Here is a 57671-nt window from a genome sequence, read left to right as displayed (position 1 = left end):
ATCCCGATTGGGTGCTGAACTTTCCCGGTCGCCCGCGGACCGAGGGGCGCAACCAGCTGGTCCTGAACCTCGCGCGGACCGATGTGCGCGATCACCTGCTCGCGGTGCTCGACAGACTGGTCGGCGAGAACGACATCGCCTTCCTCAAATGGGATTACAACCGCAACTGGACCGAGGCGGGCTGGCCCGAACAGCCCGTCGCCGACCAGCAGCGCGTCTATGTCGACTATGTCCGCAACCTGTATTTCATCCTGTCCGAACTGCGGCGGCGGCATCCGAAGCTGGAGATCGAGGCCTGTTCGGGCGGTGGTGGCCGGGTCGACCTGGGGATGATCGGGCTGACCGACGAGGTCTGGCCTTCGGACAATACCGATCCCGCCGACCGGTTGACCATCCAGGACGGCTTTACCCGCGCCTATCCGGTGGCGGTGATGATGGCCTGGGTCACCGACAGCCCCAACTGGGCGAATACCCGCGTCACCAGCCTCGACTACCGCTTCCTGTCCTCGATGCAGGGCGGACTGGGGATCGGCGCGAATCTCGACAAATGGGGGGAGGGCGACTTCGCCACCGCGCGCAAATGGGTGGCGGCGTACAAGACGATCCGCGAGACGGTGCAGCGCGGCGCGCTCTATCGGCTGGAGTCCCCGACCGGCGACAATGCGACCGCCGCGACCCTGTATGTCGGGCAGGACCAGCGGCAGGCGGTGCTGTTCCAGATGCTCCACTCGTCGATGTGGCGCGACAATCCCGCCGCGATCCATGCGCAGGGGCTGGACCCGGCGCGGGTCTATCGGGTGCGGATGCTCGACGGTGCCGCCCGCCCGGCGGGCGTGCCCGCCCGCGCGTCGGGCGCCTATTGGATGAACCGGGGACTGCGCGCGCCGCTCAAGGGCGACTTCGTCGGCACCGCCTTCGTGTTCGAGGCGGAATGACGAAAAAAGGCGAGGACCCCGATGGTCCTCGCCTCCAATTTCGATCCTGTCAGGCGCGGATCACAGCGCCAGCGGCTGCGCCTTCAGCTTGCGCGCGCGCAGCATGCCCAGGCCCAGAACGGCGAGCGCGAACAGCGCGATCGTGCCGGGTTCGGGAACCGAGGTCGGCTTCAGGAAGGCGATATTGTCGACCTCAAACGAATCGGTCGGCGAGGTGAAGCGCAGGCCGCCGATCTGGCGTCCGGTGCTGGGATCGACCGTATAGGTGACGTAGCGATTATTGTCGCTGGTCGTCCCTGTCTTGAGGAGACCGTTGGCGATGTCGGCGCCGGTGATCGTCGCGATCGTCTTGCCCAGCGTATCGAGGATGTCGAGCGAGTTGAACGAGTCGATCGTGCCCCACAGGAGGCTGACCGCGCCCCAGCCGGTCGAGCCGGTGCCCTTCAGCTCGGCCACCGTGCCGTTGGTCGCGCCGACGGCCAGATAGTTGCCGCTGCCGCCGGACGGCTGGATCGCGCCCTTATAGGCGCCCGTGCTGGTCGAGTCGTTCAGGACCGTGCCGCCGTTCAGCGAGAAGCCCGACGGAATGCCGTTGGTGAAATCGATCACCGTCGTGTCGCGCGCATAGACGGGCGGCACGAGATACGAGGTCGAGCTGACCCCGGCGGATGCAGGAGCCGCCGCGGAAAGGGTGGCGATGGCCGCCATCGCGCCGAGAAGAACCTTTTTCATATCACCGTCGTTACAATTTGCTGGCCGAGCCATGCCTAGCCGCGGACAGCTTTTCAAAAGGTTTCGCGAGGGTCCGCTGTGTCAGGCGTTTCGATGTGGAACAGGCGGGTCACCGTGCCAGCGCGCGTTCGGTATCCTCGCGCGCCTGTTCGACCAGCACGATCGTCGCGGCGCGGGCCGCCGCCGCGTCGGATTCGGCGATGGCGGCGAAGAGCTGGCGGTGCTCGGGCATGGAGTCGCGCGGCAGCTTGGCGCTGCGATGCTTGTAGAGCGTCGTCCAGCGGACCGCCGCGCCGATGCTGCCCGACAGGCTGATGAGCAGTTCGTTGCCGGTCGCCTCGAGGATGATGTTGTGGAACTGCTGGTCGGCGGCGCGCCCCTGTTCGGTGTGCAGGCCATGCTCGCCCATCGCCTCCAGCGCGGCGCCCATGCGCGACAATTGCCGGGTATCGCGCTTCAGGGCGGCCAGCTCGGCGGCGGCGGGCTCGACGATCAGGCGAAGCTGGAACAGGCTCTGGACGAAGCCCGCGGGCGGTTCGCCCTCGAACATCCAGGCGAGCAGTTCGGGGTCGAGCAGGTTCCACTCCAGCCGCTCGCGCACCCGCGTCCCCGCCTTGGGCTTGCTGACCACCAGCCCCTTGGCCGACAGCATGCGCAGCGCCTCGCGCACGACCGAGCGCGACATGCTGCGCTGCTCGGCGATCTCGACCTCGCCCGGCAGGGTCGATCCGGCGGCGATCCGGCCGGTCACGATGGCGACGCCGATGTCGCGGGCCAGCGCGCTGTGGGCGGGCCCGCGTCGCTTCAATATCGTCACTTGGCTGCTTCCTTCCGGGCCGATGTCCGCGCGCCGATCCCGGCACATGTCTGACTATTCTATGGGGCGGGGCGATGAAAGGAAAGCGGCGCGGCGCGCGGGGCCCTTGCACGTCAATGATATAATGTACCATAGATAACCGGACAGTTGCCCTGACGCTTCCGTCGCGGCACGATGGCGCATCAACCGATCCAGAGGGGGATCCGTTTCTTCCATGACCTTCCGCACCTGCCTGCTTGCCGCGAGCGCGCTCGCGATCCTGTCCCCGGCCTCGGCCCAGCAGACCCCCGCCGCCTCCACGCCCGTCCAGGTCGTGACCGACTCCACGGTCAGCGACATTCCCGCCCATTTCACCCCGCCGACCGATGTCGCCGAGCGCGATTACATCAAGCGCGAGGTGATGATCCCGATGCGCGACGGCGTGAAGCTGTACACCGTCATCGTGATACCCAAGGGCGCGGTGAACGCGCCGATCGTGCTGACCCGCACCCCCTATAACGCCGCCGGTCGCGCCAAGCGGTCGGACAGCACCAGGATGATCGAGGCGCTGCCGCTGGCCGACGAGGAGTTCGTCAAGGCGGGCTATATCCGCGTCTATCAGGACATTCGCGGCAAATATGGCTCGGAGGGCGAATATGTCGTGACCCGTCCGGTCATCGGCCCGCTGAACGCGACCAAGGTCGATCACACGACCGACGCCTATGACACGATCGACTGGCTGGTGAACAAGGCGAACCTGCCCCAGTCCAATGGCCGGGTCGGGATGATCGGGTCCTCGTACGAGGGCTTCACCGTCGTCATGGCGCTGCTCCATCCGCACCCCGCGCTGAAGGTCGCCGCGCCGGAAAGCCCGATGATCGACGGCTGGATGGGCGACGACTGGTTCCATTACGGGGCCTTCCGCTTCGCCAATATCGGCTGGATCGGATCGCAGACCGGCTACAAGGGCGAGGGCAAGGCGCCGTCGAGCGGCGGTTACGACGATTACGAGAATTTCCGCCATGGCTCGGCGAACGACTGGGCCAGGAAGTCGGGCTATGACCAGTTGCCCTTCTGGCAGCGGATCGTCCAGCATCCCGCCTATGACTTCTACTGGCAGGGCCAGGCGCTCGACAAGCTGCTGGCCGCGAACCCCTCCAACGTGCCGACCATCTGGGAACAGGGGCTGTGGGACCAGGAGGACATGTACGGCGCGATCACCTCGTGGGAGGCGCTGAAGGCCAAGGGCAAGCTGGGCAACAACTTCCTGGTGATGGGCCCGTGGCGGCACAGCCAGATCAACCGCACCGGCACCAGCCTGGGCCCGTTCCAGTGGAATGGCGACACCGCCAAGCAGTTCCGCGAAAATATGGTCCTGCCGCTGTTCAACCAGTATCTGAAGGACGGCGCGCCCGCCAACCTGCCCAGCGCCGCCATCTACAATACCGGCGAAAACCATTGGGACAGGCTGACCCGCTGGCCGCTGGCCTGTCAGAGCGGGTGCGACGCACCGCTGACCCCGCTCTATCTGGCGGACGACAAGGGGCTGAGCTTTGACAAGCCGGGCAGCGGGGAGGATTCCTATGTCTCCGACCCCGCCAATCCGGTTCCGCATCTGTCGCGGCCGGTCAATTTCAACGATGGCCGCTGGGGCGACTGGCTGGTCAGCGACCAGCGTCATGCCGATGGCCGGACCGACGTCGTCACCTATACCGGGCCGGTCCTGACCAAGCCGGTGCGGGTGTCGGGCGCGCCGATCGCCGACCTGTTCGCGCGCACGACCGGCACCGACGGCGACTTCGTGGTGAAGGTCATCGACGTCTTCCCGCCCGAGGATGCGATCGACCCCAAGATGGGCGGCTATGAGCTGCCGATCAGCCTCGACATCTTCCGGGGGCGCTATCGCAACAGCTTCTCCAACCCGACCGCGATCCCGGCGGGCAAGGTGCAGGAATATAAGTTCCGCCTGCCGACCGTGAACCATGTGTTCCAGCCGGGGCACCGGATCATGATCCAGGTCCAGTCCAGCCTGTTCCCGCTCTACGACCGCAATCCCCAGACCTTCGTGCCCAATATCTTCACGGCCAAGGCGGGCGATTACCGGAAGGCGACGATCACGCTGGAACGCGGCGGTGCCAATCCCAGCCGGGTCTGGCTGCCGGTCGTGCCGCTCGACCAGTCGGCGGCGATGGCGCGCTGATCCGACCAGGCGCGGGCGGGAGCGGGCGGTGCCGCGTTTCCGCCCGTTCCCGGACGAGGTTTAACCCATCACGGCCACCTAGCCCCTTGGAGGCGGCGGCCGGTAAGGCTATCTGAAAGACGTGGCTCTCTCCCCGTCATCCCGTGCGTCCCTGACCTTGCCCGACGACGCGATCGGATCGGTAACCGCCAATCCGGACGTGGCGCGCCGCTATCTGGCGCTGGTGGCCGCCGCCACCGACCGCCTGATGGCCGCCGACGATCCCGCGGCGATGATCGATGCGCTGTTCGCCCTGATCCGCGACGAGCTGGATCTCGACGTCTATTTCAATTTCCGCCGCGACGATCGCTCCGTCCGGCTGGAGGCGTCGGGCGGCCTGTCGCGCGCGCAACGCACCGAGGCGGCGTCGCTCGACATGACCCAGTCCGCCTGCGGACAGGCGATGCGCGAGCGCCGGGCGCTGCACCTGACCGACATCCAGGAAAGCGGCGAGGTGCGGACGTCCTTCGTCCGTTCGCTGGGGATCGATGTCTATCTGTGCATGCCGTTGCTCCACGGCGATCAGCTGCTCGGCACGCTGGGCTTCGGTCGGCGCGCGGCCCGGCCGTTCGGCGAGGACGAACGGCGGCTCCTGACGCTGTTGTGCCATTATGTCGCGCTGGCGCAGCACCGCTTGCGGATCGAGGAGGCGCTGCGGCACGGGATCGAGACCCAGGCACGCTTGCTGGACGAGCTGAACCACCGGGTCCGCAACGCCTTGCAGGTCGCGATCGGGCTGGTGTCGCACGAGGTCCGCTCGGCCAGCGACACCGCGACCCGCGCCGCCCTGTCGCGCGCCGCCGAGCGGTTGCAGGTGCTGGCGAGCGCGCATCGCCCGCTCTACGCCACCGCCGAGCCGGGGCTGGTCGATCTGGCGGCCCTGTTCGGCGACGTGATCGCGCAGTTGCGCGGCGACGCGGCGGTGGGCGCGGTCGCGGCGGAAGGCCCCGTCCCGGTGCCGATCGAGCGGGCGGTGGCGGCGGCGCTGCTGCTCGACACGTTGCTGGAAGGCGGCGCGGCGGTCCCGCATATCGCGATGCATCCATTTCGGGCGGGCGGGAACGAAATGCTGCGCATTGCGTTTCAGGGGCCCGGATGGGGACGCCATGTCGATCTTGTCGAACGTCATCGACTGGTCGCACGGCTTTGCCATCAGTTGCGCGCGACGCTGACGAACGAGGATGATGGGTGCCTGATCTTGGTCATGCCGCATGACGGTGGCGAATACGGGACTGGTATCCGATAACTCCGCATTCGATGCCGATGGTCTCGACCTGCTGATCATCGAGGACGAGGCGCTGGTCGCGATGCTCGTCGAGGATGCGCTGACCCTGCACGGTCACAATGTGATCGGCATCGCGGATACCGTGTCGGCGGCGCTGGAACTGGCCGATGCGCAGCGCCCCGACCTAGTCCTGTGCGACGTCAAGCTGGCGGACGGCGACAGCGGGCTGACCGCCGCGCAGCTGCTGGCCGAGCGTGGCATTCCCAGCATCTTCCTGAGCGGCAACTGCCCGGAACGCGGCGGCCATCCGCTGGTGATCGGCTGCATCGCCAAGCCGTTTCGGCCGGGCAGCCTGGCCGCGGCGGTTCGCGCGGCGCATCGTGCGGCGCAAGGGGAACGGCCGAGCGATCCGCCGCCCGCGCTGCGCTTCTATTCCGAACCGCGCTGAGGAAGGCCATCGGAGGGAAAGGGTGGTCGAGGCGACGCGGCGTTCAGTCCTGCGATGGCGACGCGGCGGACGACCCGGCGGGCAGGGCGTCGATCTCCGCCCCGACCGCCTGGTCCAGCTTGTCGAGAATGACGCTCAGCTGCCCCACTTCCTCTTCGGTCAGGCTGTGGAGCGCCAGGCCGGTCAGCTCGCGACGCAGCGGTTCGGTCTGGCGGATGACCTGACGCCCGCTCTCGGTGATGGCAAGCCGCTTGGCCCGCCGGTCGTCCGGGTCCGGGATGCGGACGAGCAGCCCGTCCCGCTCCATCGTATCCACCGCCTGGGTCACGGTGCGCGGCGCCAGGCTGAAGCATTCGGCGATGTCGGCGGCGCGCACCGGCGCGTTGTTCGCGATGAACAGCAGCATCTTGGTCCGCGCGAGCGATGCGCCCTGCGCCGCCATGCGGCGGTCCAGCAACCGGTGAAGCCGCATATAGATGCGGCCGTAGCGAAGCATGAGAGAGTCACGGTCAACCATATTATGAGGTAGCTCAATAAATGGTCTTGCCTTATGCTGCAAGTGCGTCCAAATACACTGCCAAGTTCCATTGATTCCATCGACAGGGGGCCCGGCATGGCCGATGCTAACCAAGTGAATGAGGGGCAGGGCGCGAACGCCGCCGACACGACCCCCGATGACGACAACAAGGCACCGGCCTCCCCCGCCAAAAAGCGGCGCATCCGTGTCATCCTGCTCGTCGTCGCGGCGGTCGCGGTGATCGGCGGCGTGTTCTGGTATGCGAATTACAAGAGCGTCGGCCAGTATATGCAGTCGACCAACGACGCCTATATCCAGGCGGATGCCGTCACGGTCGCGCCCAAGGTCTCGGGCTATGTCGACAAGGTGTTCGTCGGCGAGAACCAGAACGTCCAGGCAGGCCAGCCGCTGCTCCAGATCGACACGCGCGACTATCGCGCCCAGACCGCGCAGATCGAGGCGCAGATCGGCGTCGCCCAGGCCAATGCGCAGGGCGTGCAGGCGCAGATCCGCGAGCAGCAGGCCGCGATCGACCGCTCCGAGGCCGATCTCCGCGCCGCGCAGAGCGATGCCGCCTTCGCCCAGGCCGAGGTCGTCCGCTACACCCCGCTCGCCGCATCGGGCGCGGAAAGCCGCGAGCGCCTGTCGCAGCTCCAGAACCAGGCGCGTCAGGCCAATGCCAAGGTCGCGGCGGCCAATGCCGCGCTGTCCGCGTCGCGTCGCCGCATCGGCACGCTGAACGCGCAGGTCCAGCAGGCCCGTTCGCAGGGCGAGGCCGCCCGGGCGCAGCTCGACGCCGCCGAGGTCAATCTCGGCTCGACGATGATCCGTGCCTCGATCGCGGGCCGTGTCGGCAACAAGACGGTGCGCGTCGGCCAGTTCGTCCAGGCGGGCACGCGCACCATGTCGATCGTGCCGGTCAGCCAGCTCTATATCAGCGCGAACTTCAAGGAGACGCAGCTGGGCCTTATGCGTCCCGGCCAGCCGGTGAAGATCGAGGTCGACGCGCTGCCGGGCGTCGAGATCAAGGGCCATGTCGAAAGCGTGGCACCGGGCACCGGCGCGCAATTCTCGCTGCTGCCGCCGCAGAATGCGACCGGCAACTTCACCAAGATCGTGCAGCGCGTCCCGGTCCGCATCGCGGTCGACGCCGACGATCAGACCCGCGCGCTGATGGTGCCGGGCATGTCGGTCGACGTCACGGTCGACACCCGCTCGGCCAAGGGCGCGCTGAAGCGCATCGCCGAGCAGCAGGACCAGCATAACGAGGCGCGGGAGGGGGCGCAGCGCCGGTGAGCGCCGCCGCCGCCCCGACGGGGGCCAAGGCCGGATCGGCCGCCCAGCCGGGCGGCACACCGGCCAAGGCCGACCTGACCGCCTGGCTCGCCGTCGCGGCGGGCAGCATCGGCGCGCTGATGGCGACGCTCGATATCTCGATCGTCAACTCGGCGCTGCCCACCATCCAGGGCGAGATCGGCGCCAGCGGCACCGAGGGGACGTGGATCGCGACCTCCTATCTGGTCGCCGAGATCATCATCATCCCGCTGTCCGCCTGGCTGGAGCGGTTGCTGGGGCTTCGCACCTTCCTGCTGATCGCCTCGATCCTGTTCACCGGCTTCTCGGTGGTGTGCGGGCTGTCGACCAACCTGACGATGATGATCATCGGGCGCGCGGGGCAGGGGATCACCGGCGGCGCGCTGATCCCGACCGCGCTGACCATCATCGCCACCCGTCTGCCGCGCGAGCAACAGCCGATCGGCACCGCCTTTTTCGGCGTCACCGCCATTCTGGGGCCCGTGATGGGGCCGCTGATCGGCGGCTGGCTGACGGAGAATATCAGCTGGCACTATGCCTTCTTCCTGAACCTGCCGGTCGGTGCGGTGCTCGTCACGCTGCTCCTCGTCGGCCTGCCGCACCAGAAGCCGCATCTGTCCGAGCTGGCCAAGGCCGACTGGTTGGGCATTGCGGGGCTGGCGCTGGGGCTGGGCGGGCTGACGGTCGTTCTGGAAGAGGGGCAGCGCGAGCAATGGTTCGAGTCGCGCGAGATCATCGAGCTGACCATCCTGTCGATCTTCGGCTTCGCGCTGTTGTTCGCGGGTCAGTTCGTCGCCTCGCGGCCGGTCATCCGCCTGAAGCTGCTCCTCGACCGCCAGTTCGGCAGCGTGGTCATCATGGGCATCGTGCTGGGCATGGTGCTGTACGGCACCTCCTATGTGATCCCGCAGTTCCTGGCCTCGATCGCCGGATATAACGCGTTCCAGGCGGGCAAGGTCGTGCTGCTCAGCGGCATCCCCAGCCTGTTGATGATGCCCTTCACCCCGATCCTCATCAAGAAGGTCGATATCCGCATTGCGGTGGGGCTGGGGCTGGGCATCATGGCGCTGAGCGCGGGGATCGACACCGTGCTGACCGCGGATTCGACCGGGGGCTCGTTCACCGACTCGCAGCTGTTGCGCGGGGTCGGCACGATCCTGGGCATGTTGTTTCTGAACCAGGCGGCGATCTCGTCGGTGCCGCCGTCGCAGGCCGGGGACGCCGCCGGGCTGTTCAGCGCAGCGCGCAACCTGGGCGGATCGTTCGCGCTCGCCGGGATCGCGACCGTGCAGGACCAGCGCAGCTTCCTGCACCAGCAACGGCTGGAGGAGTCGCTGTCGGCCAATTCGCAAGCCGTGCAGGACTGGCTGTCCGGCCTGACCCGCCAGTTCGGCAGCAGCGAGGCGGCCTATCGCATGATCGGCAGCACCATCCAGCAACAGGCGCTGGTGATGACCTATAACGACCTGTTCTTCATCCTGTGCGTCGGTATCCTGATGGTGATGCCGCTTGTCCTGTTCCTTCGTCCGCTGCCCAAGGGCGGCCCCGTGGCGATGCATTGAGGCCCGTGATGCGCAAGCAGCTTTCCCTGATCCCGCTTCTTCTGCTGGGGGCCTGCACCGTCGGGCCGAACTATGCCGGGCCGCCCAAGGCCATCGGCTCCGCCGCGACGCCGCCCGCCGGGTTCGTCCGCGCCGACTCCACGCTGGCGACGACCGCGCCTGCGGTGGCCGACTGGTGGACGACGCTGAACGATCCGATGCTGACCTGGCTGGAAGAGCAGGCGCTGGCGTCCAATCCCAATGTCGCCGTCGCACAGGCGCGGTTGAAGCAGGCGCGTTCGGCGCTGCGGCTGGAGCGCGCCAATCAGGCGCCCAACGCCAATGCCAGCGCGACCTATCTCCACGCCGATCTGCCCGCGCTGAACCTGGGTGGCGGGGGAGAGCAGGGCGGGGCGAACGGCAATGCGTCGGGCGGCTCGGGCGGCGGGACCAGCGTCGACTTCTTCAATCTGGGTTTCGACGCCAGCTGGGAGATCGATCTGTTCGGCGGCCGTCGTCGCACCGTGGAGGCCGCGCGCGCCAGTGCGGCGGCGGCCGAGGCCAATGTCGCCGATGCGCAGGTCTCGCTCAGCGCCGATGTCGCCCAGGCCTATATCGGGCTTCGCGATGCGCAGCAGCGGCTGATCCTGGCGCGCGACGCCTCGCGGATGCAGCGCGACACGCTGAACCTGACGCTTCAGCGGTTCAACAACGGCGCCGCCTCGCAGCTGGAGGTCGAGCGGCTGCGCAACCAGGTCGAGAGCACCGATGCGCAGATCCTGCCGCTCTCGGCCTCGGTCGAGACCTATCTCAACGCGCTGGCGATCCTGATCGGCGAGGCGCCCGGCACGCTCGACCAGCGGCTGGGCCAGCCGGGCAAGGTGCCGCTGCCGCCCGCGCAGGTGGCGGTCGGCGATCCGACCGCGCTGCTCCAGCGGCGCCCCGACATCCGCGCCGCCGAGCGCAACCTGGCGGCGCAGACCGCGCGGATCGGCGTGGCGGAGGCGGCGAAATTCCCGCGGCTCAATCTGATGGGGATCATCGGCATCGGCGGCACCTCGCTCGACGCGCTGACCGATCTCGACAATCTGGTGACGCTGGGCGCGCCGATGCTGCAATGGAATGTGCTGAACTTCGGTCGCGCCAATGCCCGTGTCGGCCAGGCCGAGGGCGCGCGCGACGAGGCGGAGGCGCAGTATCGCGGCGTGGTGCTGTCGGCGCTGCGCGATGCCGAGGACGCGCTGTCGCGCTTCCGCGCGCGCCGCAACACGGTGGCGACGCTGGCGCGAGCCAAGGCGTCGGCGGATCGCTCGGCGATGCTGATGCAGCAGCGCTACCGCGCGGGCACCGCGACCCTGATCGACACGCTGGATGCCGAGCGCCAGCGCGTGTCCGCCGATCAGTCGTTGTCGCAGGCGGTGGCCGGGCTGACCAACGATTACGTGGCGCTGCAAAAGGCGCTGGGCCTGGGCTGGCGGGCGCCGACAGGGGCTTGATCCTTTTCCTCCCCTGCAAGGGGAGGGGGACCAGCGAAGCTGGTGGAGGGGTGTCCCCGCCGATGGTGACACCCCTCCGTCAGTCCTTCGGACTGCCACCTCCCCTTCCAGGGGAGGAACGAGGGGCGATTACGCCCCCGCCTTCGCGATCCGTTCGCGTGCCTCGCGTTCGATCGTCTCCAGTTCGTCGACCGTCTGGACCAGCGCGGTCATTTGCTGGCGGAGCTCGCCGATCCGCGCATGGCATCGCTCGGCCAGCGCGCGCATCTGTTCGACATGCTGGGGATCGGCATCGTACAGCCGTAGGAACTCCTCGATCTCGCGCAGCGAGAAGCCCAGCCGCTTGCCGCGCAGGATCAGCTGCATCCGCGCCGTCTCCCGCTTGGAATAGACGCGCGCGGTGCCCACCCGTCGCGGCTCGATCAGCCCGCGATCCTCGTAGAAGCGCAACGTGCGCGTCGTCACCCCCAGGCTGTTGGCGACATCCTGGATGCCGCGCAACTCCTCCGTATCCGTCACTTCGCCTGTTCCCCCACCGGCCGCGCCGCCGCCGCCTTCGCCAATTCTTCCTCGACCAGTTCCTTTTTCGACAATTTGCCGATCAGGGTCTTGGGCAGGCTTTCGCGGATTTCGACTTCGCGGGGAAGCTCGATCTTGCTGACCTTGTCCTGAAGGAACACACGCAGTTCCTCGGGCGTCGCGTGATGATCGGCGGCCAGCTTGACGAAGGCCTTAGGCGACTGGCCGCGATAGGGGTCGGGGATGCCGATCACCACCGCCTCGGCGACGGCGGGATGCTCGTACAGCGCCTCCTCGATCATGCGGGGATAGACGTTATAGCCACCGCACAGGATCACGTCCTTGATCCGGTCGACGATGAACAGATAGCCGTCCTCGTCCAGATAGCCGACATCGCCGGTGCGCAGCGCGCCGTGGATGAAGACCTGTTCGCTCTCGGTGGGCCTGTTCCAATAGCCGGACATGACCTGCGGGCCCCGCGCGCAGATTTCGCCGACCTCGCCCGGCGGCATCAGCCGGTCGGGATTGTCGCGGTCACGGATCTCGATGATCGTGCCGGGGAAGGGCAGCCCCGCCGATCCACCCTTGTTCTCGCCCAGAATCGGGTTGCAGGTGATGATCGGCGACGCTTCCGACAGGCCATAGCCCTCGACCAGCCTGCCCCCGGTCGTGGTCTCGAACGCCACGCGCACCTCGGCGGGCAGCGGCGCGCCGCCCGAGATGCACGCCTTGATCGCCGACAGGTCGACCTTGCGGGCCTCGGCCACGCCCGCGATCGCGTTGTAGATGGTGGGGACGGCCGGGAAATAGGTCGGCTTGCTGCGCGCGATGGTCTTGAGCACCTGGTCCAGCTCGAACCGGGGAAGCAGGATCATCTCCGCGCCGACCCGGATCGCGAAGCTGAGCACCGTGGTCAGCGCAAAGACGTGGAAGAGCGGCAGGACGCCCAATATGCGCTCCTCGCCGATCATTTCCTCGCCGCCGGTATGGATGACCATCGCATCGGCATTGGCGATCAGGTTGGCGTGCGACAGCATCGCCGCCTTGGGGCTGCCGGTGGTGCCGCCGGTATATTGCAGCACCGCCACATCGTCGGGTCTGGCCGATACCGGGGTCAGGGTGCCGCCACGCTTCATCATCTGCGCGAAGCTCAGATGGCGGGGCGAGGGGCCGGGGGCGGCGATCATCGACCGCTTGAGCAGGCGATAGGCCAGCCCCTTGATGGTCGGCAGCGCGTCGGCCACGGGGCAGGCAATGACGTGGCGCAGGCCCAGCTTCTCGGCGACATGGGAGACGCGGCCGTAAATGTCGGGAATGTCGCAGGTCGCGATGATCTCCGCGCCCGAATCCTCCAGCAAGTGGCACAGCTCGCGCTCGACATAGAGCGGGTTGACGTTGACGACGATGCCCCCCGCCTTCAGCGTCGCGAAATAGAGGACGGGGTAATAGATGATGTTGGGCAGGCAGAGCGCGACGCGGGTGCCCTGCTTCACCCCCAGCGCCTGGAGCCCGGCGGCGGCCTTGTCGACCATCGCGCCCAGTTCGTCATAGCGGGTGATTCGGCCCATGAAGTCGATGGCGGGGCGATCCCCGTGCCGCCGTACCGTGGTCTCGAACATGTCAGTCAGCAGCCGCGGCTCGAAGACCAGGGGACGTCCCGCCGCCTGACCCGGTACACCGCCTGTCGTGGTTTCCCCGATGGCTCCTGCCGTCATCGCGTCGCTCTCCTATATCTTTTTTCGACCATACCCGGTTGTCGATTGCGGTCGAGTTGCTTATTGTCTTGACGTATAGGGTAGGTAACGCACCTTAACGTTAGGCCGCAAGCCCATAAAGAGAGGATTGGATGACCAACATCGTGATCGCAGGCTATGCCCGCTCTCCCTTCACCCAGGCTGGCAAGGGCGCGCTCGCACGGGTTCGTCCCGATGACCTGACCGCGCAGGTGATTCGCGGCCTGATCGAACGGACCGGCGTCGATGCTTCCGAGATCGAAGACATCATCCTGGGCTGCGCCTTTCCCGAGGGCGAGCAGGGCATGAACGTCGCGCGGCTGATCGGCCTGCTGGCGGACCTGCCGCTGTCGGTCGGCGGCATGACGGTCAATCGCTTCTGCGGATCGTCCATGTCGGCCATCCATATCGCCATGGGCCAGATCCAGATCGGCGCGGGCGAGGCGTTCATCTGCGCTGGCATCGAGTCGATGAGCCGGGTGCCGATGGGCGGCTATAACCCGCTGCCCAACCCCGAACTCGCCGCCGCCCGGCCCGGCGCCTATATGGGCATGGGCCAGACCGCCGAGAATGTCGCTACCAAGTACCAGATCACCCGCGCCGAGCAGGAGAAGTTCGCAGTCGCCAGCCAGAAGAAGGCCGCCGAGGCACGTACCGCCGGGCGGCTCGCCGATGAGATCGTGCCGATCCATACCAAGGCCGGCGACGTGACCGAGGACGGCCTGATCCGTCCCGACACGACCGAAGAGGTACTGTCTGGCCTGAAGCCCGCCTTCGACAAGGACGGCACCGTCACGGCGGGCACCGCCTCGCCGCTGACCGATGGTGCGGCGGCCGTGCTGGTCACGTCGGAGGAGTTCGCCAATCGCCACGGCCTGAAGATCCTCGCCCGGATCAAGTCGGTCGGGATTTCGGGTTGCGAGCCCGAGACGATGGGCCTGGGGCCGATCGGCTCGTCCAAAAAGGCGCTGGAGCGCGCGGGCATCTCGGCGGGCGACCTCGATGTGGTCGAGATCAACGAGGCCTTTGCCAGCCAGGCGATCGCCTGCATCCGCGACCTGGGCCTTAGGCAAGAGACGATCAACAAGGACGGCGGCGCGATCGCGATCGGTCATCCGCTGGGCGCGACCGGCGCGCGTATTGTCGGCAAGGCGGCGGCGTTGCTGGCGCGCGATGGCGGCCAGTACGCGCTCGCCACCCAGTGCATCGGCGGCGGGCAGGGCATCGCGACCGTTTTGGAGCGCGCATGATGGCTGACATGATCAACAAGGTTTGCGTGATCGGCGCAGGCGTGATGGGGGCTGGCATCGCGGCGCAAGTCGCCAATGCCGGTGTGCCCGTCCTGCTGCTCGACATCGTGCCCAAGGACGGCACCGACCGCGACGCCATCGCCAAGGGTGCCGTCGTCAAGATGCTCAAGACCGAGCCCGCGCCCTTCATGTCCCCCGCCGCCGCCAGGCTGGTCGAAACGGGCAATATCGAGGATCATCTCGACAAGGTTGCCGAATGCGACTGGATTGTCGAGGCGGTGGTCGAGCGGCTGGACATCAAGCAGGCGCTCTATGCCCGGCTGGAGGAATTGAAGCGTCCCGGCACGGCGGTGTCGTCCAACACCTCGACCATCCCGCTCGGCCATCTGGTCGAGGGGCGGTCGGAACAGTTCCAGCGCGACTTCCTTATCACGCACTTCTTCAACCCGCCGCGCTATATGCGGCTGATCGAGATCGTCACCTCCGAGCACACCGATGCGGGCGTCGCGGCGAAGGTCGAGCAGTTCGTCGATCACCGCATGGGCAAGCGGATCGTCCGCGCCAAGGATACGCCCGGTTTCATCGCCAACCGCATCGGCACCTATTGGCTGGCCATCGCGATCAACGCGGCGATGGATCAGGGGCTGACCGTCGAGGAGGCGGACCAGATCGGCGGCCGTCCGATGGGCGTGCCCAAGACCGGCATTTTCGGGCTGATCGACCTGGTCGGCATCGACCTGATGCCGCTGCTCGCCAAGTCGCTGTCCTCGACGCTGCCGGAAGGCGACGCCTATTTTGACACGATCCGCCCGTTGCCGTTGGTCGACAGGATGATCGCGGAGGGCTTTACCGGCCGCAAGGGCAAGGGCGGTTTCTACCGCCTCGATCGCAAGCCCGACGGCACCAAGGCCAAGCAGGCGATCGACCTGAAGACCGGCGAGTATCGCGCGGAGAAGAAACCGGAACGTCTGCCGAGCCGTGCCGAAAAGGACCTGGCCGCGCTGGTCGCGACGCCGGGCAAGGTCGGGGACTATGCCTGGGCGATCCTGGGTCCGGTGCTGTCCTATGCCGCAGGGCTGGTCGGCGAAGCGGCGGACGACGTGGTTGCGATCGATGACGCGATGAAGCTGGGCTATAACTGGAAATTCGGCCCGTTCGAGCTGATCGACCGTCTGGGGCCGGGCAAGCTGGCCGAGCGACTGCGCGCCGAGGGCAAGCCCGTCCCGGCGCTGCTGGAGACGGCGGGCGACCGCCCCTTCTACCGCGTGGTCGATGGCAAGCGGCAATATCTGACGCTGGGCGGCGACTATGCCGATGTCGTCCGCGCCGAGGGCGTGCTGCTGCTCGAAGACATCAAGCTGCGCTCCGAGCCCTTGCTCAAGAACGGTTCGGCGGCGGCCTGGGATGTCGGCGACGGTGTCGTGGCGTTCGAGTTCACCGGCAAGATGAACGCGCTCGACGAGCAGGTGCTGTCGCTCCTGCAAAAGACCATCGCGCTGGTGAAGAGCCAGTATAAGGCGCTGGTCATCTATAATGAGGGCAGCAACTTCTCGGCCGGGGCCAATCTCGGTCTCGCCATGTTCGCGGTGAACATCGCGGCCTGGGGTGAGGTCGACAAGCTGGTCGTCGCAGGGCAGCAGGCGTACAAGGCGCTGAAATACGCACCCTTCCCGGTGGTGGCCGCGCCGGCGGGCATGGCGCTGGGCGGCGGGTGCGAGATCCTGCTCCATGCCGATGCGATCCAGGCGCATGCCGAAAGCTATATCGGCCTGGTCGAGACCGGCGTCGGTCTGGTGCCGGGCTGGGGCGGCAATGGCGAGCTGATCGACCGCCTCGCCAAGTCGCCCAAGATGCCGAAAGGTCCCATGCCCGCCGTCATGAAGGCGTTCGAGACCATCTCGACCGCGCAGGTGTCGCGCTCGGCGGCGCTCGCCAAGGACCTCGGCTATCTGCGCAAGGACGATGGCATCACCATGAACCGCGACCGCCTGCTGGCCGATGCCAAGAGCAAGGCGCTGGCGCTGATCGAGGGCTATCAGCCGCCCGAAAAGCCGGTCTTCCGCCTGCCCGGTGCGGCGGGACGGGTCGCGTTCAGCGGCGCGGTCGCCGACTTCGCCAAGAAGGGCGTCGCCACGCCCTATGACGTGGTCGTCGCGGGCCGTCTGGCGAACATCGTCACCGGCGGCGAGGCCGACATCATCGACGAGGTGAGCGAGGATCAGCTGCTCAAGCTGGAACGCGCCGCCTTCATGGAAAGCGTCAAGGACGCGCGGACCCAGGCGCGGGTCGAGCATATGCTCGAAACCGGCAAGCCGCTGCGCAATTGATCGGGAGAGGATAATCCCATGCAAGTCTATAACGCGCCGCTGCGCGACATGCGCTTCGTCCTCCACGAGCTCTTCCAGGAGGACGAGTTCGGCCCCGTCGCGGGACAGGACGAATTCGGTCCCGAGCTCTACGACGCCATCCTGGAAGAAGCGGCACGCGTCACGCAGGAAGTCCTGCTGCCGCTCAACGCCACCGGCGACATCGAAGGGTGCAAGCTGGAGAACGGCGTTGTCCGCACGCCCGCCGGTTTCAAGGACGCCTATAGCCAGTTTTGCGAGGGCGGCTGGGCCGCGCTCGCCTCGCCGGTCGAATATGGCGGCCAGGGGCTGCCCGAGGCGGTGAACAAGCTGGTCGAGGAGATGATCTGCGCGACCAACCTGTCGTTCAGCCTCTATCCCGGCCTGACCCACGGCGCGACCACCGCGCTGATGGGTCATGGCTCGGAGGACCTGAAGAGCTTCTATCTGCCCAAGATGATCTCGGGCGAATGGTCGGGGACGATGTGCCTGACCGAGGCGCATTGCGGCACCGATCTGGGCCTGCTCCGCACCCGCGCCGAGCCGCAAGGTGATGGGTCGTACCGGCTGACCGGGGGCAAGATCTTCATCTCGGCGGGCGACCATGACCTGACCGACAATGTCATCCACCTCGTCCTCGCGCGCACGCCCGATGCGCCCAAGGGGGTGAAGGGGATCAGCCTGTTCCTGGTGCCCAAATATCTGCCCAAGGATGACGGCTCGGTCGGCCCGGCCAATGGCGTCAGCGTCGCGGCGATCGAGCACAAGATGGGCCTGAAGGCGTCGGCCACCTGCCAGCTGGAGTTCAACGATTCCAAGGGCTGGGTCGTGGGCGAGCTGAACAAGGGCCTGGCCGCCATGTTCACCATGATGAACACCGAGCGCGTCTCGGTCGGCATCCAGGGTCTCGGCATCAACGAGATCGCCTATCAGTCGGCCGTCGCCTATGCCAAGGACCGGTTGCAGGGCCGCGCGCTGGGCGGGGCCAAGCGCCCCGACCTGCCCGCCGACCCGATCATCGTCCACCCGGACGTGCGGCGGATGCTGATGACGATGCGCGCCTATGCCGAGGGCTGCCGCGCGCTGGGCCAATGGGCCGCACGCGCGCTGGATGCCGAGGCGAATGCCATCGACCCGGCCGACCAGTCGCGCGCGGCGGACTTCGTCGCGCTGATGACCCCGGTCGTGAAGGCGCTGTTCACCGACTTGGCCTTCGATGCGGCGAACATGGCGGTGCAGGTCCATGGCGGCCACGGCTATATCCGCGACCATGGCATCGAGCAGTTCGTCCGCGACGCGCGCATCGCCCAGATCTATGAGGGCACCAACGGCGTCCAGGCGCTCGACCTCGTCGGCCGCAAGATGCCCGCGCATATGGGCCGTTATATGCGCCCCTTCTTCCATGCCGTGTCCGAACAGGTCGAGGCGCTGGTCAAGTCCGAGGACAAGGCGATCGCCGGCTGGGCGGCGGGGATGCAGCAGGCGTTCGGCGCGCTCCAGCTCAGCACCGGCATGATCGCGCAGAAGGGGATGAAGGACCCCGAGGAAGCCGGTGCCGCCGCGACCGACTATCTGCGCCTGCTCGGTTTGGTCGGCATGGGGCATTGCTTCCTGAAGTCGGCGCGGATCGCGACTGCGAAACTGGCCGAAGGCAGCGACGAGGCGGGCTTCTACAACGCCAAGCTCGCCACCGCCGGTTTCTTCTTCGATCGCATCCTGCCGCAGGCAACGGCGGCGTTCCTGGCGATCAAGTCGGGCAAGCGCTCGACCATGGCGCTGGAGCTGGAGGCGTTTTGATGGTCATGATGTCGGCGGGCCTTGATTGCGGCCCGTCGGCATTATACGCATAGGGCATTATCCTATGCGTCATATGATGAACGTATAGGGAAATCTGGGCGACCGTGAAAAGGCGGCGTCCGGCCCGGATCATCGGGCATGGAGAGGAGAAGAGGCATGTTGTTGAGCCTGACAGCCATGGCGCTGGCCGCCGCCGGTGCGAACGCCGATACGGTGATCGGCCGTTGGCAGACCCAGACGCGCGGCGGCGTGGTCGAGATCCAGAAATGCGGAACGTCGGTCTGTGGCCGCGTCCTGACCTCGGAAAAGCTGCGCACCAACCCGGCGCTGACCGACCAGAACAACCGCGATCCCAAGCTGCGCAATCGCCCGCTGAAGAACCTACTGATCCTGCAGGGCTTCTCACAGGACGGCGCGGCCTGGAGCGGCGGCACCATCTACAATGCCGAGGATGGCAAGACCTATAGCGCGAAGCTGACGCCCGAGGGGCCGGACACGCTGAAGGTGCGCGGCTGCGTCTTCGTGCCGCTGTGCAAGACGCAGACCTGGACCCGCATCCGCTGATCCGCCACGTCGCCATCCAACACAAGATTCGGGGAATAAGATCATGACCAAGCGCTTCAGGGCTCCGCTTCTGGCCTCTGCCATCCTGTCGTCCTCCTTCGCCTTTGCGGGCGCGGCGCACGGCCAGGCCTTTTATCTTCAGGAACAGTCGACGCGGGGGCAGGGCCGCGCCTTTTCGGGCGAGGGTGCCGATACCGGGGCCTCGTCGCTGTGGTGGAACCCGGCCTCCATCGCGGGGATGGAGCGCGGCGAGGTGGTGCTCGGCGCCTCGGCGATTATCCCCAAGGGCGATGTGGTCGATACCGGCACGCTGATCCGTCGGCCGGGCCAGACCACTTTCCAGCCGGTCGGCGGCAACCGGGTGTCGAGCGATCCGATCAATCGCGGCGTCGTGCCCTCGGGCGCGGTCGCCATCCCGCTGAACGACCGGGTCGCGGTCGGCCTGGCCGTCACCTCGCCCTACAGCTTCACGACCGAATATGACGGCAACAGCTGGGCGCGGTACAGCGCGCTCAAGACCGAGCTGCGGACCATCGACATCCAGCCTTCGGTGGGCATCGCGCTGCTCGACTGGCTGCGCGTCGGCGGCGCGCTCAACGTCGAATATACCAAGGCCGAACTGGGCAATGCGCTGCCCAACCTTTCGTCGCAGCTGGCGGACGGGTATCAGCGGCTGAAGGGCGATGGCTGGGATCTGGGCTGGACCGCGGGTGTCCAGCTGCACAATGACTGGGCGACGGTCGGCATCAGCTACAAGTCGAACATCAAGCACAAGCTGAAGGGCAGCCTGGAGGTGGGCGGCCTGCTCGGCCCCCTCGCCGGGCAGAACCGGACGATCGACGGCGCGACGGCGGAATTCTATACCCCTGCGCAGATCATCGTCTCGGGCCGTTTCCGCACCACCGACAAGCTGACGCTGAACGCGCAGGTCGTGCGCTTCACCTGGGCCGATTTCGACGCGATCCGGCTGGGCGCGCCGATCAACACCGCGATCCCCGAAAATTACCGCAACAGCTGGTCGCTGGCGGGCGGCTTCGACTATGCGGCCAATGACCGCCTGACGGTGCGTGCCGGTGTGCAGCGGGGCATCACCCCGACGCAGGACGGCAATCGCGACGCGCGCGTGCCCGACGCCAATCGCTGGAACTACTCGATCGGCGGCTCGTACAAGCTGACCCCGCGCTTCACGCTGGATGCGGCGGGCAGCTATATCGACTTCGCCAACGCGACCATCGACCGCCGGACCGCCGCCTATGCGGGCACGGCGGTGCAGACGCCGATCCTGACCTCGGGCCAGGTGCAGAATGCGCGTGCGTTCGTGGCGTCGATCGGCGGCCGCTTCAGCTTCTGATTGAGAGAGTGGTTATGAAGATCGTCGTGCCCGTGAAGCGGGTGTTGGATTATAACGTGAAGCCGCGTGTGAAGGCGGACGGGACGGGCGTCGATCTGGCGAACGTGAAGATGTCGATGAACCCGTTCGACGAGATCGCGGTGGAAGAGGCGATCCGGCTGAAGGAGAAGGGGGCGGCGACCGAAGTGGTCGTCGTCTCGATCGGCGAACCCAAGGCGGCGGACACGCTGCGCACCGCGCTCGCCATGGGCGCGGACCGCGCGATCCTGATCACCGCCGACCAGGCGCCCGAACCGTTGGGCGTCGCCAAGCTGCTCGCCAAGGTCGTGGAAGAGGAACAGCCCGGCCTCGTGATCCTCGGCAAGCAGGCCATCGACGGCGACAACAACCAGACCGGGCAGATGCTCGCCGGGCTGCTCGGCTGGGCGCAGGGGACCTTCGCGTCGAAGGTCGAGATCGAGGGTGAAACGGCGAACGTCACCCGTGAGGTCGATGGCGGTCTGGAGACGGTGGCGCTGACCCTGCCCGCGATCGTCACCACCGACCTGCGCCTGAACGAGCCGCGCTATGCCTCGCTGCCCAATATCATGAAGGCCAAGTCCAAGCCGATGGCGACCAAGACGGCGGCCGATTACGGCGTCGACATCGCGCCCCGGCTGACGATCACCCATGTCGCCGAGCCGGGCAAGCGCCAGGCGGGCGTCAAGGTCGGCTCGGTCGACGAGCTGGTCGAGAAACTCAAGGCACTGGGAGTGGCCAAGTGAAGACGCTGGTATGGGTCGAGCATGACGGCGGGGCCGTCAAGGATGCCACGCTGGCGACCGTCACGGCGGCGGCCAAGCTGGGCGAGGTGCACCTGATCGTCGCAGGGCAGGGCGTCGACGGCGTCGCGCAGGCCGCCGCGAAGATCGCCGGCGTGGGCAAGGTCCATGTCGCCGACGACGCGGCCTACGCCAACGCGCTGGCCGAGAATGTCGCGCCACTGATCGCCGAGCTGATGGGGCATCACGACGCCTTCCTCGCCCCCTCGACCACCACCGGCAAGAACATCGCACCGCGCGTCGCCGCGCTCATCGACGTGATGCAGATCAGCGACATATTGTCGGTCGAGGGGCCGGACAGCTTCACCCGGCCCATCTATGCGGGCAATGCGATCGCGACCGTGAAGACGACCGACGCCAAGCTGGTCCTGACCGTCCGCACCACCGCCTTTGAAAAGGCGGCGGCTGAGGGCGGCTCGGGCATCATCGAGGCGGTCGGCTCGACCGGCGATGCGGCCAAGTCCCGCTTCGTCGGCGCGGAGAAGGCCGAGAATGCCCGGCCGGAACTCACCAGCGCCAAGGTCATCGTCTCGGGCGGCCGCGCGCTGGGCTCGGAGGAGCAGTTCCACGCGCTGATCGATCCGCTCGCCGACAAGCTGGGTGCCGCCGTCGGCGCATCCCGCGCGGCGGTCGATGCGGGCTATGCGCCCAACGACTATCAGGTCGGCCAGACCGGCAAGATCGTGGCACCCGAAGTTTATGTCGCGGTCGGCATCTCGGGCGCGATCCAGCATCTGGCGGGGATGAAGGACTCCAAGGTCATCGTCGCGATCAACAAGGACGAGGATGCCCCCATCTTCCAGGTGGCCGATATCGGCCTGGTCGGCGATCTGTTCACCATCGTGCCGGAACTGACCGACAAGGTCTGAGGACAGGCGCATCCCGGTGTCCGCCGGGATGCGCCGTTACCGGCGGGGGCGGAAAATCATCCCAATATCGTTGATTTATGTGAGGAATGCGCAGGAAATCCCGTTGCCTGCTTGTTCCCGCCACGCCGGTCCGGTTAGCGTTAGCAGATGAATGAGAATATGATGGGAGGAAGCGAGCGGCGCGTGCGCACGATCGCGGATCTGGCGCAGCTGGCGGGGGTGTCGCCGGGCACCGTGTCGCGCGCGCTGGCCGGCAAGGCGCTGGTCAACGAAGAGACGCGGCGGCGCATCCAGTCGCTGGCCGACGAGCATGGCTTTCGCCCCAACCAGATGGCCAGCCGGTTGCGCACCCGCCGGACCGGGGTGATCGGGATCGTCGTGCCGCTGGGGCATGAGCGTCGCCAGCATCTGTCCGACCCGTTCTTCATGACCATGCTGGGCTATCTGGCCGATGCGCTGACCGAGAGCGGCTATGACGTGATGCTCTCGCGCATCATCCCCGATGCCGAGGACTGGCTGGACCGGGTGGTCGATTCGGGAATGGTCGACGGCGTCCTGCTGATCGGCCAGTCCAACCAGTATGACGCCATCGAGCGGGTGGCGCGGCGCTATCGCCCGCTGGTCGCCTGGGGCGTGACGCTGCCCGATCAGGTGCATGTCGCGGTCGGCACCGACAATCGCGCGGGCGGGCGGCTGGTTGGCGAACGGCTGATCGGGCGCGGATGCCGCCGCATCGCCTTTCTGGGCGACGCCAGCGCGCCCGAAATCCGCCAGCGGCATGACGGCGTGGCCGAGGCGATCGCGGCGGCGGGGGTGGATGCACAGTTGATCCAGCTCGCCACGCATCTCGCCTCCGACCTGATGGAGCGGGAGATCGCGGCGCATATCGACGCGTTGCTGGAACAGGGCGGCGGCACCATGCCCATCGACGGCATCGCCGCGGCCTCCGACATGATCGCGATGACGGCGGTGCGCGTGCTGACCGATCGCGCGATCACCGTGCCCGACGCGTTGCCGGTGATCGGCTATGACGACCTGCCGCTATCGGCACAGGCGGTGCCGCGCATCACCACCATCCGCCAGGATGTCGCGACCGGCGCGCAGGCGATGGTCGACGCGCTGTTCGCGCGGATCGCGGGCCAGGAAGCCGGATCGGTGATCCTGACCCCCGAACTGATCGCCCGCGATTCCGCCTGACCGGGCTCAGTCGCGCGCGATCGTCACCCGGTCTCCGTCAAAGGCCAGGCGGAACCACGGCGCGGCGGTGCCCCCGAAACGCTGGCGACGCAGTGCCGGGTCGGCACCGGCGTCGCGGCCCTCCAGCCCCCAATAGTCGACGAAGCTGATGACATCGCCTTCGCCGGTCACCCACCAGCAATAGGCCTGGGTCGGCTCCTTGACGGGATTGCCCGCGACCAGGCCGGTGCCGTTGACCGGCCGCCACGGCCCATCGAACCGCTCCGCGACCATCGCATAGAGCCCGGTCGGCGCGCCCAGGCCGGGGGCGAAGCGCTTGCCCTGGGTCGACCAGAAGCAGTAATAATGGCCGTCGCGCAGGATGATGTGTGGCCGCTCCAGCTCGCTGTTGACGCCCAGCGATTCGATCAGCGGCGGCTGGATCGCCCAGCGGTCGCCCTGGCGCTTGGCCACGCCGACCACGCCGTCGATATCCTGTTTCACCCAGCCCGCCGATCCGACGAACAGCAGATACTCCGCCCCGTCCGCCGGATCGCGGAAATAGCCGGGATCGCGAAAGCCCTTGATGCCGCCATTTTCGGGTTCGGCCTGGTTGGCGACGATATAGTGATGGCCATCCGCCGCGACGCTCTCGACCGGCGTGCTCCAGCCCTCGGTCCGCGCCTCCTCGCCCTCGACGACGAAGCGGCCGACCGTCTCGAACAGCCGCTGCTCGAAGGTGCGCGGACCGCCGCGCCGTCCCGAGGCGGTGAAATACATGGTCAGCGTCGTGTCGTCCTCGCCCAGCACCGCCGAGCCCGACCATTCGCGGCTGCCCGGCGTGAAGCCGTCGGGGAAGGTCACGCCGTGATCGCGCCAGCCGTCCGCGCCGTGGCTGGTCAGCCGGATGCGCGCTTCGTCATGGCGCATCTCGGGATCCTCGAAGCGCGGCGTGGCGAGGAAGAACCACCAGCTCCGCCCGCCGAGAAAGGCGGTGCGACCATCGGCATAGGCGATCTGCCACATGTCCCACAGGTCGTGGTCGGGCAGGATCGGCACGACATCGGCGGCGGTGAAGACCGGCAGTCGGGCATCGTCTTGCGCGGCGATCCCGGCCAGCGCCTCGGCCGACCAATGGGCGGGGGTGATCGTCATAATACCTCGGAGCAGAAAGGGGAGGGGGATCAGGCTTGCGGCACCGCGCCCAGGGGCAGGCCGTCCCGCCCCCGCGCGCGCACCGTGAAAACGGAGACGGCGGCCAGCAGCATGAGCACACCGCACAGGGTCAGCACATTGCGCGGATCGCCGCCCAGCCAGTCTTGGTAGAACAGGGGCAGGGTCACGCCGAAGATCAGCATCGGAATGACGATCATCATGTTGAAGATGCCCATATAGACGCCCGTCCGCTCGGGCGGGATCGAGCCCGCCAGGATGACGTACGGGTTGCCCATCATGCTGGCCCAGCCCAGCCCAATGCCGATGGCGGGCAGGAACAGCATCGCCTTGCTGGTGACATGGGGCATCGCGATCATCCCGATGCCGGTGATGACCAGGCACAGCGCGTGGAGCGGCGCCGCCCCCCAGCGCTTGGCCAGCGGCACCATCGCAAAGGCCGCGACGAAAGCGACGCCGTTATAGAAGGCCGCGACCTCGCCATTGGTCAGCACGGCAGCATGGAAGCCCGAGGACGTCGCATCGGAGGTGCCATAGACCGAACGGCCGATCGCATAGATGACATAGTTCCAATAGGCCATCATCGCATACCATTGGAACAGGCTCATCAGCGCCAGCTTGCGCATCGGCATCGGCATGGCGCGGATCGCGTCGCCGATCTCCTTGAGCACCGGCCCGATCCCCTTGGGCGCGGCGGCGATGCGCGCGCGGTCCGCCTCGCTCGTCGGCAATTCGGGCACGCGCCGGATCGACCAGACGATGGTGATGAAGGATAGTGCCGCGCCGATCATGAAGACCACACGCGCCGTATAGGGGATATTGTGCCCGTCCACCCAATCGGGGTTCATCCCCGCCCAGACCAGGATCGAGGGGGTGAGGAAGGCGAGCATCTGCGCCAGGCCGGTAAAGGCGCTCTGGGTCAGAAAGCCGATATTATGCTGCGACCCGTCCAGCCGGTCGGAGACATAGGCGCGGTAGGGCTCCATGGTGATGTTGTTGCCCGCGTCGAGGATCCAGAGCAGCGACACCGCCATCAGCAGCGACGAGCTGAGCGGCATGAAGAACAGACCCAGCGCGCACAGCACCGCGCCGACCAGGAAATAGGGGGTGCGGCGTCCCCAGCGGCTGTCGGTCCGGTCGCTCATCGCGCCGATCAGCGGCTGGATCAGCAGGCCCGTCATCGGCCCGGCCATCTGCAACAGCGGAATCTGCGCCTCCGACGCGCCCAGATAGCTGTAGATCGGCGCCATATTGCCCTGTTGCAGCCCGAAGCTGAACTGAAGGCCCAGAAAGCCCAGATTCATCTCCAGGATGCGGACCAGTGAAAGGCGGGGTTTGATCGGGGCCATGGTTCCGGCGGCGGGGGTGGACGGGGTCATCGAGATCCTCTCGCACGCGGGGATGGGCCATGGTCTATCGCTGGCTTGCCGCGTCGCTTTGGATCATGCCGCGCCGCGCAAGGGATTGCAACAAACGATTGCATGAACGGCTGCGCATGTTTCGCTCCCAAAGTGGCACGGCTTGCGGGCGATCAGGGCGTCGTCATCGCCCGACCGGCCGCGCGCGCGCTCCGCGTGGAAGGCCTTACCGCCCGCCGGGCGGCAGGTTCGTCTCCAGATAGCGGGTCATCAGCGAATAGAGGTGGATACTGGTATTCTCGCCCTCATAGATGCCGTGGCTGCGGTCGGGATAGGCCATCATCGAGAAGGGCTTGTTGAAGTGGATCAGGCGATCCACCAGCTGGTCCTGGTTCTGATAATGGACATTGTCGTCCAGCGTGCCGTGGATCAGCAGCAGATTGCCCTTCAGCCGGTCGGCGAAGGTGATCGGCGAACCATTCTTATAACCGTCCACATTGTCCTGCGGCAGCCCCATGTAACGCTCTTGATAGATGGTGTCATAGAGCTTCATGTCGGTCGGCCCGGCCACCGCGATGCCGGTCTTGTAGAGGTCGGGATAGCGGAACAGCGCGTTCTGCGTCATCGCGCCGCCGCCGCTCCAGCCCCAGATGCCGATCCGCTCGGGGTCGATATAGGGGCGCGTCGCCAGCATCGTCTTCACGCCCGCGGCGTAATCGGCGGAGGCGAGGATGCCGACCTGGCGATAGATGCTCTTGCGCCAGTCGCGCCCGCGCGGGGTGGCGGTGCCGCGCGGATCGAGGCTGGCGACCAGATAGCCCTTTTGCGCCAGCATCCGGTGCCACAGACCCTGCGCCCCCGCCCAGCGATCCGCGACCGTCTGGCCCCAGGGTTCGCCATAGACGAAGTACAGGATCGGATAGCGCTTGGCGGGATCGAAGCCCGGCGGCTTGATCAGCCACCCGTCGAGCTGCGTGCCGCCGCCGATATCGACGCGGAAGAACTCGGTGGCGGGCAGGCCGCTGTCCCGGACGACCTTGGCCAGCGGCGCGTTGGCGGCGAGCGTACGCAGCGGCTGCTGGCGCGTCATGTCGAGCATGTCGGTCACCGGCGGCGCATCGAAGCGGGACACGGTGTGCAACGCCCAATGCTCGCCCGGCGCGATGTCGTAGCTGTGCGTGCCCGGCTGACCGGCGGGGGTCAGCCGCTCGACCTTTGGGCTGCCCGACAAGGTGGTACGATAGAGGTAACGCTGGGTCGGATTGTCGGGCGAGGCGATGAACCAGGCATAGCCCGCCTTCTCATCGACATTGAGCAGCTCGACCACGTCGAACTTGCCCGGCGTGCGCAGGCTCGCGCGGCCGCTGGCCCGGTCGATGGTGTAGAGATGCCGCCACCCGTCGCGTTCGGACAGCCAGGTGAAGCGGCGCCCGCCGTTCAGCCATTCGGGCGCGACATTGGCCTCGACCCAGGCGGCGTCCTTCTCGGTCATCACCGGCCGGACCGAGCCCGTCGCCGGATCGCCGAGCAGCACCTTGTACGTGTTCTGAAGCCGGTTCGACTGCTGGATGAAGACCGCGTCCGATCCGCCCGCCCAGCTCATCTGCGGCACGTAATTCTGGCGCGGGTCGCCGTCGAGCTTGAACCAGCGGGTCTGGCCGTCCGCCACATCAACCGCCGCCACCGTCACCGCCGAATTGGTCGTGCCCGCCTTGGGATATTGCAGTGGAATGACCTGCGAATATTGGCCGCCGGTATTCTTGATCATGTCGAACGTGCCGACGCCGCGCGTGTCGAAACGGAAAAAGGCGATCCGCCTGGAATCCGGGCTCCAGTCGAAGGCGCGGTGGACCGAGAATTCCTCCTCATAGACCCAATCGGCTAGGCCGTTGACGATATAGTCGTCGCCGTCCTTCGTCAGCGCCAGCGCCGCGCCACCCTCGACCGGCTCGACATACAGGTTGTTCTTGTGGACATAGGCGATGCGGCGGCTGTCGGGCGAGATGCTGGCATAGAGGGTGGTCGAGGCGGGCAGATTGCCGCCGACGCGGTGCAGCTTGCGCGTCGTCCGGTCGAACAGCCAGTAATCGGCCAGCGCATTGGTCCGGCGGAAACGCTGGCCGTTGGTCTGGATCAGCAGCCAGCGGTCGTCGGGCGACCATTGATAGCTGTCGATGTCGAGCGGCGCGGTCGCGCCCGGCGGGACCAGATCGGTCGCGGGCACTACGACCGTCCGCGCGCCGTCGGCGATCGTGTAGCGCACGATGTCCTGGCCGCCCTTGGGGCCCGCCTCCAGCGCGAGATAGCTTTCGCCGTCCTTGCCCCAGCGGCTTTCCCGCACCGATTGCGTGCGGACCGCGCCGGGCCCGAAAATGGTCTCGACCGACAGCGACGGGGCAGCGGGCGTCGTCGCGGTCTGCGCCGCGACGGGCAGGGAAAGGGCCAGCGGGGAAAGGGAAACCAAAAGCCCGGAAATTCGCCAGCACGACCGCATCGACCCGCCCTATATTCGCTTGCAAAGCGCATAGCGTAACGGCGCGGGGTAAAATCGTATACAGAAATCTGCGTGGCGATTGCGGCCGATGCGATTACAGACGGTGGCGGTTCGCGACGAGGAAAGGAACAGCCGGTTCATGACATCGGGGATCGACCATGTCGCGATCATCGGCGGCGGCTTTGCGGGCACGCTGCTGGCGATCAATCTGGTGCGCCATGGGGGCCCGCGCGCCACGCTGATCGAGCGGCGGGCAAACCAGCTGGCGCGCGGCGTCGCCTATAGCGCGGCGCATGCCGAGCATCTGCTGAACGTCCGCGCGGGCAATATGAGCGCGCTGCGCGACGATCCCGATCATTTCGTCCGCTGGCTGGTCGCGCGCGGGGCGGGGGATGCGAAGACCTTCGTGCCGCGCCGGGTCTATGGTGACTATCTGCGCGACCTGCTGATGGAGACGATCGCGGCGGACCCCGCGCGGCTGACATTGGCGAGCGGCGAGGTGACCGCGCTGGAACGGGCGGGGCAGGGCTATCGGCTCGACCTGGCGGAGGGCGGTTCGCTCGGCGCCGATGCGGTGGTGCTGGCGCTGGGCAATCTGCCGCCGCATACGCCGCCGGGGATCGATCCGGCCGTGCTGGACCAGGGCTGTTATCGCGAGGACCCCTGGGCCGGCGACATTGCCGAGGGGCTGGGCGCGGACGATCGGGTGTTGCTGGTCGGCAGCGGGCTGACCGCGATCGATGCGGCGTTGCTGCTGGACGCGAGCGGTTTTGGCGGGCGTATCGTCGCCATCTCGCGCCGGGGGCTGGCGCCGCGCCGTCACGCGGAAACCCCGCCGGTCGCGCCGCTTCGCGAACGCCCCGCCGCCAGCCTGTCGGCGCTGGTCCGCTATGTCCGCTGCGCCGCCGCCGAACAGGGCTGGCGCGGCGCCGTGGATGCGTTGCGGCCGGTGACGCAGATGATGTGGAGCGCGGCCGATGGCGCGACGCGGGCGCGCTTCCTGCGGCATGTCCGCCCCTATTGGGACGTGCACCGCCACCGGCTCGCCCCGTCGGTCGCCGACCGGGTCGATGCGCTGGTCGCGGCGGGGCGCCTGTCGATCGCGGGCGGCAAGCTGGTGCGGGTCGAACCGGACGGCGCGGGGGCGATGGTCCATTGGCGGCCACGCGGGGCGGAGGCGGTGGAGACGCTCCGCGTGGCGCGGATCGTCAACTGCACCGGGCCGCAGGGCGACCTGCTCCGCTCGCGCGAACCGCTGATCCGGCAGTTGCTGGCGGGCGGCATGATCCGGCCGGATGCGCTGCGGATCGGGCTGGAGGTCGATGCGCAGAGCCATGTCGTCGCGGCCGATGGCGGGGTGGACGACCGGCTCTATTGCATTGGCCCGATGACGCGCGGCGGCCTGTGGGAAGTCGTGGCGGTCCCCGACCTGCGCCAGCAGAATTGGGAACTCGCCCGACGGCTCGCCCATGCGCAATGGGTGGGTGGCGAGGGGCTTTGACTCTTTCCCTCCGATAAGCCGCGTCGTTACGCGGTCGCCCCGATGCGCTTCAGCCAGTCGGCATGGCTGGGCATCGACTCAGCCATCTGTCCGATCGCGTCGGCCAGCTTGCCGACGAACGCGCGGCTCTGTGCGGGGTCGCCATAGCTGAGCAGCGGGTCGCGGCCCTCGGGAATGTTGAATTGGCCGAGATGCACCGCCGCCCAGCTCGCCGGGCCGAACAGGTCCATGTCGCGCGCGACCAGCCGCCCGCTCTCGCGGAAATGGCCGATCTTCATCGCCAGCGTGTCGGGGATCGGCATGGCCGCACAGTCGCGCCATAGCGGCGTATCGGTCCGCTGCGTCAGCTTGTAGTGCAGGATGATGAAGTCGCGGATCCGCTCATATTCGGTGATCGCGACGCGGTTATATTCCTCGATCGCGGCGGGGGCGAAGGCGCGGGTCGGGAAATAGGCGAGCAGCTTGGCGATGCCCGCCTGGATCAGATGGATGCTGGTCGATTCGAGCGGCTCCATGAACCCGCTCGACAGGCCGATGGCGATGACGTTGCGGTTCCAGAATTGCTTGCGCCGCCCCGTCGTGAAGCGCAGCGGTCGCGGATCGGCCAGCGGCTCGCCGTCCAGATTGGCCATCAGCGTCGCCGCCGCCTCGTCGTCCGAGACATGGCGGCTGCAATAGACATAGCCGTTGCCGGTGCGATGCTGGAGCGGGATGCGCCATTGCCACCCGGCGGCGCGCGCGGTCGAGCGGGTATAGGGCGTCAGGCCGTCGCCGCCGGTCACGCACGGCACCGCCACCGCGCGGTCGCAGGGCAGCCAGTGCGTCCAGTCCTCATAGCCGGTGGCGAGCGCCTCCTCGATCAGCAGCCCGCGAAAGCCCGAGCAGTCGACGAACAGGTCCGCCGCCAGCACGCGGCCATCCTCCAGCGTGATCGAGGCGACATGACCGCGCATGCCCTCCAGCGCATGGCCCGCGATCCGCCCCTCGACGCGCACGACGCCGCGCGCCTCGGCATAGCGGCGCAGATAGCGGGCATAGAGCCCGGCATCGAAATGATAGGCATAGTCGAAGGTCGAGGCGACGCTGCGCGGGTCGGCCATCGGCGCGGCGAACCGGCCGCGTCTGGCCGCGCCCCATGCCATCGACAGTTCGTCGAACGGCACCGTCGCTCCCTCGGCCCCACCCGCCGCCAGCCAATGCTGATGCACCGCGACCAGATCGAAGGATTTGCCGTGCGTGCCGAAGGGGTGGAAATAGCGACGCCCCTCCCGACCCCAGCCGACGAACTCGATGCCCAGCTTGAAGCTGCCCTTCGTCTCGCGCAGGAACTCCGCCTCGTCGATGCCCAGCGTCTGGTTGAACAGGCGGATCGGGGGGATCGTCGCCTCGCCGACCCCGACCGTGCCGATCGCATCCGATTCGACCAGCGTGATGGCCAGCCCGCGCGGCATCGCATGCGCCAGCGCGGCGGCGGTCATCCACCCGGCGGTGCCGCCCCCGACGATCAGGACCGACCGGATCGCCTCGGCGGGGCTGTCGCTCATCATGCCATCCTCTCCCTTTTGCCGCGCCATAGCATGCAAAGGTTTGCGATCCCACCGTCTCGATGTCGGGCCAAGCACTGTGTTTTTCCGATCACAGTTAACGGATTTTTATGCAATGGTTTGCAAAGTCAGGCTTGCAAACGATTGCTCATGTGATAGCCAGTCTCCACGACATCCCGGCCACCGGGGCGAATCAGGAGAGGGTGAATGACGACGGGCGTTCTGCGGTCTTGCGGATCGATGGCGGCTCTGGCGATGGCACTGGCCAGCGCACCGGCCTTTGCACAGGCGACGAGCACGCCGGCGGCTCCTGCCGCGCCGGCTCCCCAGGCGGGCAGCATCCCCGATGCGGGCGTGTCGAGCGAGGACATCGTCGTCACCGCCACCAGCGGCGAGCGTTCGCGCTTCCGCAGCTCGATCTCGGTGTCGCAGGTCAGCCAGGAGGCGATCCAGAATTTCACGCCGCGCTCGACCGCCGAGATCCTGCGCAACATCCCCGGCCTTCAGCCCAGCGACACCGCGGGTCCGGGCGGCAACGCCAATATCGGCGTGCGCGGCATTCCGGTGTCGACCGGCGGCTCGGAATATGTCTCGCTCCAGGAAGACGGCCTGCCCGACGTCCTGTTCGGCGACATCAACTTCGGCAACAACGACTATTGGCTGCGCTTCGACCAGAATGTGAAGACGGTCGAGGCGGTGCGCGGCGGTTCGGCCTCGACCTTCGCCAGCCAGGCGCCGGGCGCGGTCATCAACTTCATCAGCAAGACCGGCGAGACCAAGGGCGGCCAGATCGCCTATTCCAACGGCCTGGGCTTCCGCGAACACCGCGTCGACTTCGACTATGGCGGCCCGATCGACGACAATACGCGCTTCCACATCGGCGGCTATGCGCGAAACGGCGGCGGCTACACCAACGAGAATTTCAACATCCTGCGCGGTTACCAGATCAAGGCGAACATCACCCGCGATCTGGCCGACAATCGCGGCTTCATCCGCCTGTATTTCAAGCGGCTGGACGAGCAGGCGCCGACCAACACCACCACGCCGACGCTGGCGACGCTGGACGGCAACCGCGTGACCGGCTTCACCCCGCTGCCCAATTTCGACGGGCGTTCGGGTTCGGCCTATACGATCTACAACCGCAACTTCCAGTATCTGGACTATGACAATGGCGGCGTGAAGTCGGCCGAGGTGCAGGGCATCCACCCGCGCGTCACCGGCATCAGCGGCCAGATCCATTACGATTTCAACGACAATATCTCGCTTGACGACACGATGCGTTATCAGTGGATCAGCGGGAACTTCACGACCCAGTTCATCAACGTCCAGACCCGGACCGGCAGCGGCGGGCTGATCGGATCGACCGTCAACGGCCAGACCGTCGGGTCGATCCGCTATGCGGCGGGCCCGAAGACCGGCCAGCTGTTCACGGGTTCGTACATCAACAACAATCCGAACATCAACGTGTTCATGAAGAACATGGACAACTTCGCCAACAACCTGACCCTGAACGGCAAGTTCCAGGTCGGGCCGGGGAAGGCGCGGCTGACCGCCGGTCTGTTCGTGATGCGCCAGAACATCGTCCAGGACTGGCACGTCAACCGCCAGTATAGCGAGCTGAACGGCGAGAATGCCGCGCCGCTCGATCTGTTCTCGACCACCGGCACGCAGCTGACCGCCGCGGGCCAGGCCGGGTTCAACGACAATTGGGGCAGCTGCTGCGCACGCCGCGTCGACCTGACCTATACCGATGTCGCGCCCTTCCTGCAGGCGGGCTATGAGGTCGGCGGGCTGAACCTCGACGCCTCGATCCGCTATGACAGCGTGCATGGCGAAGGCACCGCGCAGGGTGGTATCGCTGGCCCCAACACCCGCGTCTCGGACGCGCTGGGCTCGGCGTTGATCCCCTCGCTGGTGCTGAACCCGACCGCCGAGAAGATCAACTATACCGATGGCTATGTCAGCTGGTCGGTCGGCGCGCTCTATGCGTTCAACAGCAAGACCAGCGTCTTCGCCCGCGCCAGCCGGGGCGGCCGCTTCAACGCCGACCGCCGTGTCCTGTCGGGCAATTTCAACGCCGACGGCTCGCTCAACAGCCAGGGGCAGGCGACCTCGGTCAACTATCTCAACCAGCAGGAAATCGGCCTGAAGCAGCGCGGCGGCATCTTCGGCGCGTCCTATTCGGTCGAGATCACCGGCTTCCGCTCGACGCTGACCGAGAACAACTACGACTTCACCCGGATCAACAACCCGGCGCCGAACAACAATCCGAACATCTCCAACGGCTATCGCTCGCTGGGTATCGAGTTCAGCAGCCGGGTGAGCTATGGCAATTTCCATCTGGCCGCCGATGCGACCTATGCGAATTCCAAGATCACCAGCAGCGCGACGCCGTCGTTGGTCGGCAAGAAGCCCGGCGGCCTGCCCGACTTCCTGTTCGTCGTGTCGCCCTCCTATGACGCCGGTCCCATCGCCTTCGGCGTCAGCGTGAACGGCCAGACCAGCACCAAGTCGGACGACTTCAACCTGTACACGATCAAGGGTTCGACCTTCGTCAACGGCTTCGTGACGGTGCGCCCGACCGAGCGGCTGGAACTGGGCCTGAACGTCAACAACCTGTTCGACAAGCTGGGCTTCCGTGGCGGCGGCGGGCTGTTCCCGATCCTGTCCTCGACGCAGGGCGTGTTCAACAATACCGCGCTGTACGGGCGCACGGTGACGGGGTCGATCCGCTATCGTTTCTGACAAAGACTCTCCCTGGGGCGGGTGCCACTTGGCATCCGCCCCGCTTTTCGTTCAGGAGGCTGGCCATGACCGATCTGGCTCCACCCGCCCGCACCCTGAAGGACATCGCCCGGCTGGCAGGCGTGTCGCCCGGTACCGTCAGCCGCGCGCTGGCGGGCAAGAGCGTGGTCAATGCCGAGACGCGGCAGCGGATCGAGGCGCTGGCCGCCGAGCATAATTTCCAGATCAACCAGATGGCCCGTCGCCTGCGCGCCCAGCGAACCGGCGTCGTCGGGGTCGCCATCCCGCTGGGTCACGAGCGGCGGCAAAGGCTGTCCGACCCCTTCTTCATGACGCTGCTCGGCCATCTCGCCGACGAACTCGCGGCGCGCGACCATGACGTGATGCTGTCGCGGATCATCCCCGACGACGACGACTGGCTGTCGCGTATCGCCCGGTCGGGCATGGTCGACGGCGTGCTGCTGATCGGCCAGTCGGACCAGCTGGCGGTGATCGAGGCGGTGGCCGCGACCTATCGCCCGCTGGTCGTCTGGGGCAGCAGCCTGCCTGGCCAGCGCCATTGCGCGGTCGGGGTCGACAACCGGCTGGGCGGCCGGATGGCGGGCGAGCATCTGCTGGCCGCCGGGCGGCGTCGCATCGCCTTCATGGGTGAGGTCCGCACGCTGGAGCTGGAACAGCGCCATGCCGGGCTGTGCGATGCGCTGGCCGGGGCGGGGCTGGAGCCGCCGCTGCAATTCGACGTGGCGCTCGCGCCCGAGCTGATGCCCGACCAGATCGCCGCCAATCTGGCGCGGCTGCGCGAACGGGGGCAGACGGTCGATGGCATCGTCTGCGCCTCGGACATGATCGCGATGGCGACGATGGCGGAACTGGTGTCGTCCGGCCTGAGCGTGCCGGGCGATGTCGCGGTGACGGGGTTCGACGATCTACCGCTGGCCGAACGCGCCATTCCGCGCCTGACCACCATCCATCAGGACCTGCACGCCGGGGCCGAGGCGATGGTCGCCGCGCTGTTCGCACGGATGGAGGGGCGGGACGTCCCCGGCGTCGAAATGCCGCCGCGCCTGGTTGTCCGCGATTCCGCCTGACACGAAAAAAGGTGCGGCCCGCTGGGAGATCGGACCGCACCGTCAGGATGGGAGTACGCTTATGGGAAGGGACCGGCGCGGCCAGGGTTGCGCCCCGGTCCCTTCATGTCAGGCCAGCGTCAGGCCGACATCGACATTGCCCCGCGTGGCATTGGAGTAAGGGCAAATCTGGTGCGCGGCCTCGACCAGCTGCTCGGCCTGGGCCCGGTCGAGGCCGGGCAGGGCGATGGTCAGGTCGGTGGTGATGCCGAAACCACCCGCCGCGCGCGGCCCGATCCCGACCTTGGCGGACACCGACACATCGTCGGGCACCTTCACCTTCAGCTGCTGTCCGGCAACCTTCAGCGCGCCGATGAAGCAGGCCGAATAGCCCGCGGCGAACAGCTGCTCGGGATTGGTGCCCTCGCCGCCGGCGCCGCCCAATTCCCTGGGGGTCGACAGCTTCACGTCGAGCGTGCCGTCCTGCGTCCGGGCATGGCCGTCGCGACCGCCGGTGGCGCTGGCCTGGGTTTCATACTTCACGTCGATCGTCACGGTCGGTCTCCGATGGTTCGATAATCGTTATCGCGATACATATATGGCGTTGCGGTTCGGGCTTGTCCAGCGCTTCTTTTATCGCGATATGTATTTCCTGCTCAAACGGGAGATGGCGGATGTCGGCGCCCTGGCCGCTCGACGAACAACTGTGCTTCGCGCTTTACGCGGCCAATATGGCGATCCAGCGCACCTACAAGCCGCTGCTCGACCAGCTGGGGCTGACCTATCCGCAATATCTGGCGCTGCATGTGCTGTGGGAGGAGGACGGTCGCACGATCGGCGCGATCGCCCAGCGGCTGGCGCTGGAGTCCAGCACCGTCACCCCGCTGGTCAAGCGGCTGGAGGCGGCGGGGCTGGTGGCGCGCGAGCGCGATCCGCAGGACGAACGCCAGGTCCGCGTCCGCCTGACCCCCGGCGGGCAGGATCTGCGCGACCGATGCGGATGCCTGGGCGAGGAACTGATCGCGCGGGCGGGAATGCCGGTCGACGATCTGCGCGCGCTTCAGGCCGAGGTTCAGACGCTCCGCCGCGCGCTGGAGGCACGCGACGCGGGCGAGGCTTGATCCCCTACGATCCTGCGCCGTGCGAAGGGCGAGCCCGTCAGCTGGCCGCCCCCAGCGTGAAGACCACGCCCGGCGCATCCCGCAGGATCAGCGACAGCGATCCGTCTTTCAGCACCGGCACCGCCAGCCGCGCCGAGGTATAGCCCGCCGGGACGCTGACCGCGCCCGCCATGTCGGGCGTCGTCGCCGCCCGGTCGATCAGGAACAGGTCGCGTCCCTCCAGCTGGCATCCCTCCGCCTGGCACCGCACCGTATCGATCTGCGGCAGGCGGACCAGCGTCGCCAGCGGCACCCAGTCGCCCTTGATGCCGCCGCGCACCAGCCGGAAACGCAGCGGCCCGGCCGCCGCCGGACCCAGCCGCGCCGGATCGAGCGTCGCGACCGCGATGTCGGGCGAGGACAGGCGGACGTCGTGCCCGCCCTCCAGCGTGACGCTGGCGCTGCCGTCCGCGGTGGCCACCTCGATCGCGTCGCCGGGGGTCAGCCGCGACCCCTCGGCCGCGCGGATCGAGAAGGTCAGGCGGGCGGTGTCGGGCAATACCGTCTCGTCCCGCGTCGCCAGCGGCAGCCCGTGCGTGCCGTCCCTGGGGCTTAGGCTGCGCGCGGCGAGCGTGGCCGCCGGGCGCGGCGGCGCGGCGGTGATCGGCACCGACAGGGTACGGCCGTCGTTCAGACGGATCCGCGCACTCGTCCCCTCCGCCGCGCGCCCGTCGGCGGCGGTGGCGATCAGCCGGTCGGTATCGCCGTCGCGGGTCAGGCCGTCGGGCGACAGGCGAACGTCACCGATCTCGACCCCGGCAATCTCGTCCAGCCTTTGGCCGGTCAACGTGACGAAACGGTCCCCCTTGGCCAGGGTCACCGTGTCGATACGGCTGGCGGGCGAAAAGGCCCGGAGCGCGACGGTGCGGGGCGTGGCGGCGCCCACCTGCTGAATGTCCAGCGTGACGTCACCGGCGCGCGCACCCTTCATCGGCAGGGTGACGGTGATCGTGTCGGCGCCGCGCAGGGTGAAGGCGACCGGCTGTGCCGCGCCGCCGCTGCGCATGGTGACGCCGGTGACGCAGGCGGCGGCCGATCCGGTCAGCTCGACCGCATTGTCGCGCCCGACGACCAGGCTCTGTCCCGCATCGCTGGCGCGCCAGTCGCCGCCATCGGGGAATTGCAGCGTGAAGGACGGCCCCTCGAAGGGATCGAAACCCCAGTCGCCGTGCAGCCGCGCGGTCACCTTGCCCGACAGGCCGCCCTGCGGCAGCGGCTCGGCCAGGACATAGCCGCCGCGATCGGCGCGCGCACGCACGGGCAGGTCGAAGCGCTTGCCGTTTGCCATGATCAGCGACACCGCCATGTTGCGCGCAAATCCGGTCGAATAGATCAGCGGCGCACCCTCGACCGGCAGGACCAGCCCTGGCCGCGCCCCGCAAAGCGGCTGTTCCCCCGTCACGCGCAGTCGCGGCGGGCTGCCCGCGTCGATGGCGGGCATGGCGGCGACCAGCACCGATTTGGGCTTGGCGAAGGACGGCGCGGCGTTGAGCAGCAGCGACAGCCGGTCGCCGTCGCGCGTCGCCAATGTCGGCAGATAGCCGAACTGCGGATTGCCGAACGCGCCGAACACGCGGGCGATGTCGCGGATGACGCCGATATAGGGACTATAATAGCCCAGCCCCGCCTCGCGCGTGTAGCTCAGTTGCAACGCGAGGTCGGTCGGCGCACCGACCAGCGTGTCGGTCATCGAACTGCTGTGAATGTCCGCCAGCACCAGCGAGTCGCGGTTTTCGAGCAGACAGGCCGCCTGCAACTCGATCACCCGGGCCAGGCAGTCGGGGTTCAGCTTGATCGCCAGGCTGTTGGACAGCGCGGGAGCCAGGGTGCGCAGGAATTCGGGATGACTGTTCTCCTGCGCCCGGATCGCCGCGACGAAGGCGTTGAGACGCGAGCGGTCGAGCGAGGCCTGGTTGAGATCCTGTACCGCGCGGACGAACTCGCCCGGCCGGTCGCGCACCGCATCGACGATGGTGCCCGATGCGCCGCCGGTCTCGGGCACCAGGAACAGCGCCATCTGCCGCGCGCCCTTGGGGACGGTCAGGGTCAGGCGGCGATCCTTGTCCTTGGCCTTCCAGGTCTCGGCCGAATCGACCCAGTTCTTGGGCGGCGGATTGGTCGCGCCGCTCAGGAAGGCCGAGAACAGGATATAGTGCGCGCGCTGGTCGCCCGGCAGGTCGGCTTCGATCGCCAGCTTGTCGCCGGTCGCCAGGTTGGGCACCTCGGCGATGGGCAGGGTCCGGCCGCCGCGCGTGACCGTGATGCGCAGGCCGGGGCCCGGCAGGTCGAAGGGCGCGGGGTCGGCGGCGCAGACGGTGGCGGTGCCCAGACCGGCGGCGGCCAGCGCCAGCGCCAGGATGCGACGGGAAAAGCGGGGGCGGGGGGCGGGGAGCATGGCCGGGACTAATGCCCGTTCCACCGCCCCGATCAAGCCGTTCGCGGCAGATGACATGCGCGCGTCATCTGCCGCGATGGCACGGGGTCAGCCCTCGGCCTTCAGCTTGTCCGCCGTCCGCAGCTCGAAATCGCTGGCGTCGTGGCGTTCGCGCAGCTGTTCGGACGGCTCGCCGAAGGTCCGGTTGACCATCCGGCCGCGCTTGACCGCCGGTCGCTCGGCCAGTTCGCGCGCCCAGCGCTGGACATGGGTATAGTCCTGCACCTGCAGGAACTCGGCGGCATTGTAGAGGCTGCCCAGCACGACCTGCCCGTACCAGGGCCAGATCGCCATGTCGGCGATGCTGTAGGCGTCGCCCGCGACATAGGCATTGTCCGCAAGCTGGCGGTCCAGCACGTCGAGCTGGCGCTTGGCCTCCATCGCATAGCGGTTGATCGCATATTCGATCTTCACCGGCGCATAGGCATAGAAATGGCCGAAGCCGCCGCCCAGGAACGGCGCGCTACCCATCTGCCAGAACAGCCAGGACATGACCCGCGCCCTGGCCGCGGGATCGGTCGGCAGGAAGGTGCCGAAGCTCTCGGCCAGATGGGTCAGGATCGCGCCCGATTCGAAGATGGCGAGCGGCTCGGCGCCGCGCCGGTCGACCAGCGCGGGGATCTTGGAATTGGGGTTGATGTCGACAAAGCCGCTGCCGAACTGGTCGCCGTCCGCGATGCTGATCAGCCAGGCGTCATATTCCGCCTCCGAATATCCGGCCGCCAGCAGCTCCTCGAGCAGGATGGTGACCTTCACCCCGTTGGGCGTGCCCATCGAATAGAGCTGGAGCGGGTGACGGCCGACCGGCAGCTCCTTGTCGTGCGTCGCCCCGGCGATGGGCCGGTTGATCGAGGCGAACCGGCCGCCATTCTCCTTGTCCCAGGTCCAGATGGCGGGCGGGCTATAGGCGTCGTCACTCATGCGCGTCATGCTCCCTTTGCAGGTCCGGCGCGGCAGATGGGGCGGGGGCGGGGTTAAAACAACTGCCGCGTGACGTTTATTTCGGCAGGAGAACGAGCCGGTCGCGGCGGACGTACAGCAGTTCGTGCCGCCCTTCGCGCGGGACCGCCATCACCTGCCGATAGTCGCGGGCCAGCGCCCCGGCGATCAGCGCGTTCGTCGCGGCGTTCCACGGCGAGAAGGGGTCGTCCAGCGTCACGATCGCGGGCGGGCGGCGACGCAGGATGCGGGCCACCTCGGCCGTCTCGTCGATCCCGATCGCACCGCGCTCGGCTTCATAGGCCAGTGAGGAGGGGAAGGCATAGGCGGTCGGCACGCATCCGCCCGACAGGTGATAGAGGCTGGAATCGCCCGCAAAGACATAGGGGCATTCGCGCCCGTCGACCGCCGCCATCGCGCGCGCCATGCGGCGGATGCCGTCGCCCTCGGACGGATCGTTGGTCGCGGCGTGCAAGGCGAACAGCCCCGCGCCGATGACGGACACCGCGATCAGCGGCTTGCGCCCCATCGCGAAGGCCGGGGCGGCGGCGAGGCAGAGCGGGGCGATCAGCGGCAGCGCATAATGGTCGAAGAACGCCCCGATCATCGCGAAGGCGACGAGCGCGAAGCCCAGCCATATCCGGGTCAGCGTCAGCCCGACCGGCCCCGGCCCCTTGCGCCACGCCAGCACCGCACAGGCGATCAGCGGCAGCAACTGCCCGCCGATCCCCGCCAGCCGCCCGACGATCTTGGCGGCGGGATAGCCCCGGCGCAGCGTGATCGAGGTGAAATTGGCGAACCAGAAGGCGTCGAACGAGGCCGTGCCGTTCAGCCGGAAATGCAGCACGACCAGCGCGGTCGGCAACAGCCCCATCGCCATCCAGAGCAGCGCCGCCATCAGGACGGGCACCAGACCGGCCCGTGCGCGCCACAGATACCAGAGATGGGCCAGGCCGAAAAAGGCGCCCTCGACCAGCGGGGTATATTTGATCTGGATGGCGATCCCGGCCAGCAGGCAGGCGATCACCCCGCTGACCATGATGGCGCCGACCGCCCGACGCTCGGCCAGGCGTGGCAGGTCCAGCGTCAGGACCGCCGCCGCCATCATGGCGAGATTGTAGAAGACCGGCGACTGGCCGCTCCCGCCGCTGAGCAGCGGCAGCCAGAGGATATAGGCCGCCCCCGCTGCCAGCCCGGCGGGCCAGGCCAGCGCCATCCGCCGCGCCGCCAGCCAGATCAGCCAGCCGGTCGCCGCGACGCAGGCGGTGCCGACCAGCTGATAGGCGAGGAACCCGTCGCCGGGCAGCAGGCGGAACCCCGCGAACAGCAGGAACAGCCCCGGCGGCTTGCGATCCCACAGGTCGATATAGAGCCGCGCCCCATGGAGGATGCGGTCGCCGACCAGCAGGTAATATTGCTCGTCGACATGCGCGACCGGATTGCCGAAATCGCGGGCGCGGACCAGCACCGCAAAGACCAGCAGCGCGAGCGCGGCCCCGAGCGGCCGGTTCAGGAAGGCCGCGATGCCGGTCGCGTGGGGCGTGGCGGCGGAGCGGGGAAAGGAAGGCGTCATCAGGGGCTTGTCCGGGCAGGCGGGCATGGCCCGACCGGGCCGTTGCACCGCCGCCGCATGTCACCGATCGAGGCGCGCGCGCAAAGGAAATCGTGACGGTTCCCATCCGGATCAAAAATTTATGTTGGGCCATGTCCGGATGGCGGGCCCCGGCATCGTCCTAAGCCATGGAGCAACCAGGCGTCGGTCCGAAACGGTCGATCCGGTTGCGACGGGGGTGGGTTCGAATTTCTTGAGTGGGGTGGGTTGATGCTGCTCGATGCGGAAGGCGCGGCCTGGCGGAACGCCAGGGCCCGGGCCGATGCGGGGATGATCGAGGACAGGGTGGCCTATACGGCGCCCTGCTGGACCGTCGTCGTTCCCTTCTTCAACGAAGAGGCCGTTCTGGCCGCGACGCTGGAGAGTCTGGCGGCGCAGACGGTCCGGTTCCGGCTGGTCCTGGTCGACAACGGGTCGGTCGATGCCAGCGCGCGGATCGCGACCGAGACGTGCGAGCGGCTGGAGCTGGATCATGTCCTGCTGCATCAGGGGATGCCGGGCAAGATCAACGCGTTGCGGATGGGGCTGGACCATGTCCATACCCGCTTCGTCGCGACCTGCGATGCCGATACCTGGTATCCGCCGCATTATCTGGCGGAGGCGCAGCGGCTGCTGGAGCGGCCGGGCTGCGTCGTGGCGGGGGCCTATTTCATCGCGCCGGGCGACGGCGAGGCGGAGCGTCGGCGCGAGTCCGCCAATATCCGGCTCGCCGCGCGGATGCTGCCGCGTCAATGCCATGCGGGCGGCGCGGGCCAGGCTTTCCGGACCGAGGCGCTGAAGGCGGCGGGCGGGTTCGATCCGCGCCGCTGGAACTATGTGCTGGAGGATCACGAGGTCATCCACCGCGTCCTGCGCCACGGCACGATGCGCTATGCCGATGCGCTGTGGTGCGTCCCCTCCGACCGCGAGCGGGACCGGGAATCGATCCGCTGGACGCTGGTCGAGCGGCTGGTCTACAGCGCGGCGGCGCCGGTTGCGGGGGACTGGTTCTTCTATGACTTCCTCGCCCGGCGGCTGAAGGCGCGGGCGCTGACCACCGAACGGATGCGCGAACGCGCCTATCAGCATCTGGCAGGAGTGGTGGGTGAACCAGCTTATTCTGTGCGCTGACGATTTCGCCTTTTCCACCGAAGACAGTCTGGTCATCGCCGAGCTGCTCCGCACGGGCAAGCTGAACGCCACGAGCTGCATGACCGTCCGGCCCAACTGGATGGCGGACAGCGCGATGCTGCACGACGTGCCCGACACGGCGCAGATCGGGCTGCATCTGGTGCTGACCGAGGAAGCGCCGATCCACCCCAATGGCTTTACGCAAGGCGGGGTGATGCCGGGGATCGATCCGCTGACCCGGCTGGCGGCGCGCGGCAGGCTGGACCTTGCTGAAATCGCGCGCGAGGTCGAGGCGCAGTTCGACCGGTTCGAGACGGCGATGGGCCGCCCGCCCGCCTTTGTCGACGGGCATCAGCATTCGCACGCGCTGCCCGGCATTCGCCCCATCGTGCTGGCCACCGCCCGCCGCCGTGCGCCCCAGGCCTGGGTGCGGACCTGCGAGGATCGGGTCGCCGCTCTGTTCGGGCGGCCCTGGCGCGGCAAGGCGATCGGCAGCGCCTATCACTCTCGCGGGCTGCGGCGCGCGGCGGAGGCGGAAGGGCTGCGCTGCAATCGTGGTTTTGCGGGGCATTACGGCTTTGACGGCCGCTTCGCCGAGGCGTTGCCCCGTTTTCTCGACAAGGCGGGGGCGCTGCATCTGGTGATGTGTCATCCGGGGGCGGGCAAGCGGGCGGGCGATACGATCGCAGCGGCGCGGCGCGACGAGGCGGATGTCTTGCGTGCGGTTTCGGTTTCGGACATGGCAAGGGAGCATGGGCTGGCCTTCGCGGCCTGATATGAGGGTGTCCGGTTGGGTAGCGAGGCTTTGGAAAGCCAATTCCTGGAGGCGCGGCCCCTGCTGCGTCGCCTGTTGGCCGCCCGGCTCGGCTCGGTCGAGGAGGCCGAGGATGCCCTGCAGGACCTCTGGCTGCGGGTCGCGGCGCTGGAGGATGTCGAGATCGTCCAGCCGATTCCCTTCTTCTGCCGGATGGCGACCAACCTGGCGACCGACCGGCGGATCGCGGCCACACGGCGCGGATCGCGCGACGGCGCCTGGGAAGAGGTCCAGCCGCAGTCGGACGAATATGCCGATCCCGAACGGATCGTCGGCGCGCGCGACGAACTGGCGCGCGCCCATGCCTTGATCGCGGCCATGCCCGACCGGATGCGCGAGGCCTTCACCCTGTTCCGCTTCGAGGAGCAGCCGCAGCGCGTCATCGCCGAGCGGATGGGGGTGACGATCAGCGCGGTCGAGAAGCTGCTGCGGCGGGCCTATCATTATTTGCAGGAAAATCGTGAGGGCGGGGGTGCGGATCGGTTGAGCCGGTGTCGTCAACACGGTGAAGGGAGCAGGGGGGCGTGACGCGGGACGAACAGGCGATCGATTGGCACATCCGGCAGCGCACGATGGACGCGGCCGATTGGGAAGCCTTTGCCCAATGGCTGGAGGAAAGCCCGGCCAATGCGCGCGCCTATGACGCGGTGGCGATGGCCGACCATGTGCTGACCGCGCCCGCCATGGCCGAGCCGGTCGCGCCCCTGCCCGAGCCGGTCCTGGCCGAGCCGGTCGTGGAGATCGAATATGCACCGGCGGCCGCCAACGACAATGGGGGCTGGGGGCGCTGGTGGCTGATGGGCGGCGTCGCGGCGGCGGTCGCGCTGGTCGCGGGGCCGATGCTGATGACCGCGCGGCCCGATATCCGGATCGAGCAGACCGCGCCGGGCGAGCATCGCAGCATCGCGCTGAACGACGGAACGACGGTGGAGATGGCGGGGGGATCGCGTCTTCGCTTCGACCGGAACGATCCGCGCGTCGCCACGCTGGAAACCGGGCAGGCTCTGTTCCGCGTCCGCCATGATCCGTCGGCCCCCTTCGAGCTGCGTTCGGGCGACGTCACGATCCAGGATGTCGGGACCGTCTTCGATGTCCGCCGCACGGGGGCGCGGCTGGACGTGTCGGTCGCCGAAGGCGCGGTGTCGCTGGCGCCGAAGGGGCAGCGGATCGCGCTGGCGGCCGGGCAGGGGGCCAGCCTGGACGAAGCCGCGCATAGCCTGCGCCTGACGCGGGTCGATCCGGCCCAGGTCGGCGACTGGCGCGGCGGTACATTCGATTTCGATCGCGAGTCGGTGGGGGCGATTGCCGGACGATTGCAATCGGCCTATGGCGTGCGCATCGCGGTGGAGGGGCCCCTGAGCGATCGCAACGTCACCGGGGTGGTCCGGATGACGGGCGATGCCGATCGGGATGTTCCGCGGCTGGCGAAGCTGATCGGAGCGGAGTGGCGCCAAAGCGGTGGGAATTGGATTTTGCGGGCGTCGGAGGGGAATCGCTGACCATGGCCTGATGGCCCTGGCGACCCTTGCCATGCCCGCCGCCGCCCGCGCGCAGCCGCAGGACTATGGCGACGCGGCGACCGCCCCGCGCCGGATCGTGCTGGCCCCCGCGACGCTGGATTTCGCGCTGCGCGAACTGGCGCGGCAGGCCGGGATCACGATCGTCGCGACCGATGACCGGCTGAACCGCGTCCGCACCGCGACGCTCCATCTCACCGCCACCCCCGCCCGCGCGCTAGACCGGCTGTTGCGGGGCACCGGCTATCGCGCGGTGGCGATCGATCCGACCAGTTTCCGGGTCGTCGGGGCGCCGCGTATCGCGCGACCGGCGAAGATCGCGCATCCCAAAACCGTGCCTCCCCCCGCGACCAACGGGCAGGACATCATCGTCACCGCCAGCAAACAGGGCACGGCGCTGGCCCGCTATCCGGGCAGCGTTTCGGTGGTCGGGCGCGGTGTCACCCTGCCCGCCGGCTCGATCAACCTCAGCGACGTGGCGGCGCAGACCCCGATCCTCCAGACGACCGCGCTGGGGCCGGGGCGCAACAAGCTGTTCATCCGGGGCATCGCCGACAGCAGCTTCAACGGCGCGACCGAGTCGACCGCCAGCCTGTATCTGGACGATGTCCAGATCGCCTTTGCCGGGCCCGATCCGGGACTGAAACTCTATGACATCGGCTCGGTCGAGGTGGCCGAGGGGCCGCAAGGCGCGCTGCACGGCTCGGGGGCGATCGGCGGCATCATCCGGCTGACCTCCAACCCGGTGTCGCTCGATCGCGACGGCGGGCATGTCGAGATCGGCGGCGCCCTGACCGCGCATGGCGCACCCAGTGCGGATATGGCCCTGGTCGCCAATCTGGTGGCGATCCCGCAGACGCTGGGACTGCGTGTCGTCGGCTATCGCGGGGTAACGGGCGGCTATATCGACAATAGCCGCACGAAACGGACCGACATCAACCGGGTGCTGACCAATGGCGGCCGTGCGACGTTGCGCCTGGCCCCCGGCGACGGCTGGCGGGTGGAGCTGGGCGGCGGCGCCCAGTCGATCGTCGCGCGCGATGCGCAATATGTGACGCACGAGGACTCGCTGGTCACGCGTGCCGCGATTCCGCAACCGTCCTGGAGCGATATGAGCTTCGCCCGTATCCTCCTGTCCAAGGATTGGGCGAGCGGGCTGCAATTCGTCTCCGCCACCGGGCTGGTGGACGGCGCGTCGTTCGAGAATTTCGACGCCAGCGCGGTGGGGGCGGTCGAATCCTATCAGCTGTCGAGCGACAAGACGCTGTTCTCGCACGAAAGCCGTTTGTCGCGGCGCCTGCCCGGCGGGGGATCCTGGGTGGTCGGCATCAACGTGGTGTCGGACCAGTCGGTCATGGGGCGCTCGCTGACCATTCGCCAGGGCGTGCGGCCGGTGATCGGCGTGACCAACGTCACCCGCAGCGGCGCGATCTTCGGCGAGGCGACACATCCGGTGACACGGGCGCTCTGGGTGACGCTGGGCGGGCGCGTCACCCTCGCGCGGGTCGATGGCGAGCCGTCGATCACGCCGCGCAGCGGCCAATATGTCCGGGGGCGGTCGACCGCGCGGGTCGATCCGACCCTGGGCTTCACCTGGCAGCCGGGCGGCGACTGGACCCTGTTCGGCCGCTATCAATCGGGTTTCCGCACCGGCGGTCTGGCCGTGGCAGCGGGGGTCGGGCGGGTCGCCAATTTCGACCCCGATTCGATCGCGATGGTCGAGCTGGGCCTGCGCCATCTGCGACGCGGCGATACCGGCCTGTCCGCCTCGGTCAGCGTGTCGCGCGCCAATTGGCGATCGATCCAGGCCGATCTGTTAGGGCGCGGCGGCCAGCCCGCGACCAGCAATATCGGCGATGCACGGGTCGACGCGCTGGAGGGCTGGGCCGACTGGGTGCCGCAGCAGGACTGGCATATCAACGCCGCCCTGTTCCTGACCGACAACCGGGTGACGGGATCGACCGCGATGCTCAGCCGGGCGCGCAATCGGCGTCTGCCCGAGACGCCCAGCATATCGGCGCGGCTGGGGGTGATCCGCGACCTGCGGGTGGCGCCGGAGCTGACGCTGTCGGCGCGGGTCGATGCGGCCTTTGTCGGTCCCTCCGTGCTGGGGGTGGGCGACATGCTCGACGTGCGGCAGGGGGGATATGGCGTCGTCGATGCCGGGCTGACCGCGCGCCATGGTCGCTATGCGCTGGCGCTGACGGTCGACAATCTGCTCGACGAGCGCGGCAACCGCTTCGCCTTTGGCAACCCGATCCTGCTCGGGCGGCACAATGTCTCGACCCCGGTCAGGCCGCGGACGATGGGGTTGCGCCTGAGCGCCGACTTCTGATCGCCTCACGGCCATAGCGGGCAAAGCCTGCGAGGATATGGCGCAGACGAAAGGCGTGGAAATGTCGGATCTGCGGGACAGGCCCGGCGAACCGCGTCGCCAGGTTGCGCAGGTCGTCGCGGATCGTGCGGGCGATCCGGGCATCCCGCCATAAATGCTTGGCATACAGCGCCCCGTCGCCATAGCCATAGCCCGCCAGCAGCGCGACCACCTCGTGCGCGGCTTTCCGGCCGTGATGATGGTCCACGACGAAACCGGGATCGTACAGCACCGGAATATCCCGCCCCAGCGCGCGGAACAGGAAGTCGGTATCCTCGGCCGCGCGAAAGGGGGCGCCCGCGCCGAACCGCTCGTCGAACGCGCCGACCTTCTCGCGGATATCGGCGGTGAAGGCCAGGTTGGCGCCCATCACGAAGCCGCCGGGAAAGGCATCGCGGCCCGCGATCATCGGATGATCCTCCAGCTTGACCGTGACCGGCAGGTCGGACGGATCGCCCAGCAGGATACGCCCGCCGATGATGACCGGGCCAGGATGGCGCGCAAAGGCGTCGGCCAGCCGCCCGAAATAGTCGGCATGGAGCACGCAGTCGTCATCGGTCATCGCGATGATCCGCCCCCGCGCGGCCGCCATTGCGACGTTGCGCGCCCGCGCGAGCCCGGCGCGGGGTTCGACCAGCAGTCGGACCGCAAAAGCCTGTTCGGCGGCCCAGTGCCGGACCATCGCGGCGCTGTCGTCGGTGGACCCGTTGTCGACCACGATCACCTCCAGCCGCGTGGACCCCGCTGCCCTCGCGATCGAGGCGAGCGTGGCGGACAGGCTGTCGCGGCGATTGCGCGTGCAGATCAGCAGGCTGACGTCGATCATGCCGTCATCGCCGCACCGATCAGCGCCATCGCCTCGTCCGGGGTGGCGGCCTGACGAACCAGCGGTGAACCACGGGTCCATGCGCCGATATAGGCGGCGACCTTGCCATAGTCATTGTCGAGCACGACATGCGGCAGCCCGAGGAGCAGCGCCAGGATATGACCGTGCAGCCGATCGGTGACGACCTGCTCCCCGCGTGACAAAAGACGGAGCCCGCGCTCCACCCGCGCCCGCGCCCGTGCGGTGAAGTCGGCCTCGGTCGGGGGCGTCTCGTCCAGCCAGTCCAGCGCCACCGCATCCGGGCTTTGCCGCAACAGCCGGTCGTCCCGCGCGGCGCGTTCGGCATCGGTCCGTAACAGCATCAGGCTATGGCAGTCGGGCGCGCGGGGGCGCGGCAGCGGTCCGAGCCCGAAGGCGGAGTCGGGGGACAAGGCGACCGGACAATCGAAATGCCGCCGCGCCAGTTCCAGGCTGGCGGCATCGCGGACATGAAGGTGGAAGTCGCCATGCCCGGCGACCAGCGCGGCGAAACGGTCGCGATGGGCGGGATCGCGGAAATGGATCGACTGGGGTAGCTGGACGATGCGGCGATCGGGGAAATCGCGGATCAGGCTTTCGCGAAAATGCTGATGGTGCGGCCAGATATCGCCCAGATTGCCGCCGCCATGGATCAGGATCGGCCCGATCGGGCAGGCCGCGACGAAGGCGGCCGCATCGAAATCGTCCCAGCGCGACCTATAGGCCGGATCGCCCGCGCCGACCGCATGGAGCATGGCGATCTCGCCCAGCCAGATCGCGCTGTCGCCGACATTGGGATGGTCGGGAAAGTCGACCAGCGCATAGGGCTCGCCGGGCGCGACATGGTGGCGGTACAGGTCGCGCAACGCCGCCTGCTGCCGGGCGATGACATCCTCGCTCATGCGGCCCGCGTCACGCGCGCGGCGGCGCAGACCTCCGCATAGAGCGCCTCGCACCGGTCGAGCCAGCGGTCGCGCGCGAAATGGGTCTCGACCCGGTGGCGGGCGACCGTGCGGGGAATGGCCCTGGCCGTGTCGATCGCGCGGGCGAGCGCCTCCACATCGCCCGCCGGGGCCAGGCACCCCGCCTCACCGACGACTTCGGCCGCCGCGCCTTCGTCAAAGGCGGCGACGGGAAGGCCGCAGGCCATGGCCTCGATGGCGACCAGGCCGAAGGGCTCGTCCCAACAGGGGGTGAAGAGGAAGACCGAGGCCCGCCCGATTTCCCGCGCCAGCGCGGGGCCGTCGAGATGCCCGCCATAGCGGATGCCGTCGCCGAGCAGGGGCTCGACCGCCGCCCCCCAATAATCCGGGTCTTCGATGGCGCCGAACAGGGTGAGGGGGATGCCCGCCTTGCGCGCGGCGAGCGCGGCCAGATGCGGGCCCTTATTGGGGGTGATCCGGCCGCACCACACCGCCTCGCCATTGCCCTGCGCCACGAAGGGCCAGGCGGCGGGATCGATGGCGTTGTGCAGGACCGAGGCTTCGGGCGGTGCCCCCTGCGGCCACCAGGCGGCGAGCTGGCGCGCCGAGGTGACGGTCAGCCTGTGGGTCGGGCCTGGGCTGGCGGTGACGAAATAATGGAGCGCGTCATAGGGCGGCACGTGCAGCGAGGTGACGGTCGGCGTTGCGGCGGTGCGGCGCGGCTCCAGCGGGAAGCGGTGCAGGCTGTTATTGTGCACCACGTCGAACCCGCCGCGCGCGATCCGGTCGCAGGCGGCGGCGTAACCGGCATCGACATGCGCGATCAGCTCGGGCTTGCCGCGATGCTCGGCCCAGGGGAACACCGCCTCGTAATGGACGGGCAGCACCGGATCGAGCGTGAAGCGCGGGTCGCTGTCGCCGCTGGCGAACAGCACCACCTCATGCCCGCGCGCCGCCAGCCCCTCCGCCAGATACCAGCCATGCGCCTCCATGCCGCCGAGAAAGGGTTGGCGGATCGGCTGGCGGACATGGGCGAGCAGCGCGATCCTCATGCGGCGACGCGGGACCCGGCGGCGCGCTCCTCCAGCAGGCGGATGACGCTGGCGGTATTGGCATAGGGCTGGTGGCTCTGCTGCCCGGTCAGGGCGAGGTCGTCCTTGTCCGGGCGGCGCAGGATGCGGATCGGGCGGCCGGGCGTGTCGTCGATCAGCCCCATCAGGCGAAAGGCGTGCAGCCAGTGCCCCATGGTACGATAGCCCCATTTCGCCTCGAACAGCTCGGCATTGCGCACCACGCTGTCGATATGGTGGACCGGCGGCATGTGGTGCGGATGATATTGGTGATAGGCGAGCCCGCCCTTGATCCAGGCGATCGGCACCCCCGCCTTGTCCACCACCTTGCCGAAATCAGTGTCCTCGCCGCCATAGCCCGCATAGCGTTCGTCGAAGCCGCCGGTCGCCAGGAAGGTCGCGCGCCGCATCGCGAAGTTCAGCGACCAGAAGCAGCGATAATCGGCGCAGCGTTCGATCCCTTCGGGCGGGGGCCCTCGCCGGTCGGAATGGCGGACGGCGACGGCGGCGAAGTCCTCATAGCGCCATTCGCCCTGCGTCGCGCCGCCGGGCAGATACATCACCTCGCCCATCAACAGCCCGTCCATCTCATCGAGGCAGCGGTCGTAATCGGCCAGCAGATCGGGCGTCGGGATGCAGTCCATGTCGAGGAAGACGATCTTTTCGCCGACGCACGCCTTCGCCGCCGCGTTGCGCGCGGAGGCGAGCGGCAGGTGCGGGCCCGACACCATCATCTGGCGAATGGGAAAGGGCGCATCCGGCAAGTCATAGGGCGCGTCCTGAATGACCGCGACGATCAGTTCGGCGGGCATGGTCGTCTGGCGGCTAAGGCCGAGGACGACGTTGCGCAGATGATCGGGGCGGCCCCCGGCAAGCGTGACGACCGAGATCATGAATGGGCTCCGCTGGGGGTAGGGGTGGTAAGGGAAAGCTCGACCGGCCAGAGCCGCGCGGTAAGCGCCTCCAGCCAGTCGGCGGCATCCTGCGCGGGCGTGTCGGCGATCATCGCGCGCTGGAGCGCGGGGCGGTGGGTGGCGCGCGTCTCGGCCAGCGCCGCCGTCCACGCCTGGGCCGAGGAGGGCAGATGCGGGCGGACGCATGCCGCCCCCGCCGCCGCCAGCGCCTCGGCCTTGCGATGCTGCTCGTCGAAATAGCGCCATTCGGGAATGGCGAGCCACGGCCGGGCGGCGGCCAGGATCTGCTGGCAGGTGGTGTTGCCGGTCGAGGCGATGACCAGGTCGGCGGCGGCGACATGGTCGGCCGGATTGTCGACCCAGCCGCGATGCTCGATATTGCCGGGCTCGGTCGCGTGCCAGTCGCGCACGACCGGGCCGATGGTGATCCAGCGCGCGCCCGGACGGCTGCGCGCGCCGACGCCCAGCGGGGCCTGCGCGAAACCGCCGCCGCCGCCGCCGGAGAGGACGAGGATGACCTCCTCCTCCGCGCCGACGCCGATCCGCTGGCGCGCCAGCTCGCGCTCGGGCACGCGGGTGTCGACGCCCAGGCCACCCGCGAAACAGGTCTTGGCCAGCATCGCATCGTCCCATTCGGGCTGGGCCAGCGCCTCGTCGAACGCCGCGAGCAGCCCCGCCGCGCCGTCATAGGCCGCGCGGTGCCCCGCATCGCCCCGGTCGCCATGCTGCAGGACCTTCACATGCGGCACCGAGCAGATGCGCGACAGCTGCGCGATCTCCGCCGACACGTCGCAGATCATCAACGCGGGGTCGGCGCGGTCGAACCAGCCCGCGATCACCGCCATGGCATGGCGGATGCCCGGCCAGCCGAGCGGCGCGCAATGCAGCGTCTCGGGCGTCGGGACCGAGTCCATCGTGCCCGCCTCGGCCCCCGTCGGCTCGAACAGCGAGGGGATGACGATCAGCTCGACCTGCGGGGGGAGCGGCGGGAAGATGTCGTCGCGCGCGCAGAAGATGGTGGCCGGGCGTTCGGGCGGCAGCGCGTTCAGGATGGCGGCGCAGCGTTCGGCATGGCCGCGCCCCTGATGATGGACGAAATAACCGAAGGGCCGCATCACGCCGCGCTCGCACGCATCAGCATCGGCTCGGTCAGCCCCAGCCGCTCCAGCCCTTCCAGCACGCCATTGGCATGATGCCCGGCGACGCGCAGCAGCCCGTCGCGCGGGGCCAGCCCGTCCAGCTCGTCGCTGGCATTGCCGACGACGATGGCATGGCCGCACGCCTCCAGCATGTCGACATCGTTGCCGCTATCGCCCGCTGCGATGCAGGCGCCGACCGGCAGGTCCAGTCGCCGCGCATAGGCCGCGACCGCCGCCGCCTTTCCGCCCAGCGGCGCCAACACGTCGATCAGCCGCCCATGCGAATAGACGACCTTGGCGGCCAGCCCCTGTTCGGACAGGACGGCGCGGACCCGCGCGGCATCCTCGGCGGTGCCGAAGAAGCTGATCTTGTGCGGCCCCGCCGTGTCGCGCGGTTGCGGGCGCAGGCGCAGCGGCTTGAGCGCGGTCGCCACCGCCTTGCGGTTCCACCCCTCGTCCAGCCGCGCGGCATAGACCGGGCATTCCTGCCACCCGCGCTGCCCCTTCAGCATGATGCGGGTGCCGACATCGGTGATGAAGGCGTCGGGTTCGGGCAGGCCCCATTGCGACAGGATCATCCGCGCCATCGCGAAGGAGCGGCCCGTGGCGACGACGAAGGGCAGGTCGCTGCCCTGTCGCCACTGGGCAAAGCCATGGGCCCCCGCCGGACAGCCGGTCAGCGTGTGATCGATATCGCTGGCGAGCAGCCCCGGCGCGCGTGGCAGGCGGGCATAGAGCGCGACCGACTCCGCCGCATAGCGGCCCCAATCATAGCGCGCCGCGCCCTCGCGGCCCGCGCGGCTCATCGCGGCATGACGTTCGGGAGAGGCGATGATCGACAGGCAGGTTTCGGCGATGGCGGCCCCGTCGCGCGGATCGACCAGCAGGCCATGGCCCAGATGGGCGACGATCTCGCTGGGGCCGCCATGCCGGGTCGCGACCACCGGCACGCCGGCGGCGGCGGCCTCGATCAGGGTCAGCCCGAAGGGTTCGTGCAGCGCGGGATTGACGAAGACCCCCCCTTGCGCAGCGCGGTCGTACAGCGCGGCGACGTCATGTCCGTCATGCACAGGCGGCAGCGCGACATGACCGCGCAAGCCGGGCGCCTCGACCAGCGCCTGCAATTCCGCGAGGACCGCGCGTTCCTCGGCCGAGCCGGGGCCGTCATGCTGCCCGGCCAGGATGACCAGATTGGCCGCGCGCTGGAGCTTGGGAGAGGCGGCATAGGCGCGGGCCAGCGCGGCGAGGTTCTTCTTGGCGACCGGCCGGGCGATGGCGAGCACGATCGGTTTGGCCGGATCGTCGAGCCACTGGTCCAGCCGCGCGGCCAGCGACGGTCGCGACGACGGCCGCAGGTCGCGGCTGGGCACGCCGGGCGGGATGCAGTGGATGCGCCCCGAGACGGGCGTGTCATAGGCATGGACCTGCCGATCGGCCTCGTCGCGGGTCGACACGATGATCGCATCCGCCTGGGCGATCGCGGTCCGCTCGGCGGCGATACGGGCATCGAGCGCGGGGCAGGAGCCCTGATGCGTCTGCTTGTCGATGCCCAGCGCATGTGGGGTATAGACGAAGGGAATGGCGAAGCGGCGCCTTGCCTCGGCCGCGACGGCGGCGGCGTCGGAGAAATGCGCGTGGATGACGTCGGGAAGCCGGGGCAGCCGCGCGAGATGCGCGCAGAACGCCTCGGTAAAGGCGGACAGGTCCTCGGCCAGTGCTTCCTTTTCCAGATAGCCGCGATTGGCGGTCGCGATCCGGTCGATGGTCAGGCGGGGCGACAGGCGTTCGCTCGACAGGCCATGCTCGACCGCCAGACCCTCGCCCTCGAACAGCCGGGTGACGATCGAAACTTGATGCGTGTCAATATTGTCGGCCTGCGCGGCGGCGGCATCAAGAATATAGGCAATATGGCCGCCCGTATCGGCGGTGATACCATAATGGACAGGTGGCGATTTCAGGCACCCGCCAAGCGCCAGATGAACAATGATCAAGCTCGCCCCTTTCGTTATAGAGGGACAACGTCGGATATTTTGTTTGGCTCCCAGAACGATGATGGAAACATAAGCTAATTTTTATGGAGCAATGCGGCCCGGTGCCGATCTTGATATATATCTATATTACGGTCGTCAGCTGAGCGGTGGCTGGCCATTGGAGGCGCTCAGGCCGCCATCCACGGGCAGGTTGATGCCGGTGATGAACCGGGCGTCCTCGCTGGCCAGAAAGGCGATGGCCCCGGCGATATCGTCGGGCTCGGCCCCCCGGCCCATCGGGATGCGCGCCTCGAACCTGGCGATCAGCTCGGGCTGTTCCTTCATGCCCTCGGTCAGCGCGGTGTAGGTCAGCGACGGATTGACCGCATTGACGCGCACGCCGTTCGCCGCCTCGTCCATCGCCAGCGCGCGGGTGAAGTTGGTGACCGCCCCCTTGGCGGCACAATAGAAGCTGTGGTTCCAGTCGCCGCCCAGACCGGAGACGGAGGACATGTTGATGATGCACCCCTTCGCCGCGCGCAAGGGCGCGATCGCGGCGCGCGCCATCTGGACGACGCCGTACAGGTCGGTCTCGATGACCTTAGTGAAGGCCGAGAAATCGCCCTCGTCGAGCTTGCCGAGATGATCGATCCCGGCGTTGCTGACCAGGATGTCTACACGCCCGAACCGCTCGATCGCCAGCGCGACCAGCGCCTCGCAATCGGCCATTCTGGACACGTCGGTCGGCCGCGTCGCGACGGTCGCAGGGGCCAGCGCCTCGGCCAGCGTCGCCAGGCCGTCCTGATCCGTGTCGCCGAGGACGAGAGTCGCACCCTCTTGCGCGAAGCGGCGCGCGGCGCCTTCGCCGATGCCCGAGGCCGCGCCGGTGACGATCGCGATCTTGCCGTCGAAACGGGCCATGGCTGCATCTCCTGTCCTGTGCTCAGGCCCGGCTCAACCACCCGGACCCCGCACTGTTCCGCATGACGGGACAGGAGGACGCCCCGCCGCGCCGGATGGTCCGGCCGCGACGGGGCGCTGGGAGGCTCAGCGCTTGGTGAAGGCGCCGATCCCCGCAATCGCCAGATTGGCGGCGGGCTTGGACATTTCGGCAAAGCTCAGCCGCAGATAGCGGACCGGCCGGACACTGGTGAAGGGCAGGCGCTGGGTGGAAAGCGCATAGGCGATGTTGGAGAATTCGCCCGAACCCGCCGGGGTCCAGTTCTTGCCGTCGACGCTCGTCTCCGCGACATAGCCGCGCGGCGGGGCGGCATCGACCATCACCTGGCGCGAGGGAGTCAGGCTGAAGCCCGCCACATCGCGGACCTGGCCCATGTCGACGGTGACGCTGGCGGGCTTGCCCGGCGTCGGCGCGGGCTGGATCCAGATGGTCTTGGCGTCATTGTCGAGCAGCTTCTCCGCGCCCGGCGCACTTGCCGAGACGATCGTCCAGTCGGTGGTCGCCAGCACCGTGGGATCGCTCGACACGATGGCGGGGACGGGGACCGGCACGACGCTCCGGAACAGCGACACCTCGCTGATCGCCGGGCAGACCGGCGCGTCGACGATGCGCAGGCGGACCCGCTTGGCGGTGATCGGGGTGGGCAGGCGGATGATCCGCTGCGCGCTGATGCACTCATGCTCGGCAAGCTGCTGCCACTGGCCGTTCACCTCGGCATCGACCGCGAAGCGCGTGACCCGCACGCCGAGCGGCAGATATTCGCGGATGCGGATCAGGTCGAAGCTGCGGCCGGGCGGCAGGTCGAGCGTCAGGCTGGGGGTGGTCACGCCATCGGGGGCCGACCAATAGGTGTCGCGGTCGCCGTCGAGGACGCGGGCCGCCTCGAACCCCTTGCCGCGAACATGGCTGGCGCTCGCCACCGCCCCTTGCGCGAGGTCGGTCGCGAAGCTGGCGCGGATCGCATCGCCGAAGCTCTTCAGGATCTTGACGTCCTGATCGGGAATGCGGCCACGCCGGTCGGGCGGCAGGTTCAGGTTCATATTGGTGCCGCGCGCGACCGAGGTGTCGAAATAGCCGACGAGATTCTCAGGCGACCGGACCTTGGAGTCCTCGTCGGCGTGATAGAACCAGCCGGGCCGGATCGAGGTGTTGGTCTCGGCCGGCCACCACAGCGCGCCGCCGCGCACGCCCGAATTGCCCTCCGACTGGACGTAAGGGTGGTTGGGCATGGTCGGCCAGCAGGGATCGCCCGCAATGCCGTCCTCATTGCCGACCCAGCGAATGTCCGCGCCCAGCGGGTCGAAGGTGCACGCCATGGGCTGATATTGATGGACCAGCGCGATGATCGAGGGCCAGTTGTAATATTTGGGTGCATCGATCTGCCGCGTCTCGCGCGCGCCGCCATAATAGCCGTCGCCGCCATTCGCGCCGTCGAACCAGAATTCGAACAGCTCGCCATAACCGGTGCAGAGCTCGACCACCTGCTTGCGATAATAGTCGATATAGGCGGGGGTGCCATAATCGGCGCGGTTGCGGTCCCAGGGCGAGAGATAGATGCCGAACGCGATCCCGCCGCGCTTGCACGCATCCGACATCTCGCGGACGATATCGCCCTTGCCGTCCTTATAGGGCGAGTTGCGGATGCAATGCTCGGTCAGCTTGGTCGGCCACAGGCAGAAGCCGTCATGATGCTTCGCGGTCAGGATGATGCCCTTGAGGTTCCCCGCCTTGGCCGCCGCGACGATCTGGTCCGCGCTGAAGTCGGACGGGTTGAACATCTTGGGGTCTTCATCGCCGTAACCCCATTCCTTGTCGGTGAAGGTGTTCATGGCGAAGTGGACGAAGGCATATTGCTCGCGCTGGTGCCAGCGCCACTGACGCGCCGAGGGGACCGCGCCGTAGGGGGCGGGGGCACCGGCGCGCGCCTTGGCAAAAGCGGGCGTGGCGGACGCGACCAGGCCGGAGGCAAGGACGGCGCGGCGGGAGAAATCGATCATCTTCAACGTATCTCCGGGAGGGATCAGGCGGGCTTGTGGTCGAAGGACGGCGGCCGGTCCTTCGGATCGCGGCCGAAGGCGCGGTTCGGCCGCGCGCCCATGGTGAAGGACAGGGTGCCGCCCTTCGACAGGGTGGCATGGTCGATCCAGCTCTTCGTCCAGGGGCGGCCGTTCCAGGTCACCGACTGGACATAGGGCGTGTCGGGGCGATTGCCCTTCGCCTCGACGGTCAGCGTCCTGGTCCCGCCCAGTGACAGCCGCACCCGCTCGAACAGCGGACTGCCCAGGACATAGGCGCCGCTGACCGGATCGACCGGATAGAAGCCGAGCGCCGAGAACAGGA

46 protein-coding genes (2 of these 46 cut by a window edge) are annotated in these 57671 nt (G+C 68.1%); 24 read left to right on the top strand and 22 right to left on the bottom strand.

Features of this window, described 5'->3' with window-relative positions; genetic code table 11:
• Window positions 1-935: the 3' portion of an alpha-galactosidase gene (locus ACFX59_RS00445; RefSeq protein ID WP_387428594.1), read on the top strand. It extends 1303 nt beyond the left edge of the window; the window shows 935 of its 2238 coding nt (coding positions 1304-2238); the start codon falls outside the window, past its left edge; its stop codon occupies window positions 933-935.
• Between the two features lie 60 nt (window positions 936-995).
• Here ACFX59_RS00445 and ACFX59_RS00440 read toward each other — a convergent pair whose 3' ends face one another.
• Together ACFX59_RS00440 and ACFX59_RS00435 are read right to left on the bottom strand one after the other, a co-directional pair.
• On the bottom strand, window positions 996-1667 hold the full coding sequence (locus tag ACFX59_RS00440) for a PEP-CTERM sorting domain-containing protein (protein ID WP_307099886.1): 672 nt from the start codon (window positions 1665-1667) through the stop codon (window positions 996-998).
• 109 nt (window positions 1668-1776) lie between these two features.
• Window positions 1777-2484, bottom strand: a complete 708-nt coding sequence (locus ACFX59_RS00435; protein WP_387428592.1) for a FadR/GntR family transcriptional regulator — start codon at window positions 2482-2484, stop codon at window positions 1777-1779.
• A 214-nt stretch (window positions 2485-2698) separates the two neighbouring features.
• Here ACFX59_RS00435 and ACFX59_RS00430 point away from each other — a divergent pair, with 214 nt between their 5' ends.
• From ACFX59_RS00430 to ACFX59_RS00420, 3 genes are all read left to right on the top strand, one after another.
• The gene (locus ACFX59_RS00430; RefSeq protein ID WP_309696503.1) at window positions 2699-4663 is read left to right on the top strand and encodes a CocE/NonD family hydrolase; all 1965 of its coding nucleotides are present in this window, start codon (window positions 2699-2701) and stop codon (window positions 4661-4663) included.
• A 157-nt stretch (window positions 4664-4820) separates the two neighbouring features.
• Window positions 4821-5948: a GAF domain-containing protein gene (locus ACFX59_RS00425; protein ID WP_387428589.1), complete on the top strand. Its 1128-nt coding sequence runs from the start codon at window positions 4821-4823 to the stop codon at window positions 5946-5948.
• The gene (locus tag ACFX59_RS00420; protein WP_309696499.1) at window positions 5914-6375 is read left to right on the top strand and encodes a response regulator; all 462 of its coding nucleotides are present in this window, start codon (window positions 5914-5916) and stop codon (window positions 6373-6375) included. The genes ACFX59_RS00425 and ACFX59_RS00420 overlap by 35 nt, the downstream gene beginning before the upstream one ends.
• A 43-nt stretch (window positions 6376-6418) precedes the next feature.
• Here ACFX59_RS00420 and ACFX59_RS00415 read toward each other — a convergent pair whose 3' ends face one another.
• Window positions 6419-6871: a MarR family winged helix-turn-helix transcriptional regulator gene (locus ACFX59_RS00415; RefSeq protein WP_387428586.1), complete on the bottom strand. Its 453-nt coding sequence runs from the start codon at window positions 6869-6871 to the stop codon at window positions 6419-6421.
• Window positions 6872-6988: 117 nt separating this feature from the next.
• Here ACFX59_RS00415 and ACFX59_RS00410 point away from each other — a divergent pair, with 117 nt between their 5' ends.
• The 3 genes from ACFX59_RS00410 to ACFX59_RS00400 are packed head-to-tail and all read left to right on the top strand — an operon-like array spanning window position 6989 to window position 11243.
• Complete coding sequence (locus ACFX59_RS00410; protein ID WP_309701708.1) at window positions 6989-8188, top strand: HlyD family secretion protein; 1200 nt, start codon at window positions 6989-6991, stop codon at window positions 8186-8188.
• Window positions 8185-9768 (top strand): MDR family MFS transporter, encoded by a 1584-nt coding sequence (locus ACFX59_RS00405; RefSeq protein WP_387428583.1) that lies wholly within the window; start codon window positions 8185-8187, stop codon window positions 9766-9768. The genes ACFX59_RS00410 and ACFX59_RS00405 overlap by 4 nt, the downstream gene beginning before the upstream one ends.
• Before the next feature lie 8 nt (window positions 9769-9776).
• On the top strand, window positions 9777-11243 hold the full coding sequence (locus ACFX59_RS00400; RefSeq protein ID WP_387428581.1) for an efflux transporter outer membrane subunit: 1467 nt from the start codon (window positions 9777-9779) through the stop codon (window positions 11241-11243).
• Window positions 11244-11372: 129 nt separating this feature from the next.
• On the opposite strand, the gene ACFX59_RS00395 is transcribed toward ACFX59_RS00400, so the two are convergent.
• Both ACFX59_RS00395 and ACFX59_RS00390 read right to left on the bottom strand, forming a co-directional pair.
• On the bottom strand, window positions 11373-11762 hold the full coding sequence (locus ACFX59_RS00395) for a MerR family DNA-binding transcriptional regulator (RefSeq protein ID WP_307099869.1): 390 nt from the start codon (window positions 11760-11762) through the stop codon (window positions 11373-11375).
• Window positions 11759-13477 carry a long-chain fatty acid--CoA ligase gene (locus ACFX59_RS00390; RefSeq protein ID WP_387428578.1) on the bottom strand — a complete coding sequence of 573 codons (1719 nt, stop codon included), beginning with the start codon at window positions 13475-13477 and terminating at the stop codon, window positions 11759-11761. The genes ACFX59_RS00395 and ACFX59_RS00390 overlap by 4 nt, the downstream gene beginning before the upstream one ends.
• A gap of 131 nt (window positions 13478-13608) precedes the next feature.
• On the opposite strand from ACFX59_RS00390, the gene ACFX59_RS00385 reads away from it, so the two are divergent.
• From ACFX59_RS00385 to ACFX59_RS00350, 8 genes are all read left to right on the top strand, one after another.
• Window positions 13609-14745 (top strand): thiolase family protein, encoded by a 1137-nt coding sequence (locus ACFX59_RS00385; protein WP_387428576.1) that lies wholly within the window; start codon window positions 13609-13611, stop codon window positions 14743-14745.
• The gene (locus ACFX59_RS00380; protein WP_387429599.1) at window positions 14745-17072 is read left to right on the top strand and encodes a 3-hydroxyacyl-CoA dehydrogenase NAD-binding domain-containing protein; all 2328 of its coding nucleotides are present in this window, start codon (window positions 14745-14747) and stop codon (window positions 17070-17072) included. Before ACFX59_RS00385 ends, ACFX59_RS00380 begins: the two co-directional genes overlap by 1 nt.
• An 18-nt stretch (window positions 17073-17090) precedes the next feature.
• Complete coding sequence (locus ACFX59_RS00375; RefSeq protein WP_387428573.1) at window positions 17091-18887, top strand: acyl-CoA dehydrogenase C-terminal domain-containing protein; 1797 nt, start codon at window positions 17091-17093, stop codon at window positions 18885-18887.
• 156 nt (window positions 18888-19043) lie between these two features.
• Window positions 19044-19451, top strand: coding sequence for a DUF2147 domain-containing protein (locus ACFX59_RS00370; protein WP_309696487.1), 408 nt, complete (start codon window positions 19044-19046; stop codon window positions 19449-19451).
• Between the two features lie 43 nt (window positions 19452-19494).
• Window positions 19495-20802: an OmpP1/FadL family transporter gene (locus ACFX59_RS00365; RefSeq protein ID WP_387428571.1), complete on the top strand. Its 1308-nt coding sequence runs from the start codon at window positions 19495-19497 to the stop codon at window positions 20800-20802.
• A gap of 14 nt (window positions 20803-20816) precedes the next feature.
• Entirely contained in the window at window positions 20817-21566 is a 750-nt protein-coding gene (locus ACFX59_RS00360; RefSeq protein ID WP_307099859.1) for an electron transfer flavoprotein subunit beta/FixA family protein, read from the top strand.
• Window positions 21563-22492: an electron transfer flavoprotein subunit alpha/FixB family protein gene (locus ACFX59_RS00355; RefSeq protein ID WP_387428568.1), complete on the top strand. Its 930-nt coding sequence runs from the start codon at window positions 21563-21565 to the stop codon at window positions 22490-22492. Before ACFX59_RS00360 ends, ACFX59_RS00355 begins: the two co-directional genes overlap by 4 nt.
• 159 nt (window positions 22493-22651) lie before the next feature.
• Window positions 22652-23689, top strand: coding sequence for a LacI family DNA-binding transcriptional regulator (locus tag ACFX59_RS00350; RefSeq protein ID WP_387428566.1), 1038 nt, complete (start codon window positions 22652-22654; stop codon window positions 23687-23689).
• A 6-nt stretch (window positions 23690-23695) separates the two neighbouring features.
• On the opposite strand, the gene ACFX59_RS00345 is transcribed toward ACFX59_RS00350, so the two are convergent.
• The 3 genes from ACFX59_RS00345 to ACFX59_RS00335 all read right to left on the bottom strand — a co-directional run bounded on the left by ACFX59_RS00345 (window position 23696) and on the right by ACFX59_RS00335 (window position 28663).
• Window positions 23696-24823, bottom strand: a complete 1128-nt coding sequence (locus ACFX59_RS00345; protein ID WP_387428564.1) for a glycoside hydrolase family 68 protein — start codon at window positions 24821-24823, stop codon at window positions 23696-23698.
• 29 nt (window positions 24824-24852) lie between these two features.
• Entirely contained in the window at window positions 24853-26220 is a 1368-nt protein-coding gene (locus tag ACFX59_RS00340; protein ID WP_387428562.1) for an MFS transporter, read from the bottom strand.
• Window positions 26221-26425: 205 nt separating this feature from the next.
• Window positions 26426-28663: a DPP IV N-terminal domain-containing protein gene (locus tag ACFX59_RS00335; protein WP_387428560.1), complete on the bottom strand. Its 2238-nt coding sequence runs from the start codon at window positions 28661-28663 to the stop codon at window positions 26426-26428.
• A 169-nt stretch (window positions 28664-28832) separates the two neighbouring features.
• Between ACFX59_RS00335 and ACFX59_RS00330 the strand changes: the two genes are divergently transcribed.
• Window positions 28833-30194, top strand: coding sequence for an FAD/NAD(P)-binding protein (locus ACFX59_RS00330; RefSeq protein WP_387428557.1), 1362 nt, complete (start codon window positions 28833-28835; stop codon window positions 30192-30194).
• A gap of 26 nt (window positions 30195-30220) precedes the next feature.
• Here the strand turns inward: ACFX59_RS00330 and ACFX59_RS00325 are convergent, their stop codons facing one another.
• The gene (locus tag ACFX59_RS00325; RefSeq protein ID WP_387429597.1) at window positions 30221-31738 is read right to left on the bottom strand and encodes a tryptophan halogenase family protein; all 1518 of its coding nucleotides are present in this window, start codon (window positions 31736-31738) and stop codon (window positions 30221-30223) included.
• 207 nt (window positions 31739-31945) lie between these two features.
• Here ACFX59_RS00325 and ACFX59_RS00320 point away from each other — a divergent pair, with 207 nt between their 5' ends.
• Window positions 31946-34483, top strand: coding sequence for a TonB-dependent receptor domain-containing protein (locus ACFX59_RS00320; RefSeq protein WP_387428555.1), 2538 nt, complete (start codon window positions 31946-31948; stop codon window positions 34481-34483).
• Window positions 34484-34548: 65 nt separating this feature from the next.
• Window positions 34549-35571, top strand: a complete 1023-nt coding sequence (locus tag ACFX59_RS00315) for a LacI family DNA-binding transcriptional regulator (RefSeq protein WP_387428552.1) — start codon at window positions 34549-34551, stop codon at window positions 35569-35571.
• Window positions 35572-35679: 108 nt separating this feature from the next.
• Here ACFX59_RS00315 and ACFX59_RS00310 read toward each other — a convergent pair whose 3' ends face one another.
• The gene (locus tag ACFX59_RS00310) at window positions 35680-36105 is read right to left on the bottom strand and encodes an organic hydroperoxide resistance protein (protein WP_387428550.1); all 426 of its coding nucleotides are present in this window, start codon (window positions 36103-36105) and stop codon (window positions 35680-35682) included.
• Window positions 36106-36224: 119 nt separating this feature from the next.
• Between ACFX59_RS00310 and ACFX59_RS00305 the strand changes: the two genes are divergently transcribed.
• Complete coding sequence (locus ACFX59_RS00305) at window positions 36225-36671, top strand: MarR family winged helix-turn-helix transcriptional regulator (RefSeq protein ID WP_387428548.1); 447 nt, start codon at window positions 36225-36227, stop codon at window positions 36669-36671.
• Between the two features lie 37 nt (window positions 36672-36708).
• On the opposite strand, the gene ACFX59_RS00300 is transcribed toward ACFX59_RS00305, so the two are convergent.
• The 3 genes from ACFX59_RS00300 to ACFX59_RS00290 all read right to left on the bottom strand — a co-directional run bounded on the left by ACFX59_RS00300 (window position 36709) and on the right by ACFX59_RS00290 (window position 41656).
• Window positions 36709-39105, bottom strand: a complete 2397-nt coding sequence (locus tag ACFX59_RS00300; RefSeq protein ID WP_387428545.1) for a hypothetical protein — start codon at window positions 39103-39105, stop codon at window positions 36709-36711.
• Between the two features lie 87 nt (window positions 39106-39192).
• The gene (gene yghU / locus ACFX59_RS00295; RefSeq protein ID WP_387428542.1) at window positions 39193-40065 is read right to left on the bottom strand and encodes a glutathione-dependent disulfide-bond oxidoreductase; all 873 of its coding nucleotides are present in this window, start codon (window positions 40063-40065) and stop codon (window positions 39193-39195) included.
• Between the two features lie 76 nt (window positions 40066-40141).
• Entirely contained in the window at window positions 40142-41656 is a 1515-nt protein-coding gene (locus tag ACFX59_RS00290; RefSeq protein ID WP_387428539.1) for an ArnT family glycosyltransferase, read from the bottom strand.
• A gap of 249 nt (window positions 41657-41905) precedes the next feature.
• Here ACFX59_RS00290 and ACFX59_RS00285 point away from each other — a divergent pair, with 249 nt between their 5' ends.
• Genes ACFX59_RS00285 through ACFX59_RS00265 form a run of 5 tightly spaced genes read left to right on the top strand, consistent with a single transcriptional unit; the run spans window position 41906 to window position 47471 of the window.
• A complete protein-coding gene (locus ACFX59_RS00285; RefSeq protein ID WP_387428536.1) occupies window positions 41906-42805 on the top strand; it encodes a glycosyltransferase family 2 protein in 900 nt (299 codons plus the stop codon).
• Complete coding sequence (locus ACFX59_RS00280) at window positions 42780-43580, top strand: ChbG/HpnK family deacetylase (RefSeq protein WP_387428533.1); 801 nt, start codon at window positions 42780-42782, stop codon at window positions 43578-43580. Before ACFX59_RS00285 ends, ACFX59_RS00280 begins: the two co-directional genes overlap by 26 nt.
• A gap of 30 nt (window positions 43581-43610) precedes the next feature.
• Window positions 43611-44147 carry an RNA polymerase sigma factor gene (locus ACFX59_RS00275; protein WP_387428531.1) on the top strand — a complete coding sequence of 179 codons (537 nt, stop codon included), beginning with the start codon at window positions 43611-43613 and terminating at the stop codon, window positions 44145-44147.
• Window positions 44144-45118, top strand: coding sequence for a FecR family protein (locus ACFX59_RS00270; protein ID WP_387428528.1), 975 nt, complete (start codon window positions 44144-44146; stop codon window positions 45116-45118). Before ACFX59_RS00275 ends, ACFX59_RS00270 begins: the two co-directional genes overlap by 4 nt.
• 10 nt (window positions 45119-45128) lie before the next feature.
• Window positions 45129-47471 carry a TonB-dependent receptor gene (locus ACFX59_RS00265; protein ID WP_387428526.1) on the top strand — a complete coding sequence of 781 codons (2343 nt, stop codon included), beginning with the start codon at window positions 45129-45131 and terminating at the stop codon, window positions 47469-47471.
• On the opposite strand, the gene ACFX59_RS00260 is transcribed toward ACFX59_RS00265, so the two are convergent.
• From ACFX59_RS00260 to ACFX59_RS00220, 9 genes are all read right to left on the bottom strand, one after another.
• Entirely contained in the window at window positions 47428-48336 is a 909-nt protein-coding gene (locus tag ACFX59_RS00260) for a glycosyltransferase family 2 protein (protein ID WP_387428523.1), read from the bottom strand. The two genes, ACFX59_RS00265 and ACFX59_RS00260, sit on opposite strands and share 44 nt — an antisense overlap.
• Window positions 48333-49256, bottom strand: a complete 924-nt coding sequence (locus tag ACFX59_RS00255; RefSeq protein WP_387428521.1) for a polysaccharide pyruvyl transferase family protein — start codon at window positions 49254-49256, stop codon at window positions 48333-48335. Before ACFX59_RS00255 ends, ACFX59_RS00260 begins: the two co-directional genes overlap by 4 nt.
• Window positions 49253-50329 (bottom strand): glycosyltransferase, encoded by a 1077-nt coding sequence (locus ACFX59_RS00250; protein WP_387428519.1) that lies wholly within the window; start codon window positions 50327-50329, stop codon window positions 49253-49255. The genes ACFX59_RS00255 and ACFX59_RS00250 overlap by 4 nt, the downstream gene beginning before the upstream one ends.
• A complete protein-coding gene (locus ACFX59_RS00245; RefSeq protein WP_387428516.1) occupies window positions 50326-51240 on the bottom strand; it encodes a galactosyltransferase-related protein in 915 nt (304 codons plus the stop codon). Before ACFX59_RS00245 ends, ACFX59_RS00250 begins: the two co-directional genes overlap by 4 nt.
• A complete protein-coding gene (locus ACFX59_RS00240; protein ID WP_387429595.1) occupies window positions 51237-52376 on the bottom strand; it encodes a glycosyltransferase in 1140 nt (379 codons plus the stop codon). The genes ACFX59_RS00245 and ACFX59_RS00240 overlap by 4 nt, the downstream gene beginning before the upstream one ends.
• Entirely contained in the window at window positions 52376-54391 is a 2016-nt protein-coding gene (locus ACFX59_RS00235; protein ID WP_387428513.1) for an HAD-IIB family hydrolase, read from the bottom strand. The genes ACFX59_RS00240 and ACFX59_RS00235 overlap by 1 nt, the downstream gene beginning before the upstream one ends.
• Before the next feature lie 135 nt (window positions 54392-54526).
• The gene (locus ACFX59_RS00230; protein ID WP_387428511.1) at window positions 54527-55291 is read right to left on the bottom strand and encodes an SDR family NAD(P)-dependent oxidoreductase; all 765 of its coding nucleotides are present in this window, start codon (window positions 55289-55291) and stop codon (window positions 54527-54529) included.
• 126 nt (window positions 55292-55417) lie between these two features.
• The gene (locus tag ACFX59_RS00225; protein WP_387428508.1) at window positions 55418-57328 is read right to left on the bottom strand and encodes an alpha-L-fucosidase; all 1911 of its coding nucleotides are present in this window, start codon (window positions 57326-57328) and stop codon (window positions 55418-55420) included.
• 23 nt (window positions 57329-57351) lie between these two features.
• Window positions 57352-57671, bottom strand: partial view of a GH92 family glycosyl hydrolase gene (locus ACFX59_RS00220; RefSeq protein WP_387428506.1) — the final stretch only. Its footprint extends 1993 nt past the window's final position; only the last 320 of its 2313 coding nucleotides appear in the window; its start codon lies off the right edge, out of view; it ends in the stop codon at window positions 57352-57354.

Source organism: Sphingomonas sp. NCPPB 2930 (assembly GCF_042867205.1).
Classification (GTDB): Bacteria; Pseudomonadota; Alphaproteobacteria; order Sphingomonadales; family Sphingomonadaceae; genus Sphingomonas.
The sequence above is the reverse complement of the archived record's forward strand: the minus strand, read 5'-3'. Positions and strand labels throughout refer to the sequence as shown.

Coding starts and splice junctions, on each gene's coding strand:
- ACFX59_RS00440 (WP_307099886.1), bottom strand. CDS start 1,667: ATGAAAAAGGTTCTTCTCGGCGCGATGGCGGCCATCGCCACCCTTTCC.
- ACFX59_RS00430 (WP_309696503.1), top strand. CDS start 2,699: ATGACCTTCCGCACCTGCCTGCTTGCCGCGAGCGCGCTCGCGATCCTG.
- ACFX59_RS00420 (WP_309696499.1), top strand. CDS start 5,914: ATGACGGTGGCGAATACGGGACTGGTATCCGATAACTCCGCATTCGAT.
- ACFX59_RS00415 (WP_387428586.1), bottom strand. CDS start 6,871: ATGCTTCGCTACGGCCGCATCTATATGCGGCTTCACCGGTTGCTGGAC.
- ACFX59_RS00410 (WP_309701708.1), top strand. CDS start 6,989: ATGGCCGATGCTAACCAAGTGAATGAGGGGCAGGGCGCGAACGCCGCC.
- ACFX59_RS00400 (WP_387428581.1), top strand. CDS start 9,777: ATGCGCAAGCAGCTTTCCCTGATCCCGCTTCTTCTGCTGGGGGCCTGC.
- ACFX59_RS00390 (WP_387428578.1), bottom strand. CDS start 13,477: ATGACGGCAGGAGCCATCGGGGAAACCACGACAGGCGGTGTACCGGGT.
- ACFX59_RS00385 (WP_387428576.1), top strand. CDS start 13,609: ATGACCAACATCGTGATCGCAGGCTATGCCCGCTCTCCCTTCACCCAG.
- ACFX59_RS00380 (WP_387429599.1), top strand. CDS start 14,745: ATGGCTGACATGATCAACAAGGTTTGCGTGATCGGCGCAGGCGTGATG.
- ACFX59_RS00375 (WP_387428573.1), top strand. CDS start 17,091: ATGCAAGTCTATAACGCGCCGCTGCGCGACATGCGCTTCGTCCTCCAC.
- ACFX59_RS00370 (WP_309696487.1), top strand. CDS start 19,044: ATGTTGTTGAGCCTGACAGCCATGGCGCTGGCCGCCGCCGGTGCGAAC.
- ACFX59_RS00365 (WP_387428571.1), top strand. CDS start 19,495: ATGACCAAGCGCTTCAGGGCTCCGCTTCTGGCCTCTGCCATCCTGTCG.
- ACFX59_RS00360 (WP_307099859.1), top strand. CDS start 20,817: ATGAAGATCGTCGTGCCCGTGAAGCGGGTGTTGGATTATAACGTGAAG.
- ACFX59_RS00350 (WP_387428566.1), top strand. CDS start 22,652: ATGATGGGAGGAAGCGAGCGGCGCGTGCGCACGATCGCGGATCTGGCG.
- ACFX59_RS00345 (WP_387428564.1), bottom strand. CDS start 24,823: ATGACGATCACCCCCGCCCATTGGTCGGCCGAGGCGCTGGCCGGGATC.
- ACFX59_RS00340 (WP_387428562.1), bottom strand. CDS start 26,220: ATGACCCCGTCCACCCCCGCCGCCGGAACCATGGCCCCGATCAAACCC.
- ACFX59_RS00330 (WP_387428557.1), top strand. CDS start 28,833: ATGACATCGGGGATCGACCATGTCGCGATCATCGGCGGCGGCTTTGCG.
- ACFX59_RS00325 (WP_387429597.1), bottom strand. CDS start 31,738: ATGAGCGACAGCCCCGCCGAGGCGATCCGGTCGGTCCTGATCGTCGGG.
- ACFX59_RS00320 (WP_387428555.1), top strand. CDS start 31,946: ATGACGACGGGCGTTCTGCGGTCTTGCGGATCGATGGCGGCTCTGGCG.
- ACFX59_RS00315 (WP_387428552.1), top strand. CDS start 34,549: ATGACCGATCTGGCTCCACCCGCCCGCACCCTGAAGGACATCGCCCGG.
- ACFX59_RS00305 (WP_387428548.1), top strand. CDS start 36,225: ATGTCGGCGCCCTGGCCGCTCGACGAACAACTGTGCTTCGCGCTTTAC.
- ACFX59_RS00300 (WP_387428545.1), bottom strand. CDS start 39,105: ATGCTCCCCGCCCCCCGCCCCCGCTTTTCCCGTCGCATCCTGGCGCTG.
- yghU (WP_387428542.1), bottom strand. CDS start 40,065: ATGAGTGACGACGCCTATAGCCCGCCCGCCATCTGGACCTGGGACAAG.
- ACFX59_RS00290 (WP_387428539.1), bottom strand. CDS start 41,656: ATGACGCCTTCCTTTCCCCGCTCCGCCGCCACGCCCCACGCGACCGGC.
- ACFX59_RS00285 (WP_387428536.1), top strand. CDS start 41,906: ATGCTGCTCGATGCGGAAGGCGCGGCCTGGCGGAACGCCAGGGCCCGG.
- ACFX59_RS00265 (WP_387428526.1), top strand. CDS start 45,129: ATGGCCCTGGCGACCCTTGCCATGCCCGCCGCCGCCCGCGCGCAGCCG.
- ACFX59_RS00260 (WP_387428523.1), bottom strand. CDS start 48,336: ATGATCGACGTCAGCCTGCTGATCTGCACGCGCAATCGCCGCGACAGC.
- ACFX59_RS00255 (WP_387428521.1), bottom strand. CDS start 49,256: ATGAGCGAGGATGTCATCGCCCGGCAGCAGGCGGCGTTGCGCGACCTG.
- ACFX59_RS00250 (WP_387428519.1), bottom strand. CDS start 50,329: ATGAGGATCGCGCTGCTCGCCCATGTCCGCCAGCCGATCCGCCAACCC.
- ACFX59_RS00245 (WP_387428516.1), bottom strand. CDS start 51,240: ATGATCTCGGTCGTCACGCTTGCCGGGGGCCGCCCCGATCATCTGCGC.
- ACFX59_RS00240 (WP_387429595.1), bottom strand. CDS start 52,376: ATGCGGCCCTTCGGTTATTTCGTCCATCATCAGGGGCGCGGCCATGCC.
- ACFX59_RS00230 (WP_387428511.1), bottom strand. CDS start 55,291: ATGGCCCGTTTCGACGGCAAGATCGCGATCGTCACCGGCGCGGCCTCG.
- ACFX59_RS00225 (WP_387428508.1), bottom strand. CDS start 57,328: ATGATCGATTTCTCCCGCCGCGCCGTCCTTGCCTCCGGCCTGGTCGCG.